The following is a 57671-nucleotide window of genomic DNA, read 5'->3' on the forward strand; positions in this document are numbered from 1 at the left end:
GGATGCTGGGCCGGATGGGGCGCCCCCCGGTGGCGACCAGGATGTGGCGCGCGCTGAAGCGTTGCCCATTCACCTCCACGTGGTGCGCATCCACCAGCCGCCCTCGGCCATGGTGGACGGTGGCGCCGGGCCCCGTGAGCAGGCTCTCGTAGATGCCGTTCAAGCGCGTGATCTCGGCGTCCTTGTTGCGGACCAGCGTGGGCCAGTCGAAGCTGGGCGTGGGCACCGTGAAGCCGAAGCCCGCGGCGTCACGGAAGGCGGCGCCGAACTCGCTCGCATACACGAACAGCTTCTTGGGCACGCAGCCAACGTTCACGCACGTGCCGCCCATGTAGCGCTCTTCGCAGATGCCTACGCGCGCCCCCATCGAAGCGGACATGCGCGCCGCGCGCACACCGCCGGACCCAGCGCCCACCACGTAGAGATCGAAGTCGTACTCGGCCATGGCGTGCGCAGTCGCCTGAGCGACCCCTCCGTTTCACCCGCTCAGAAGGCGCAGTAGTCGATGAGCCACTCTTCCGAGTCGTGGTCGAGCACGTGCTGGTGCAGCAGGCTCAGCGCGCCCGCCGAGGGCACGGCCACGTACACCTCACGTTTTCCATCGGCCACCAGCATCAAGAAGCGACGGTCGAAGCTGGTGCGCGCCAAGAGGCCGTTCAGCGCCCCTACGAGGCCGCGGACGCTGACCGTCTCGACCAGCTCGAAGGAGCGCAGGTCGATGTCGTTCTCGCCGAGCTCTTCGTCGTAGTCGTCGGTGACCGCGCTCAGGTGTTCCCCACAGCGCAGCACCAGGGGCCCGCCCTCGCCGCCGCCGATGCGCTCGAGGTGGATGCCGTCCACCTCGGGCACCAGCCGGTTCAGCTTCTCCACGACGCCGTGTGCATCCACCAGGTCGTCGTTGTCGTGGATCAAGAACCGGTCGGCGAGCACGCGGCGCGCGGATGCTTCGGGCTCGCCAGAGGCGTCGTAGTAGCGCACCAGCAGGTCGATCCGGCTGGCCTCCACGTCGGTGGCGCCCTCGCGGAGCACTTCCGACAGTACCATCATCAGTGGGGCGCTCAGCTCCTCCACCAGACCCGCATGCCGCAGCACCTCGACGTACTCCTCATCGACCCCATCAGGGGCGACCGAGTGCGTCTCCAGGTCGGAATGGGAGGTCTCCGCCGGGGTGGACATGTCCGTTCGTTTTACACCGTGTTACCGCCGGAACACCACAAAAAGCCACTGCGCCCGGAACGGGACGTGCCTCGAAGCGGAATGTGTACGCTGTATGCGGACTGCGGCCAGCTCACCCGTCGCAGAGCGGACGCTGCTGCTGGCTGGTGTCGGGCAGCAGCCGGATAGGCAGCGCCACGTCCACATAGTCGCCTTCGGCGGGGGCCGGGAAGACCAGCCCACGCACCACGCCCAGCACACAGGCGCGCAGGGTCGGGTCGCCGAGTTCGTCTGCCGTGGCGCAAGCCTCGCTGACGCGCCCCTGGGGGCCGATGCGCGCCAGCACCCGCAGGCGCCCGCCGCGCGCAGCGTCGCCGCGGGCGTACTCGAAGCAGCGCATGGCGCCCTCGCCCATCCCCGCGACGCGCGCGCGGATGGCGTCCGGGGCCAAGCTGCCCAGGCGCTGGTCGGCGGCCGGCTCCGGCAGCACGCCGCCCGGACAGAGCCCGTGGACGCTGGGGTCCGGGGCGGGCGCCGCGGGAAGCCGCACGCCCGCGTCCAGCGCGAGGCCCAGAATGGCCGGCGGCGACCCGGCGGGCAGGCTGCCGAGCGCCGCGCGCAGGCTCCCGAGCGGCACGCCGGCCTCGGCCGTGAACACCACGCCAGCCGCGCCTTCGAGCACAACAGGCAGGTGCTCGGCCAAGCGTGTGGTGGGGAACGGGCCGGCGTGGGCGGCCGGGACGGTGCCCTCGGTGCGCCTCAGGTGCACGCCCTCACGCCCCAGGATCACCACGGCGACATGTCCGGGCAGGGGCGGCGGGGTGGCGCTCAGCGCCACCAGCGTGAGGCTGCCGGTCTGGCCGTGCTGCGCCCAGCGGGTCAGGACCACGGCGGTGTCGCGTGGGTCGTCCAGGCGCGCCTCGAGCTCGCGCGGCGCGTCGGGAATGGGGTGCACGGCGCTGGCCAAGTCGGCCTCGAGATGGAAGGGCGCGAGCGACCCACCCCGCAGCAGGCACCCGGCGGCGCTCTCGCTCTGCCCGAGGCCGTCGAGGTTTCGCACAGCGGCCACCAGATCTCCGAAGGTGGCCCCCACGCCGAGCGCGCGCGGGCTCTCCGCAGGCAGCTCGCGGGTCTCCTCGGGCGTGTCCGAGCCGGAGGTGGCGTCGCCCTCGACGCTGGGCGTCTCGCTCTCGGGGTCTCCAGCCTGGCCTCCGCAGGCGGCGACCAGCAGGGCGGTCGACAGGGCGACGAGCAGGACGTGCCACGGCACGCGGGCTCGGTGCGGCCGCGTCATGCGGGCAGCGCCTGGCTGGGCAGCGTGATGGCCGCCTCGCGCAGCAGCGCGTCCCAGAGGCGGTCACGCCCCTCACCGGTCTCGGAGCTGTAGCCGAAGACGCGGGCGGGAGCGGCGCTCTGAGCGGCCTTCAACGCCAGCTTGCGCTGGCTGGCCGGCAGCTTGTCCAGCTTGGTGGCCACCAGCACCGCGCGGACGCCCACGTGGTCCAGGAACTCCAGCAGCTGCACGTCTTCTTCTTCGACCCCGCGCCGCACGTCCACGATGACGACGACCGCACGCAGGCCCGGGCGCTGACTGAGGAAGTCTTCGATCAGCACGCCCCAGCCGCGCTTCTCGCCCTTGCTGCGCTTGGCGAAGCCGTAGCCGGGCAGGTCCACCAGGTCGAACTCCGCGCCGCCTCCGAGGCTGATGCGGAAGATGTTGATGGCGCGCGTGCAGCCTGGGGTGCCGCTGGTGCGCACCAGCTTCTTGCGCTCGACGAGGCTGTTGATCAGGCTCGACTTGCCCACGTTGGAGCGGCCCGCGAAGGCGATCTCCGCAAAGGCGGGGGCGGGGAGCTGCGCGTAGTTCGTAGCCCCTGCGACGAATTGGGCGTCGAGGATCTGCACCCCGACGTTGTAGCGACATCGGGGGGTGGGTGCCATCCGGCGGCCCAACCCTCGCGTCCGTCAGGGGGCAGCCGGCGCCGAGCGCGTCAGGTTCTCGATGCGCGTGGGCGTGGTGATCGTCGCGTCGCCCATCGGCGCGATGATGCCGAAGGGGTTGTCGCCCCAGCAGTACACGTCGCGCTCTGCGCTGAACCCGCAGATGGGCCCCGCCAGCGGGCTGCCTTGCGCCAGCTCTACGATCACGCCGCCGCCCGAGACGGCCTCGAAGCGATCGAGGGTGTTCAGGCCGCTGGGGGTTCCGAGGCGCCGCGCCCCGTTCCTGCCACGGCACAGCACGCCACTCGCGGTGCGGACGCAGAGCAGATCGTTGCCCGCATACAGCTCGAGCGGGTTCGTGACGCCGAGCACACGCACGGCGCTACCGAAGCTGCCGCCCGCTGGGCTCGCGATCTCGGCGAAGGTGTTGCCACCCCAGCAGTATACGGATCCGCCTCCGTTGCTGCGCCGCACGCAGCCGATGGCCCGGCCCATCTCGAGCTCTTGGACGTCGGTCCAGCCGAGCGTCCCGGAGACCGGGGTGGCGAGTGGGTTGTTGATGCCAGGCAGGTTGCCCCAGCACACCACCCCGCTACCCGCGGTGAGCGCGCACGAGGCCGTCGTTCCGCTCGCGATGGCCACCGCCCCGGTCAGGGGCCCCATGGGGGTCACCTCCACGGGCACCGCCAGCGCCGAGCTGGTGCTCACGGCGTCGTTCCCCAGCTGCCCGTTCGCGTCGCTGCCCCAGCAGTACACCTGGGTGTCCTGCCCGAGGGCGCAGCTATGGAACTCGCCGACGCTGATGGCGACCGCTGGCGAGGGAACCGATACGAAGATGGGGCTCGCCGAGTCGCCCGCGACGTTGCCCAGCTGGAACTGATTGTTGCGACCCCAGCAGGTGACCCCGCCCATCGGGTCGATGCCGCAGCCGTGGTTGGGGCCGATGGCCACGTCGATGTAGCCGATGTTCGCGAACGTGCCGGGGGGCGGCCCCGGCGGCGTGACCGGGGGGACGACGCCGTTGTAGCCCAGTCGGAAGTAGTCGTTGTTCCCCCAGCAGACGAGGGCTTGGCTCTCACGGCGCATGCAAGCGAAGTCCGAGCTCACGGCCAGCTGAAGCCCGCGGTCACAGAAGCCGGACGTACAGCTGGCGCCTGCGCCGCACGTGACGCCGCAGCCGCCGCAGTCCGTCAGGCTGCTGCCCGTGACCGTCTCGCAGCCGGGGCCCGGGCCGCAGTCGGCGGTGCCCGGAGTGCAGGCCAGCGCGCAGGTGCCGTCGATGCACACGCCCAAGCCGTTCATCTCGTCACTGCAGAAGTTGTTGCAGCCGCCGCAGTGATTTCGGTTGGTCTTGGTGTCCGTCTCGCACCCGTTCATGGCCGAGCCGTCACAGCTCCCGCGTCCGCTCTGACACTCGAGCGTGCAGCTGCCTTCCACGCAGATGCCCGTCTCGCCGCCGCTGCCTTGCGGGCACACCACGCCGCCCATCCCCGCGCAGCCGCCGCAGTGCCCCGGGCTGGTGTCGGTGTTGGTCTCGCAGCCGTCGGCGTACACGCTGTTGCAGTCGCGGAAGGGGTTCATGCACGCGTCCAGGCACGACGAGCCGCCACAGGAGGGCGCGGTCGCGTTGGCGCGCTGAATGCAACGCACGTTGCAACCGCCACAGTTGTTGACGTCGCCTCCGAAGACCTCGCGCTCGCAGCCATCCGACGGGTTCATGTTGCAGTCGCCCCAGCCGGGGTCGCAGTTGCGGAAGCAGTTGCCCTGCGTGCACGTCGCCGAAAAGACGTGTTGCAAGAAGTTCGGTTCGCAGTTGCGGAAGCACGCGCCGCAGTGTTCGGCGGAGGACTCCGTGTTGGCCTCGCACCCGTCCATCGGCATTCCGTTGCAGTCCTCCTGGTTGGCCGCGCAGAACGTCACCTGGCAAGTGCCGCCGACGCAGCTGCTCGTACCGCCGGCGACCCCACCGCAGGACTGCCCACCCATCCCCGCGCAGCCGCCGCAGTGCTGGTCGGAGCTGCTGATGTCCACCTCACAGCCGTTGCGTGGGTCGCCATCGCAGTTGGCGCGCCCACCGGCGCACTGGAGAATCTGGCACTGCCCGGTGACGCACGCTCCGTTCGCCACGAACGGCGCCGCGCAGTTCTGGTTGCAGCCCCCGCAGTGGGTGGTGCTGTCCGCGATCTCGCAGCCGTCGCTGGCGTTCTGGTTGCAGTCGTACGTGCCTCCCGGGCACTGCGTCACGCGGCACTGTCCCGACTGGCAGATCTGTCCGAGCGCGTTCGTCATCGGGCAGGTGCTCTGCGCGGGCGCCTCGTCCGAAGCCCCGTCGCAGTCGTCGTCGGTGCCGTTGCAACCCTCCACCGCGCCGGGGTTCCGCAGCGGGTTGCTGTCGTTGCAGTCGCCAGCTTGCGAGATGAAGCCGGGCTGCGGCTCGCACGCCAGCAGCGTCCCCGAGACCTGGCTGCCGTAGCCGTCCTCGTCGTTGTCGCGGAACCACTGCCGGGTGTCGGCGTCCTCGTCCACCTGCGCGTCGCAGTCGTTGTCGCGCCCATCGCACGCTTCGGCGGCGCCGCCGCCCGTGGTGGGATCCTGGTCATCGCAGTCTGCGCCGAAGATCGGACAGGTCAGGTCGATGATGCCGTCGTCGTCGTCGTCCTCGAAGTCGTTTACGCCGATCTGGAAGTCCAGCAGCCCGTTGCAGTTGTTGTCCACGCCATCGCACATCTCGGCTGCGGCAGGGTTGATGGCAGCGTTGTCGTCGTTGCAGTCCGTCCCGCGCAGCGAGCGCCCAGCCTGCAGGAAGCACGACGAGATGGGCGGCGTCGTCATGTCGCCGAAGCCGTCCTGGTCGCTGTCCAGGTACCAGTCGGCGCTGTCCATGGTCTCGTCGATGCCGCCGTCGCAGTCGTTGTTCACGCCGTCGCACAGCTCGGGGGCGCCCGGGAAGATCGACGCGTCGCCGTCGTCGCAGTCGCCGCCCTGCGTGGAGAACCCGGCCACGCCGCCGCAGGAGTTCATGGGGATGCTGCCACCGATGCCGTCGAAGTCGGAGTCCACGAAGCCCGTCAGCGCGGCCATCTCGTCCACCTGCGTGTCGCAGTCGTTGTCGAGGCGGTCGCACGCCTCGGTGGAGCCGGGACGAATCTCGGGGCGCACGTCGTTGCAGTCCGTGCCGCAATTCATGCCGCCGGAGCTGGTCTCGTTGCAGCAGCGCGCGTCGGCGAAGGTGTCCGCGTCACGGTCCACGAAACCAAAGGTGCTCTCATTGCAGTCCTCGTCGCGATGGTCCGCGTCGCAGACCTCCACGTTGGACGGGAACCGGTTGATGTCGTCGTCGTCGCAGTCATCGCCCAGCGGGTCACCTTGCAAGTCCAGGCAGGCGACATCGCGATGGCCGTCGCCGTCCACGTCGGGGGCGTCACTGCGGCAGCTCTCGGCGTCTTCCGAGCAGCGGTCGAGCGTGCAGGCGATGCCGTCGTCGCACGTCACGGCAGTTCCGGGCACGCAGACCGATCCCACACACGTCTCGGCACCGTTGCAGAAGAGCCCATCATCGCACTGGGCGTTACCAGAGCACGCCACGGCCTGGTCGGTCACCACGCCCACGTCGTCGCCCAGATCCGGCGTCGGCATCCCGCCGTCGCCACACCCCGCTGCCGCACTCGTACAGACCGCCATGATGGCCCACATCCAGCTCCGAACGTTCACGGGGACTCCTGCTGTACAGCCCCGCGATTCTGCGGGTCCTCGAACAGTCTAGTGGTATAGTTTCATTCCCACCAGATGGCCCTGCAGAATATCGATCCTCCAGACCCGCTCATCGGGACGCTCGTCAGCGGGCGCTACCGCGTCGTCTCGAAGCTGGGCGAGGGCGGCATGGGTCGCGTGTACGAGGCGCAGCACGAACTCATCGGGAAGCGCGTGGCCCTCAAGTGCCTGAACGCCGAGTACGCCACGCACCCGGTGGTGGTGGAGCGCTTCAAGCGCGAGGCGCGGGCGGCGACGGCCGTGGGCAACGAGCACATCGTGGACGTGACCGACCTCGGCGACCTGCCGGACGGCTCCCCGTTCATCGTCATGGAGCACCTGGAAGGGCGTGAGCTGGCCGACCTGATCAATGAGGGGCCCCTGACCTTGGGTCGGGCGGTGCGCATCCTCGACCAGGTGTGTGATGCGCTCCACGCGGCCCACGCGAAGGGCATCGTCCACCGCGACCTGAAGCCCGAGAACATCTTCCTGATTCCGCGGGGCGGCAACGAGGACTTCGTGAAGGTGCTGGACTTCGGCATCTCCAAGATGCGCGAGCCGGAGGAGACCTCGCCCAGCCTCACGCGCACGGGCATGGCGATGGGCACGCCGCAGTACATGTCGCCGGAGCAGGCGCAGGGGAAGATGTCCACGGACCACCGCACCGACGTCTACGCGCTCGGGGTGATCCTCTACCGCATGCTCACGGGGGAGGTGCCCTTCACGGCCGAGTCCTTCCCCATGCTCATCGTGGCCATCGTCACGCAGGACGCGCCCTCGGTGCTGCTGCTGCGACCCGAGCTGCCCGGTGCCATGGACGGGATCGTGCGGCGGGCCCTCGCTCGAGACGTCGACGAGCGCTTCCAGACCGTTCAGGAGCTGGCGCTGGCGCTGGCGCCGTTTCGCCACGTGGAGGAGCCGCCGCGCCGGGGGGTGGTGGTGCCCAAGACGCGCCTCTCGCTGGAGGGAACGGTCCCCGGAAAGCTCGTGCCCAAGCGGCCAGCGGATCCCGAGGGACGGCCCTCCGCTGCGCCGACCGTGGGTGGCATCGCACCTGCCGGGCTGGCTTCTGCGTCAGGACCCAACCCGCGGACGGAGGGCGCGGCACCCGTCGCCACATCGGACAGCTCGCATGCCACCTCACGCGGTGAAGTCACGGGCGTGGAGAACGCGATCACGCGCGGCCCGACCTGGTTGCGGCCGGCGGTGGTGCTCTCGATCGTGCTCGGTGTCGTGGCCCTCTTGTTCTGGCTTCGGCAGCCCGTGGAACCCGTGCCCAACCCGCGCGGGGACAGGACGCCGGACGCCGTGATCGACGCGCCACCCGTGCCGCCCGCGCCCGACGAGGACGCCCCGCCGCCTCTCGCTGCGGCCTCGCCCGAGGTGCGCGTGCGGCTCAGCGTGCTGCCCGCTGGCGCGCGCATCTTCCTCGATGATCGCGAGTTCCCGAACCCGCTCGACAGCCCTCGTCCGCGCTCTCTCGAGCCGGTGCGTGTGCGCATGGAGCTCGAGGGCTACGACACCATCGAGCGCATGATCGTGTTCGACTCGGACGCGCGCCTCGAAATCACGCTGGTGCCCACCGCTGGGCGACCACAAGGCGGGACCACCGGGGCATCGACGACCAGCAGCATGCGCATCGGGGCCGACCCGACACCGCCTCCCTCCGGCACGATGATGGAGGCTTCTTCCACCCCGATGGATGGTTTCCGTGACACCTTCGATTGAGAGCAGGGCGCTGCACGCGCGGCTAGGTTGGATCTCGCTCGCCCTCGTGGGGCTGCTGTCGTCGACGGCCTCGCCCATGGCTCGCGCGCAGGGTGTCCCAGGGGACCCCGCGGCCGATGTGCCACTCCCGGATGACGTCCCGGTCGAAGACCCTCGCCTGGTCGAGGCCCGTGAGCGCTTCACGCAAGGCCTCGAGCTGGCCCGCGCGGAGAACTGCGAGGGCGCCATCACCGAGTTCCAGGCGAGCTACGCGTTGGCGGAGCGCCCGAACACGCTCTACAACATCGCGCGCTGCCAGGAGCAGCTCAACCGCTACGACCTGGCCATTCGCTTCTACGAGCAGTACCTGAGCGTGGCGCCTGCGGACGCCGAGGACCGGCCGACGGTGGACGCCACCCTGCGCTCGCTGCGCAACCTGCTGGGCGTCATCGTGGTGAACAGCAACGTCGCGGCGGAGGTCTGGGTTGGAGGCCGCGTGGTGGGCAGCGCGCCGGGTGAGGTGCCCATCCCGGGCGGGCGCCACCGCGTGGAGGTCCGCGCCGACGGGTACATCCCCGTGGTGCGCGAGGTGGAGGTCGCCGCGCGCCAGCGGGTGGAGGTGAGCGTGACGCTCGAGCAACCCCAGCAGACCACCATCGAGCAGACCACCATCGAGCAGACCGTCATCGAGGACCGCGGCCTCTCACCGGGGCTCTTCTATGGCGGGCTCGGGGTGACCGGGGCGGCGGCCATCGTGGGCGCGGGCTTCGGCATTCGCGCTCTCATCCTGCGCGGCGACCAGCGCGCCGTGAACCCGCTGGCCTTCGACGAGATGGCGCGTATTCGTGACGACGTGAAGCGCAGCGCGCGCATCGCGGACGTCTTCTTCCTGACGGCCGGGGTGTTCGCGGTGGGAACCACGGTGGTGTACTTCCTGACCGACTTCGGCGGCGAGGAGCCGAGCGCGAGCGCGGGCCGACCGCGGCTGCGACCGCTGGTGGGGCTCTCCGGCGGTGGCCTGTCGCTCGAAGGGAGCTTCTGATGGAGCGTCTCGTGCGATCTCTCGCGCGCTTCGGCGTGTTGTTGGCGATGGTGTCGTCGTCGCAGCTCACAGGCTGCTCGTTCGTCGCCGTCGAGGACATCGACCCCGACATGACCACCGACCCGGCGGACTGCACCGCGCTCAACGCCGAGGCGAGCCTGGCGACGGGCGACGCGTGCCTCACCTGGCAGCTGGTCGAGGGGTTCTGCCGCATCGGCACGCGCGACACCGACGGAGACGGCGCGAAGGACCCGGACTGCGCCGCCGCCGACGAGGTGGTGGACTGTGACCCGGAGGACGGCACGCGCGCCCCCAACCTCGCGGAGCTGTGCGACGGCATCGACAACGACTGCGACGAGCGGGTGGACGAGGACGTGCTCAGCCCCACCAGCCCATCGGACACTCAGGTGGCGACGGGCATCGAGAACCTCGCGCTCGCATCACCGTCGCTGAGCGCGCGCGCTGCGGCCCTCTTCACCAGCCCCATGGGCACGCCCCAGAACGTGGTCACCACCGCGCGCTTCGCCACGTCTGGCAGCGGAACCGTCGCGGTGGCTGGCGCGTCCGTGACGGCCCCCGCGCGGGACGGGACCACCCGAGGCACCACGGCGCTCGCGGCCCTCGACAGCCAGTCGTACGTGGCGGCGCTGATCCCCGCTGGGGGGTGCCGCGCGCCCGTGCTGGCCACGCTCGGCAGCGAGAGCGCCGCCACCGACCTGGTGTTCCCCGTGGGGCACCTGGCTGCGGGGCTTCCCAACGCCGCTGCGGAGACGTGCGCTTCGGCGGTGGACCCCGCACTGCTGCGTGCGCGCAGCCCAGCGCTGGGCGCTAGCGCGACCCGTGCGCTCACCGCGTGGGTGGCGGGCGCCTTCATCGACTCGTGCGGTGTCCCCGCGGACGCCGCTCCCGTGTTGGTGAACGGCGCCAGCTTCAACGCGGGCTCGCGGGTGCTCACGCCCAGCGGCAGCGCAGCCGTCACGCTGGGCGACACCGACGACGCCGCCGCGCCAGCGGTGGTGCGGGTCAGCGCCGATCGCTTCGTGGTGGCGCACGCCGACGGTGGCGCGCTGGTGTTGTCGCTGGTGGCCGTTGCGAGCGATGGGAGCGTCACGCTGCTCGACAGCGCCACTCACGACCTGGGCGGCACCTCTGCGGGGGACCTCGCCGTGGCCGTGCTCGACGGAGGCGACGTCGTGGTGGCCTACCGCCTCGGCTGCGGCACCCAAGCGCGTGTGATGGTGGCGCGCACCACACTGGACGTTGTCGCGGGGAGCCTCGCGGACACCCTGAGCACGCCGCAGGCCATCGAGGCCGGCACCAGCGCGCAGCGTCGCCCGCGCATCGCGGTGCGTGAGTTCCCCGTGGGGGCCACGCTGGCTTGGGAGGCGAGCAACAGCATCCGCGTGCGACAGCTCGACGCGGCCGGGCAGCCCTTGGGCGCGGTGCTGTCTGGCTATGCGGCCACGGGCACGCTGGGTGCGGGCCACCACCTCTACCCGCTGCCCGATTCCCCGGCGTTCGGGCTCATCATCAGCGACACGTCCTCGAACGGCACGGGCGCGCTGGCCAGCCTCGAGCTGCGCTGCGCGCTCTGACGCGCGCCTGCCGTCTCGCCCTCGAGCCAGGTATGGTGCGGCCGCATGTCGACCCCACCCCAAGAAGCCAGCCCTGCCGATAGGCGCCGCATCCTCTTCGCGAGCTTGATTGGCACCACCATCGAGTTCTTCGACTTCTACATCTACGCCACGGCCGCGGTGCTGGTCTTCCCGCGCCTGTTCTTCCCCGAGGGTGACCCGGCCACGGCCACGCTCTCGTCGCTCGCCACCTTCGCGCTCGCGTTCTTCGCGCGGCCCGTGGGCTCGGCCGTCTTCGGGCACTACGGCGACCGGGTGGGCCGCAAGGCCACGCTCGTGGCGGCGCTGCTCACCATGGGGCTCTCCACCGTGCTGATCGGCGCGCTGCCCACCTACCACTCCATCGGCATCGCGGCCCCGCTGCTGCTCGCGCTCTGCCGCTTGGGGCAGGGGCTCGGGCTCGGCGGGGAGTGGGGCGGCGCCGTGCTGCTGGCCACCGAGAACGCGCCGCCGGGCAAGCGCGCCTGGTACGGCATGTTTCCGCAGCTGGGGGCGCCCATCGGCTTCCTCTGCTCCACGGGCATCTTCCTGCTCCTGGGCGCGCAACTGAGCGAGGAGCAGTTCTTCGCGTTCGGCTGGCGCATCCCTTTCCTGGCCAGCTCGCTGCTGGTCTTCGTGGGCCTCTGGGTGCGGCTCAACATCAAGGAGACGCCCGCGTTCCAGAAGGCCATCGACAACCACGAGCGTGAGAAGCTGCCCATGGTGGCCGTGCTCACCAAGCACACGCGCGCGCTGGTGGTGGGCACCTTCGGGGCCATGGCCACCTTCGTCCTTTTCTACCTGATGACCGTCTTCACGCTCAGCTGGGGCACCAGCGCGCTCGGGTACACGCGGCAGGACTTCCTCGTCATGCAGATCGTCGGCGTGCTGTTCTTCGCGCTCACCATCCCGATCTCGGCGCTGGTGGCCGACCGTGTCGGAAACCGCCGCACGCTGATCGTCGTCTCGGTCGCCATCATCGCCTTCGGGCTGACCTTCGCTCCCCTCTTCGGGTCGGGCGATCGCTGGTCCGTGCAGGCCTTCCTGTGCCTCGGCCTCGGCCTCATGGGCGTGACCTACGGCCCCATCGGCACCGCGCTGGCGGAGCTCTTCCCCACCGCAGTGCGCTACACGGGCGCCTCGCTCACCTTCAACCTCGCGGGCATCTTCGGCGCCTCGCTCGCGCCGTACATCGCTACCAAGCTGGCTACCGACTACGGGCTGGCCTACGTGGGCTACTACATGTCTGCGGCGGGCGCGGTCACGCTGCTGGCGCTGGTGGTTGGCCCGCGGCGCGGGTAGTCCCGCGTCGACGAGGATGACGTTCACGTTGACCTGAGCGTTGACGGCGACGGCGACGGCGACGGCGACGAACCCTGCCGCGGAGTGTCTCGCCAGCCCGTTGCGCTGCTCGCATGGGAGGTCGCCAACCTGACCAGGTCGCGCGCTTCGAACAGAGGTCTTTCGTGACCGTCGCTGTCGCCGTCGCCGTCGCCGTCAAGAGACAACGACAACGACAACGACAACGACAACGACAACGACAACGTGGAGACGTGTCCGCCGCGGCTCAATTGCAAAACCCCCGGCTGAAGTCGTTCAACCGGGGGTCTGTTCTCACCCTGAAGCGGGCGCTCGCTCAGTGAAGCGTGGCGATCAGCGGCGCGATGAGCAGCGAGACCACGCTCATGACCTTGATCAAGATGGCCACGCCGGGGCCCGAGGTGTCCTTGAAGGGGTCGCCGACCGTGTCGCCGATGACGGCCGCCTTGTGGGCGTCGGAGCGCTTCGGGTGACCGGGGATGCCGCCCTTCTCGATGTACTTCTTGGAGTTGTCCCAGGCGCCGCCCGCGTTCGCCATGAACAGCGAGAGCGACGCGCCCACGGCGAGGGCACCGGCCAAGGCGCCGGCCAGCACCGCGGGCCCGCCGAGCACGCCGATCAGGACGGGCCCCAGCACGGCCACGAGGCCCGGAAGGATCATCTGCGAGAGCGCGGCGTTGGTGGCGATGTCCACGATGGCCTTCGGCTCGGGCTCGGCCGTGCCTTCCCGCAGACCGGGGATGGTGTCGAACTGCCGCTTGATCTCGAGCACGATGGCGCCCGCCGCCTTGCCCACGGCCAGCATGGTGGACGCGCTGACGATGAAAGGCATCACGGCGCCGATCAGGATGCCGATCAGGATGTTCGGCGTGTCGAGGGCGAGGTTCATGGGGCCAAGGCGGTCGGCAGCCGAAGCGGTGAGGTCGAACACCTCGCGCGCGTGGTTGACCTCGAGGCCATACGCCGAAAACAGCGCCATCACCGTGAGGGTCGCCGAGCCGATGGCGAAGCCCTTGCCGATGGCGGCGGTGGTGTTGCCCACGGCGTCCAGCTCGTCGGTGATCTCGCGGACTGCAGGCGGGAGCCCCGCCATCTCGGCGATGCCACCCGCGTTGTCCGAGATGGGACCATAGGCATCCACCGTCATGACGATGGCGGTGCCGCCCAGCATGCCCACCGCGGCGAGCGCGATGCCGTAGAGGCCCAGGTCGCCCATGAACACGTTGGCGACGGCGGCCACGCCAGCCACCAGCAGCAAGCAGGTGGCCACGGACTCCATGCCCACGGCCATGCCGCGGATGACGTTGGTGCCGGCGCCGGTCATGGCGGCCTCGGCGACGCGGCGGACCGGCTTGAAGCTGCCCGTGTAGTACTCCGTGAGGAGCCCGATGATGGCGCCGCCCAGCGCGCCCGCGGCCAGCGCCGCCGTCACGTTCTGGGAGACGCCGAACACGGGCAGCAGGCCGGCGGTGGCGCCCACCAGCACGAGCGGTGGGAGCACCATGGCGGCGCGCAGCACCATGGAAGGCGTGCTGTTGCGCATGGCGCGCGCCACGAAGATGCCGACGATGCTGACCGCGAGGCCGATGCCCGAGAGGATGAGCGGGAGCGCCACGGCGGTGGCCCGGGCGTTGCCGACGCTGCTGTCGACCAGGAGCGTGGCGAGCGCGGCGTCTTCGGCGGTGAGGGCGATGGCCATGGTGGCGACCACGGCGGCCACGAGCGACTCGTAGATGTCGGCGCCCATGCCGGCCACGTCACCCACGTTGTCACCCACGTTGTCCGCGATGACGCCGGGGTTGCGCGGATCGTCTTCCGGGATGTTCTCCACCACCTTGCCGGCGATGTCGGCGCCCACGTCGGCCGCCTTGGTGTAGATGCCACCGCCGATGCGCGCGAAGAGCGCGATGGAGGACGCGCCGGCCGCGAACGCGTGCAGCGCGCTGGCCAGCGCGGCGTTCGCGTGGGCGTCGCCCATGGGGTACACGTAGTACACCGCGAACAGGCCGATGAGCGCGAGGCCGGCCACGCACAGTCCCATGACGGCGCCGCCGTCGAGCGCAGTGAGCAGGGCGTTGGCCTTCGAGCCCGTGGAGGCGGCCTGGGCCGTGCGCACGTTGCCGAAGGTGGCGGCCTTCATGCCGATGAAGCCAGCCAGGAGCGAGAGCGTTGCGCCGAGCACGAACCAAGCGCCCGACTGCCACGAGAACGCCCACGTCAGCAGGCCGAAGACGACCACAGTGTAGACCGCGAGCACCTTGTACTCGGTCATGAGGAAGGCCATGGCGCCGACGCGGATGTAGCCCGCGATGCGCTGCATGGCCTCGTTGCCTTCGGGGAGGCCCTTGACGCGCACGTAGAAGAAAGCCGCGATGACCAGCGCGATGCAGCCGGCCACGAGGGGCGCTAGAGTCCAGAATCCGAGAGCGTCGTCCATTTCACGCCGTTCGATGAGGGGAGTCGAGCCGGGCAGGGGGGCCTCGGCGGCGCAACTTCTCCCACGTTCCCCCCCAGCGCAACCCTCGGGAAAACGGTCGAGATCATGCGAAATCGTGCGCGCTGAGGGCCTCGCTGACGCCCCGGATGCCGCCTCTCTGGGGCCTCGAACGTCGACAACCACCGGAAGCTGCGCTACTCGCCGGTCGTGGATCTTCTACGCGAGTTCTTCTCACGCCTCCGTGATCTCGAGAGCCTCCTCACCTGGGGCGGCTACCCCGTCCTCATGGCGATCATCTTCTCCGAGACGGGGTTGCTGATCGGGTTCTTCCTCCCGGGCGACTCGCTCTTGGTCACTGCGGGGGTGCTGGTCAACGCGAACCAGATCAACCCGCTGGCCCTGCCCACGTTCACCAACCTGCTGCTCATGAACGTGGTGCTCTCGGTCACCGCCATCATCGGAGACGCGGTCGGTTACTCCATGGGCTACAAGGCGGGCCCACGGCTGTTCAATCGCGAGCAGAGCTTCTTCTTCCGGCGCGACTACCTGATCGCCACGCAGAAGTTCTACGAGACGCACGGCGGCAAGACCATCGTGCTGGCGCGCTTCATGCCGTTCGCGCGCACGTTCGCGCCCATCGTCGCGGGCATCGGGCAAATGAGCTACCGACGCTTCCTCATGTTCAACGTGTGCGGAGGCATCGGCTGGGTCTTCTCGATGACGTTCCTGGGGTACTACCTGGGCCAGGTGCTCGGCGCGAAGGACATCGAGAAGGTGGTCTACCTGATCATCGTCGTCTCGGTGCTGCCGCCGGCCATCGCTGCCCTGCGGGCACACCTCAAGGCGCGCAAAGGCGAGGTACCGGCGGACGAGGCAAGCGCGAGCGAGCCAGCGACTGACGAAGCGCTCTAGCCCTCAGCCCCGCTTGCGTCGGACCCGACGCAGGACGCCGCGCGTGAAGGTGGATGCCTCCTCCACGCCCAGCACGTGCGCCACCCCCAGGTAGCTGAGGCCACCCAGCACCAGCGCCATCGTCAGCAGCAGCAGCTGGGTGGGGGCCATGGCATGGGTCAGCCACGGCCGCGAGAACGTGAACGCGAACAGCACTCCGCCCATGACCGCGCTGGCCACACCCATGCGCAGGCTGGCCGCCACGACTCGACCGAGACCCAGCCGCCCCGTGCGGCGCCGCAGCAGTGTGAGGAGCACCCCCAGCTGGGCCACCCCCGCGAGCGACGTGGCCAGCGTGAGGCCGGCGTGGCGCATGCTGCCCATCAAGAGCCAGCTCGCTGAGGCGAAGACGACCAGGTTCATCAGGCTGGCCACCACCTGGGCCTTGGTGTCGTTGTGCGCGTGGAACATGGGCACCACCGTGCGCACGGCGGCGATGGCCCAGATCCCGGCCGCCAGGAACACCAGCGCGTAGGCCGTCTCCTGCACGTCGGTGGACGAGAAGGCCCCGTGGCCGAACAGGACGGCCACGATGGGGAGCGCCAGCACGGCCAGCGCCACGGTGGAGGGGATGGCCACGAACAGCGTCATGCGCAGCGTGGCGCGGAACAGCTCGAGCCCCTGCTCCCGGTCACCGCGCGCCACGATCTCGCTCAGTGACGGGAGCGCAGCCGAGGCGATGGCGAGCGCGAACATGCCCTGCGGGATCTCCACCAGGCGCTGGGCGTACCACAGCCAGCTGACCGGCCCGCGCCCCAGGTGGCTCGCGAACTGGCGCGAAAAGATGAGGTTGAGCTGGTAGACCCCCAGCGACAGCAGCAGGGGCGCCAGCAGCCGCATGGCCTTCCGCACGTAGGGGTCGCGCAGGCTGCCGGGGGCCAGCAGACCGAACCCCAGGCGGCGCAGCGCGGGCCACTGGGCCGCCACCTGCAGCACACCGCCCAGCAGCACGCCGCCGGCGAGTGCGTACCACGCGGGCAACCCCAGCGCGTGGAGCGCCGGCACGGCCAGCAAGCACGCCAGCACCAGCGCCACGTTCAGCAGCGCCGGGGACAGCGCGGGCGCCGTGAACGACTTGCGCGAGTGCAGCGCGGCGGTGACCAACGCCGCCACGCCCATGAGGAAGATGTACGGGAACACCCAGCGCGTCATTTCGACCGTCAGCTCGAAGCGCTCGGCGTCGAAGCCCGACGCGTAGGCCAACACCACCGGGCCCGCGAACACGATGCCCAGCAGGGTGACCAGCACCAGGATGGGCACCATCATCCGCATGAGGCCACCGAAGACCGTGGCCGCGCGCGCGTTGCCTTCTCTCTCGCGCGCCTCCGTGAGCACCGGCACGAACGCGCCCGACGCAGCTCCCTCGCCGAACAGCACGCGCAGCGCGTTGGGGATGGTGAACGCCATGAAGAACGCGTCGGTCAGCCCCACGGCGAACGTGGCCGCGATGACCACATCGCGCAGGGCGCCGAGGAAGCGCGACACCAAGATGCCCACGCCCACGAGCCCCGCCCGCCGAGCGACGGCGCTGGACTCTGGCTCGGGGGCCGGTACGGGGGGCGAGCTCACGCTCGGAGCATCTTGCTTCAAGCGGGGAGTCTGTCCACCAGGGCCTCGACGAAGCCCATGGTGTTCAGCTTGCCGCCCAGGTCGCCGGTCTTCTGGCCATCTGCGAGGGCCTGGTTGTACGCCGTCTTGATGCGCTCCGAGGCCTTGGCACAAGCCGGATCGGCGCGCGACTCGGCCAGGTGGTTGAGCATCATGACGCCGCTCATGATGAACGCCAGCGGGTTGGCGATGCCCTTGCCCGCGATGTCCGGCGCCGAGCCGTGCACCGCCTCGAAGACGGCCCCGTTGGTGCCGAAGTTGGCCCCCGGCACCACACCGAGGCCGCCCACGAGCCCGGCGCACAAGTCGCTGATGACGTCGCCATAGAGGTTCTCGAGCAGCAGCACGTCGAAGCGCGTGGGGTCTTGCACCAGCCGCATGCAGCCGGCGTCGATGATCAGCTCGTCGTACTCGATGTCCGTGTAGCCGCCCTGCTCGCGGGCCTCACGTGCGCAGCGCAGGAAGAGCCCGTCGCTCAGCTTCATGATGTTGGCCTTGTGCATCACGGTGATCTTCTTGCGGCCGCGCTCCCGCGCGAAGGCGAAGCCGTAGTCGGCGATGCGCCGGCAGGCCTTCTCGGTGGCCACCTTCAGCGACGTGACCACGCCCTCGGTCACCACGTTCTCGATGCCGCTGTAGAGGCCCTCGGTGTTCTCGCGCAGCACGATGATGTCCACGCCGCTGAAGCGCGTGGTGACGCCCTCGAGGTTGCGGATGGGCCGCACCGCCGCGTAGAGGTCGAGCTGCTTGCGGAGCTGCACGTTCACCGACGTGAAGCCCTTGCCCACCGGCGTGGTGCACGGGCCCTTGAGCGCCACGCCGTGCTTCAAAATCGCGTCGGTGGTGGTCTTCGGGAGCACCTCGCCGCTGTCGGCCAGGGCGGCGATGCCAGCGTGGTGCTCCTCGAACGCGACGGGGGCGTTCACGGCGGAGAACAGGCGCTTCACGGCATCGGAGACCTCGGGGCCAATGCCGTCTCCGGGGATCAGAACGACGGTGTGCTGGGTCATGGGGTCCTTCGGGGTCTGGGAAGAGGGAGTACCCGGAGGTTACTCCGCCAGCCCGGCCCTGGGAATTGCGACGAAGCGGTCCGACAGCTATCAAGGGTCATGACTTCTGCCGGAAACACCGCCGCCCAAGACCGAGCGCTGCGCGCCATGACCGATGACGGCGCCTTTCGCCTCATCGCGGCGCGCGTGACCGACACGGTGCGCGGCGTGGTCGCGGCCCAGAAGCTCGAGGGCGAGGGCGCCCGCCAGTTGGGCCAGCTGGTGGCGGCGGCGGTGCTGTATCGGGAGACCATGGCGCCCACGTTGCGCGTGCAGCTCGCGCTGCAGGGGGCAGCGGGTAGCGGACACTTGCTGGCCGACTCGAACCCGGAGGGCTGGTCTCGTGGCCTCTCGCACCGCACCACCGGGGAGCGGGTGCAGCTCGAGGGAGGCATGCTCCAGATGATCCGCAGCCTGCCCAACGGGGACCTGCACCGGGGCGTGGTCCAGATGCCCGAGAGCGGAAACATCTCCGAGGGGTTCATGAGCTACATGCAGTCCTCCGAGCAGATCGCCACCATGGTGGCCGTGGACGTGGTGCTCGGCGCACAGGGCGAGGTGGTGGCGGCGGGCGGCTACCTCGTGCAGATCCTGCCGGAGTACAAGGAGCGCGAGGGTGCCCTGGCACTGATGACGTTTCGCCTCGAGGACTTCCAGGACATCTCGGAGCGCCTGCGCCTGCACGACGCGTCACCGGACCACCTCGTGGAGGAGATCTTCTACGGCATGGACTACACGCTCCTGGGAGACTCGCCGCTGCGCTTCGGGTGCAACTGCAGCAAGGAGCGCGTCATGGCCAGCCTGCATACGCTGGGCGCCGACGACCTGCTGAGCCTGATCGAGGCGGGCGACGAGCTCGACATGAGCTGCGACCACTGCGGGACGCCCTACATGGTCAGCATCCCGGAGCTGGAGGCCGTGGCCGCCACGAAGGCGCGCCGCACGCCAGGCGACTTCACCGAGAACTGACGTCCGCTCGAGCCTGATTCAGTCGCCTTCGCGGCTGCGCTTCATGGCGGCGGCGATGCGGGCGTCTTCTTCGCGATGAGCTGCGCGCACGCTGCGGCTGAGACCCGCCACCGACAGCAGCGCCGGCTGGACGATCAGGGTGGCCACGAGGCTGAGCGCGACCGTCACGGCGATGAGCTCGCCGAAGTGCCGCACGGGCACGAACGAGCTCATCAGCAGCACGGAGAAGCCCGCCATCAGCGTCAGGCAGCTGACCACGATGGCGCGACCGGTGCCGCGTGACGCGCGGATGAGCGCCGCGTTGCTGCGCAGGCCGCGCTTGGTCTCTTCGCGGTAGCGCGCCAGCACGTGGATGGTGCCGTCCACCCCGAGGCCCAGGCTGATGCTGAAGATGATGACGGTGGCCGCGTTCAGCGGGATGTCACGCACCACCATGTAGGCCAGCGTGCCCAGCAGGGGGATCAAGTTCGGCGGGATGCTCAGCAGGCCGAGCCGCACGCTGCGGAACAGCAGCGTGAGCAGGATGAAGATGATCACGATGGCCGTGGCGAGGCTGGAACCCAGGTCGCGTACCACCGCGCGCTGGCCGCGGGAGCCATCGTGGGCTTCCCCGGTGAAGCCATAGGTCACCCCGCTGCCTTCCGGGAACACGCGGTCCAGCTCGACCTCGAGAGCGTCGATCAGCGTCATGGTGGCCTGGGCCCCCACGTCACGGACCATGAGCTGGAGGCGCACCATCCGGCCGTCGTTGGCCTCCCAGTTGGTCAGCGGGTTCTTGTCACGCTTCGACAGCGCCATGCGCAGCGCGCGGACGGCTCGCGCATCCGGGAAGGGCTCTTGGCGGATGCGATCGTTGCCCGCCAGCAGCGCCAGCGTGGCGCGCAGCACGTCCGCGTGACCGAGCCCCGTGATGACCTCGGGGTGTGCCACGGCCCAGTCCCGCACCGTGTCGATCTGCGCGATGACGGCTGGGTCGTAGAAGGCCCCCTCGGTGTCGGAGCGCAGCACGATCTCGAGCGGACGAACCCCATCGAGCTTCTCTTCCAGCAGGCGGGTGGTGATGTAGACGTCGTCGTCCGTGTCGAACTGGTCGAGCAGCGCGTGGTCCACCTCGACGCCCAGCGACAAGTACGTGAGGCCTCCGAGCGCCAACACCGTTCCCACCAGAGTCAGGGCAGGGCGCCGCAGGATGCGGGCGGTCATCAGCATGATGCCGCCCTCTAGCCAGCCGCCCCACTCCTTCGAGGCTTGGTTTGGTGCCTTCACCCACGTCATGATGGACGGGACGAAGAACATGGTGACGACGTAGGCCAGCATGACGCCCACGGCGGCGGTGACCCCGAAGTGCCGGAGCATGACGGTGCGAGAGACCACCAGAGAAGCGAGGCCGGCCGCCGTGGTGGCCGAGGTGAGCAAGCAGGCCACTGCGATGGCGTGGACGGTCTTTCGTCCGGCTTCGTCGCGGTCCGGCGTGCGCCCGAGCTCTTCGCGATAGCGACCGATGATGTGGATGGAGTCGCTTATGCCGATGATGATCAACAACACCGGGATGATGTTGTTGATGACGTTCATGGGCTCGTGCACGACCACCATGCCGCCCAGCGTCATCAGCGTGGTGATGATCACCGCGCCGAGCGGCAGCAGCACGCCCGGCAGCCAGCGGAAGCTCAAGTAGAGCAACAGGACGCACACCAGCAGGGTGATGGGGATCAGCGTCAGCTGATCGCTGCGCATCTTCTCCACCATGTTGGCGCGCAGGTAGGGCAGGCCACCGATGTGCACCTGCACGCCGTCGGGTGCGGGGTGGTTGGCCAGATGCGCGCGCATCGATTCGACCGCGCGGTGCATCTCGCGCGGGCTCATGTCTTTCAGCCGCACGGCGACGGCGGCCACGGTGTGGTCCGCGCTGATGAGGCGCCCGATGATGAGCGGCGATTGATCCACCGCGGTGGCGATCTCGCTGGCCTGTGCCGCAGAGACGTCGGTGCCCGTGATGACGGGGTCCACGCGCAGCTCGGTGGCCAGCGCGGGGCCAACGCGCGCCAGCCCGCCTTCAAAGTAGGTGGGATAGCTCTCGATGATGTCGAGCAGGGCGTCGACCATCTCTTGGTCGTAGTCGTCTTGGGACTCGGCCCAGTCGCCCTCTCCCTCGCCTTCCGCTTCCTCGCCTTCGAGGTCGGCGAGGTCGTCCAGGCTCTCGCCCTCGGGCACGGCGTCGTCCCCGAGATCACCGAGGTCTTCGAGCGACTCCCCGCTCGGCTCAGGGCTCTGGTCCCGCACCCGGCGAGGCAAGGGCAGGGTGGTGATGCTGTCGGCGCTCTCCACCCACGGCTGCTCCCGGAACGACAACGTCAGCTCGTGCATGTAGCCGAGCGGCACGGGCGCCAGCACGTCGTCGGTCTGGATGAGGAGCGCGATGACCTTCTCACGCGTCCCGAAGTGGGTGTGGAAGAGGGCGGCAACGTCCTCCCCCTCCCGCTCGAACGACGAGATCAGGTTCTCGGGCGCGGGATCTGCCTGGATGTCCGGGATCTGGATGCCGAGGCCGATGGTGGCGATGGCGGTCACCAGGAGGACCAGGCCTCGCCGGCGGGTGACAACGTAGGAAAGCCAGTTCAGCACGCGCTAGGCCCTTGGAGCACGCCCGGGGGCGCCTCGGTTGATTTCATGGCGCGGCCGGCCGCCTGTTCATCCACACACACGGAGTGCGATATGACGCGGAATCCGGGGGCCTTGCAAGCGCGGAGTCGCAGGGCACGCCGAGGCGGAGGTCGCTTGACTTCGCTCGGCCCGCCGGCTAGACACTGCCCCCTATTAGGAGAGTCCCCGCGTGGCCAATCACGATTCCAGCAAGAAGCGCATCAAGCAGACCATTGTTCGCACCGAGCGCAACAAGCACGTCCGCTCGACCGTCCGTTCGTTCGTCAAGACCGCCCGCCTCGCGATCGAGTCCGGCGACAAGGCCGCCGCGTCCACCGCGCTGGCTGACGCCATCCGTCGCATCGACATGGCGGTCTCGAAGGGCGTCTACCACCGCAAGACTGGCTCGCGTTACATCTCGCGCCTCAGCGCGCAGGTCGCGGGCCTCTGAAGCCGGCTGGCGCTAGCGGCAAACGCAGCGCCCGCCCTCGGTTCTTGGCTCGGTTCCGCCACCCGGCGTTCGCGCTCACGGGGCGCAGAGGCGTAACACCGCCTCTTGCAGCAGCGCGTCGTCGGGTCTCCGGCTCCCCTTGAGGAGCCCGTCCGTCTCGGACACCACGCTGAAGGCGTTGGCCAGGTGCGGCAGCGTGAAGCGCCGCGCCGCGCGCTCGAGCTCGCGGGCCTTGAACGGCGGCGCGCCGGCCTCGCGGGCGGCGTCTTCGGCCGAGAGCCCGCTGCCCAGCGCCTGACGCATCTTGGCGATCATCCTGAGCTGCCTGGACACCATGGCCAGGATCTTCAGCGGCGGCTCGCGGTCGGCCAACAGCGATGACGCGGCGCCCAGCGCGAGGGAGGTGTTCTTCACGCTGATGGCGTCCACCAGGCTCCAGATGGACTCGGTGCGCACGCGGGTCACGCAGGTCTCGACCGACTCGAGGCCGATGCGCTGGCCCGGCCCAACGTACAGGGAGAGGCGCTCGATGGCGTCATCGAGGCCACTGAGATCTTCGCCGATGGCGTCCAGCAGAGCCTGCGCGGCGTCCGGCGCGAGCGTGTGCCCACGCTGCTGGGCCTCGGCCACCGCGAAGTCGCGCAGCTGCGACCCCTTGAGCACCGGGGCGTTGTTCAGACAGCCCGACGACTTTGCCACCTTGGCCAGCTTGCCGCGCCCGTCCAGCTTGGCCGCCACCAGCACCAGGCAGGCGGAGCTGCAGGGCGCGTCCAGGTACGCGGCCAGGCTCTCTTGGTCCTTGGCCGACAGCGCGTCGGCGTTGCGCACCAGCACGAAGCGCGCGTCGCTCATCATGGGCATGGTGCGCGCGGCACCGATGACCGTGCCGGCGTCTAGGCTGCGGCCATCGAAGCTGTCGTCGTTGAAGCCCGGAATGCCGTCCCCCACCACCGCGCGGCGCAGGGCGCCAACGGCGCGCTCGATGAGCAGCGTCTCCTCGCCCACGATGACGTGCACGGGCTGGTAGCGCCCGTCACGCGCCGCGGCGATGACCTGGCTCAGCGTCAGGGGAGTGGTCACGTGCAGGGTCTCAGGGAGCTTCGCCGCCCTGCGTGAAGTCCACCTCGCCCGAGTTCTGGGGCACCTCGCCGCTCAGCTCGGTGCGGGTGCTCGCGACCTCGCGATGGCGCAGGGTGACCACGATCTCGAGCTTCTGGCCGGGCGAGAACTGCGGACGGCGCAAGCGCACCGGGTTCACGAACGCCTGCTGGGTGCGGTCGTTCACGAAGATCTCCTGCGTGGTGATCAGGGTGCGGCGCTGCGTGACGTCGTAGTAGAGCACGTCGTACTGCACGTCCCCGAGCGCCCGGCCGAAGTTGATGATCAGCTTGGCGTTCCACATGCGCTCGTTGAGCGGCACACCCGTGGTCTCGTTGAGGCGCCGAGCCGCGTGGGAGCGACCGAAGTTGACGAGCGCGGACACCTCCATGTTGCGGGGCACCGTGGCCTGAGTGATGTACACCGCCGGCCGGTTGGCGCGTTGAGCGTCCACGGGCTCCGGGCGCAGGGTCCAGATGCCGAGGGAGAGCGCGGTGAGCGCGAGCACGGCGGTCAGGGTGCGTTTCATCACGGTCTTCATCCTCACGGGTCGAAACAGGGAAGAGGGGCGCCGGCAGCCTACCAGAAAAGGCTGGGGTGGGAACGTCCCGTGGCGCGTCCCGCAGGGACGTCCAAGACCGTGACTGATTCACCTGTGCAGTTTTCTTCCGCCGATAATTTGGAGAAGCAGGCCGAGTCGCGATATGCGCCTCTCATCGTGTGTGCCACGGGGCATGCATTTGGAGGTGCCATGTCTGGCGTCGGTGGTGGCGTGAACGGGATAGTCGCGCAGGCGCGACATGAAGCACGTAGGCGCGGCCACTCGGTCTCGACCGCGCACGTGCTCTTGGTGCTGATGCACCGAGAGTCCGACACGGGCCCCCTGCTGGCCTCGTCGGGCTTGAACGAGGCGACGCTGCTCGGCTTGCTGTCGCGGGACCTCGGCGAGTCGGCATCCAGCGTGCAGCGGGCGTTCGAGCGCGCGCACAAGCTCGCGGCCGCGCAGTCGGTCGGGGCCAGCGGGCTGCACCTGCTCGAGGCGATCCTGCGGGACCGTCGCGCCGCTGCCGCTCGCGCCTTGCAGGACGCGGGGGTGGACGTGGAGCGTCTGGCCACGTTGGTCAGCGAAGCCGCCGGGTTGCGACCCCTGGGTGCCCCGCTCCCGCTGCCCGAGCCTCCCGCGCTGCCGAGCGCCGCGCGCACGCCGAGCCGCCTCCCGCCGCCGCGTCGCGATCACCCTCCGGCCAGCGATCCGCGCGGCCGGCAGCCGGTGGCGCAGCGTCAGCCCACCGATCCGCGACCCAAGGCGCGGCGCGGTCGTCCCTCGGAATTCCCGGCCGACCCGGCGACCCGCAACCTCGCCATGGTCCACGCCGTGGACATCGTGGAGGCGGCATCGGGCGTGCACTCGCTCCCCGTCGTGCCATCTCAAGCGTTCGAGCTGGACGAGCAGCTCTGCCCCACACTGGCGCAGCTGGGCCGCAATCTCACCGCGCTCGCGGCCAGCGGCGGCATCGATCCGGTCATCGGGCGTGAGGCCGAGGTGGACCGGCTGTTGGACATCCTGGCGCGCCGGCGGGGCAACAACCCCGTGCTGGTCGGGCCGGCTGGGGTGGGCAAGACGTCGGTGGTGGAGGCCCTGGCGCTGCGCCTGGTGGCGGGAGGCGACGAAGTCCGTGGGCTCGAGGACCGCATGCTGATCGAGCTGAGCGCGGGCGCGCTGGTGTCCGGGACGGGCGTGCGTGGCGCGCTCTCCGAGCGGCTGCGGGTGCTGAAGGAAGAGGTCGCGCGCACCGAGGGGCGGGTGATCCTGTTCATCGACGAGATCCACGCGGTGATCGGTGGCGGCGAGGGCCCCGACGATCTGGCCCACGAGCTGAAGGCTGCGCTCGCGCGTGGCGAGCTGCCCTGCGTGGGCGCCACCACCGAGGCCGAGTACCGCAAGTACTTCGAGCGTGACCCCGCCCTCGCGCGGCGCTTCTCCGCGGTCTACGTGGATGAGCCGTCGCCTGCGCTCACCATCGAGATCCTGAAGGGCATCGCCCCGCGCTACGAGCTGCACCACGCCGTGGCGTACGATCCCGACGCGCTGCGCGCGGCGGTGGAGCTGAGCGTGCGCTACCTGCCCGAGCGACGCCTGCCGGACAAGGCCATCGGCGTGCTGGACCTAGCGGCTGCGCGGGTGCGCCGGCGCGGCGGCTCCGTGGTCGACGACGTGGCCGTGGCCAGCGTCATCGCCGAGGAGGCCCGCGTGCCACTCGAGCGTCTGCTGCTGCGCGACTCGGACAAGCTGCTGGCCCTCGAGCGCCACCTGAGCGAGCGCGTGGTGGGTCACGCTCGGCCGCTCCAGCGCATCTCGGATGCGCTGCGCAAGGGCGCGGCGGGCTTCCTGGGCAAGCGCCCCATGAGCACGTTCCTGTTGCTGGGGTCCACGGGCGTGGGCAAGACCGAGACCGCGAAGGCCATCAGCGAGGTGTTCTTCCCGGGCACCCCCATGACGCGCATCGACATGAGCGAGCTCAGCGAGGCGCACGCGGTGGCCAAGCTGTTGGGCGCGCCTCCGGGCTACCTGGGGCACGAAGAGGGCGGGCAGCTCACGGAGCCCGTGCGACGGCGGCCGTACCAGCTGGTGCTGCTGGACGAGATCGAGAAGGCGCACCCCGAGGTGCTGCTGACCATGCTGCCCATGCTGGACGAAGGGCGCCTCACCGATGCGCGCGGGCGCACCGTGGACTTCACCAACACGATCATCGTGATGACCTCGAACCTGGGTGCCAGCAGCGCGAGCGCGCCGGCCAGCGCGAGCCGCATCGGCTTCGGTGGCGACTCCGGGAGCGCAGAAGTCGACCGCGGCGTCGAGGCGCGCGCCATCGGGGCGGCCCGCGCGGCGCTGCCCCCCGAGCTGTGGAACCGCATCGACGAGCCGCTGTGGTTCGGGTCGCTGACCGAGACGGATGTGCGCGAGATCGCGCGGCGCATGCTCACGGGCCTGGCGTCTCGCATGCTGGCGGAGCGTCACCAGCGGCTGCGCTGGGACGACAGCGCCATCGCGGCGCTCATGCGCGCGGGCGGCTTCGATCCGGCCCTCGGCGCGCGGCCGATGAAGCGCCTGGTGGGCCGGCTCATCGAGAGCCCGCTGGCCGAGATGATGCTGCGCGGAGACTTCCTGGCTGGCGAGACCGTGCGCCTCACGGGCGTGGGAGCCGAGATCCGGCTCGAGCGCGAGGGCAGCGAGTGCGACGCGGCTCAGTGAAGGACTAGCGGACGCGACGCGTGGTAGTAGCGCGGAGCGCCCGCCGCACCTCGGCTGCAGCCTCGGGGCTGAGTCCAGCTTCTACGGCCGTGGCGAGGATGGCCAGCGCGATGGCGTCATAGGTGGCCAGGCCCGTGCCGCCCAGCTCACGCAGGGCCGCGCGATGGGCCAGCACGGTCGCGGCGTCTCCGCGCACGATGGGGCCCGTGAGCGCTTCTGGAACGCCGACGCGTTCGACGTTGGCGGCGACGGTGCGCAGCAGACCGGCCACGCCCTGCTGGGCGCTCGCACGGTCGAGGCCGAGACGCACCAGGATGTCGACGCCACTGGCTGCGAGCGCAGCGCCGCCGTTGGCCACCAACGCCGCCGCCGCGTGGTAGGCGGGGCCTTGCAGCGGGGCACCGCTTCCGTCTGGGAGGACCTTGCCCCCGAGCGCGCGCACCAGGCGCCGCCCCATGCGCAGCGCCCGCGCGGTTCCACCCAGCGCGAAGCGCACTCCCGAGAGCGAGGGGGGCTGCTGGGCCGAGGCGAACGACGCGAGCGGATGCAGGCCACCGTGCTCGGGGCACGCGCTGGCCTCGCTGACGGGGCGGCTCCCCGAGAGGTGCAGCACCGGGAGGCGCGCGGACACGCGCGGGGCAAGCGACTCCGCAGCCGCCCGGATGGCGCCGTCGGGGACCGTCAGCAGCACCAGCTCCGCCCACGCGAGATCCGTGGCGCGTACCTGCGTGAGTGTCCTCAGCCGGCAGACGGCCTGAGTGGGGCGCGAGCGCGCGGCGTGGCGGATGCCGTGGGCCACCTTGCCGCGACCCACCACCAGCACGCGCATGGGCGCGGCGGGGGCGGTCACGCGGTGGCACCTCGAGACGCGCCGTACAGCCCGTGCTCGGCGATGTAGGCACGCACACTCGCAGGGACCCACGCGCCCACGGGCTCACCCGCTGCGAGGGCGGCGCGGATGCGCGTGGAGCTCACCTCCGGCATGACCAGCTGCGTTCCGTCGGGCGGGCTGTAACCGGCGCGGCCCACCACCAGCGGCGGCGCCATGCGCGTGATGTCTTCGTAGCGGAACCAGCGGGGCAGCTCGGCCACGATGTCCGCCCCGATCACCAGCCGAAGTTGCGCGCCTGGGTGCTGCTCGCCCAGCGCCAGAAGCAGCTTGTAGGTGCGTGAGGGCGTGCCGAGGGTCTGCTCGAGCCCGCTCACCTGCACGCCGCGCAGGCAGGCGAAGGCCCGCTCGCACATCGCCAGGCGTTGCTCGAAGCTGGCCCCGGCGGTCTTGCCGAGCGCGTGCTCGAGCGTGGGCAGCACGATGACGGAGTCCACCTCGCCCATGGCCAGCGCCCACGAGGCGACCAGCACGTGCGCGATGTGCGGCGGGTCGAAGCTGCCTCCGTAGACGGCCAGCCGCGCGCTCATGTGGCGACCATGATCTTGGCCGTGCGCCACTGCAGCACCTCGCGCCACAGCGGACGGCCGGAGAGATCGAACGCGGCCGCGGCGAGCCGTCCGTCGCCTTCGCGCTCCAGCAGCCCCACCTGCCCCTGGCTCAGCGGACCCGGCGTGAAGAAGTAGCGCGTGCCGAAGCGCTTGAGCAGCAGCTCCTTCGAGCGGCCGAACACGATCACGCTGGCGTTGACGATGTCGTCCTCGGCCAGGACGGCCTTGTCGTGCACCAGGAGCACGATGCGGTCGTCCAGCATCTCGATGGCCCGCATGGGCGATGGCGGCAGGATGCGCAGCGCCGAGAGCTTCTCGAGCTCCTCCTCGGCCCCCAGCAGCGCGCCGATCTGCTCGGCGCTCCCGCCGATGGCGGCTTCCCGGGCTGCGCCGAAGAAGCTTCCGTCGCTGCCCCCCGAGGCCGCGCGCCGAGTCTCTTCGGCAAGCTGGTCGGCTGTGTCGTCCTCGCCCATGTAGATGACGGTGTCGGCGCCCGCGTCGCCCAGGAGGAAGTCGAGCGCTTCGCGCAGCGCCTCGACGTCTCCCTCGGCGGGCCCGATGAACCCGAGTCGCATCAGAGTGAGTCCGCGCCTGCGCGATGACGGGCGTCCAAGTACTCCTCCGAGACCGCGAAGCGCAGCAGCGAGGCTGTCTCGGGCACCGATCGAAGGATCTCGGCGCGCCGCCGCGTGTCGCCCTCGAGGGCGCGCGAGTTGAGCTTCAGCAGCGCCGACAGCGCCGCGAGTAGGTCGCCCGTGGCCAGCAGCGCCACGCGGTTGCCCAGGTCGCCGGCCGCGAGACCGATGGAGCGTGGGTCGAAGCCCGGACGCCCGGCCATCTCCACCGCCACCGGGCCCAGCTCCTCGCGGGCACGCCGTGGGAGCGCCTTCAGCACACGCTGGCCGACGTCCGCCAGCTGGGAGGCGTCGATGCCCTCGGGGGCGTAGTTGGGGTCGAAGGCGTTCACCAGCCCCGACAGGACCAGGGCCAGCTGCGCGGGCGGAGTACGCAGCGCGACGGAGAGCCCGGCCTTCGCGATCTCACAGGCGCGCGCGAAGAGGAACGTGCGCTCGCGCGTGTTGGTGGTCTCGAGCAGCTCGGCGCCCACCACGAGGGTGAGCGGGTTGAGCGAGATGGGCACGCACACCCGCGGCAGCGCGTGGGTGACGCGCGGGTGCACGTCCGAGAAGCCGAACCAGCGGCCGGCCTCGCTGGCCTCCACGCGCACGGGGTGCTCCTTGGGCAGCACCTTGTCGAGCCGCAGCGCCTTGGTGTCGAGCGGCAAGAGCTTCTCGAAGGCTTCCTCGGATTTCTCGAACACCACCAGGGCCGCGTGGCTCAGGTCGTCCTTGGCCAGGAAATCCTTCATGGCCGGGTCGGCCGCCGCGTGCCCTGCGCCAGGGACGCCTCCGCGCGTGTCCACGGCCTGCCCGGCCTGCGGCTCGGTGATGCCGAGGGCGAGCGCCGCACTGGCTGCGCAGCGTGCTCCGTCGCGGCGCCCCCGCATGACCATGACGTCCACCAGGGCCACCCAGTTGGTCGTGTCGGACGGGTCGATCTCGATGGCGCGGCGGTAGTCGCCCACCGCGCGGTTGAGGTGCATCGCCAGCGCGGGCCGGGCGTCCTGGCGCTCGAAGAACGACGCCAGCGCGCGCACCACCACGATGTCCGTGGGTGCGCTGCGCCGCACCTGCTCGAAGGCCTGCTCGGCCTCGCGGGACTGACCCATGGCTTCGAGCGTGCTGCCGATGCGAAGGCGCAGGTCGCGCTTCACCGTGATGCTGGACTCCACGTCCACCATGCGCTGCAGCGCCGCCACCGCCTCGGGCACCTTGCCGATGCGCTGGTAGAGCGACGCGATGCGGTCGAGCGTGACGAGGTCGGCCGGTGCCAGCTTGAGCACGCGCTGGAACGCGGCCTCTGCGCGCGCGTCCTGGCGGATGTGACGGTCGTAGATGTCGCCCAGCGAGAAGAAGATGAAGCGCAGGTTGGCGTCGTTGCGCTCGAGCCGCGCCCAGCGGATGAGCGTGCCTTCTGCCTCGGCCCAGATCTCGTCGCGCAGGCACAGGCGGGCCAGCCGCTCGAGCGACTCGCGGCTGTCGGGGTGGAGCGCGAGCGCCGCGCGCAGGGCTTCGCGGGCACCCACGTGGTCGCCCATGCTCTCGGCCAGCGTGGCCTGCGCCACGTGCAGGTTGGCGATGGTCTCGGTGTCGCCGCCGCGCCCAAGCCGCTGCGTGATGAGGCTGGCGAGGCGCTGGTTGGCGCCGCGGGCCTCGAGCAGCTCACGCATGCGCGCGAACACCGAGCGGTGCGTGATGTCCACGGCCACCACGTGCTCGAACGCCGCGAGGGCGCGCTCGTCCTCGTGCTTGTCCTGGAGCAGGCAGCCCGCCTCGTACCAGAACGCGGCCGCGTAGGTCTCGTCGGGTGAGAGCTTGGCCGCCTCGGAGAACGCCTCGGCCGCCGCGAGGGCATAACCGGCGGTCGCGCGGTAGTGGCCCAGGAGCGCCGCGGCGACCGGGTGCGCCAGCACGCCCTCCTCGCGACCGAGCTCGGCCGCTGCTGCCTGCGCGCCGCCTTCGGCGCTGCGGTGACCTGCTGCGCGGAGGCAGTAGGTGGCCTTCTCCATGGGTGCGCTCGTCAGCTCGGCCAGCGCGCGCAGCGCCTCGGTGGCCTGCTCGCGCTCTTGGCGCGCCTCGGCGGCACCCAGCCAGCGCCGCGTGACCCGGGAGGTCTTGGCGCTGCGGGCGGCGTGCTGCAGGTAGAGCGCGTCGCCGGCGGCGCCGTCATCCGCCTCGACGATGTGCAGACGGCTGGTGAACGGCAGGTAGGTGGAGATGTCGCCTGGGGACGTCAGCGCCTCGAGCAGACGGGTGGCCGTGGCCGCTACGTCCGTGTGACGGCCCTGGTCCATGTAGATGCGCTCCAGCGCGCGCAGGGTGGGGACGTGCCCTGGAGAGACCTCGAGCAGCGTGCGCAACGTGAGCGTCGCCGCGGATGCGTCGTTGCGATCATAGAGGTCGAGCTCCGCGAGGGCCGCGAGCGCGCGTGTCTTTGCGGCGTTGTCACCGGCCTCCTCGGCCGCACGCAGCGCCGTGAAGCGGCGCTCGGCCACCCGGGCGTGCTCCCCCGCGCGGAGCTCCACGCGATCGATGGAAGGCCGCGCGAGTGGGTCGCCCGGGTTGGCATCGAGCACGGCGCGGAAGGCGTGCGGCGGCGAGCGCGTGCTCACCGTTGTTGCTGTGCAGCGAGGCAGCGCGCAGGAGCTGCAGGCGCGCGACGGACGGTGCGCTCTCGGCGGCGAGCTGAGCCAGGCCCTCGAGCCGCTCGGCGGCCACGTTCGGGGCAGCTGCCGCGACCAGGTCCACCAGTGTCGGATCCGTGGGGCACTCCTCGAGCGCGCGGCACAGCGACTCCACGGCGGCTGCGTCCGAGGCCCCATCGGCCTCCGCGTCGGCACGGGAGGAGCGCGAGATGGACAGGCGCAACGCTGCTTCGGCGCGGAGCAGTGGGTCTGCGGCCAGCTCGAGGATGGCCTCGTCGGCGCGCTGCCGCCACGCTGCGGCGGGCCACGCAGGCTCGCCACCGTGACGACGGGCCAGCGCGTCGAGCGCCCATGCCGAGGGCGCGGACTGGGGGTCGGCCTCGAGCGCACGAAAGAGCGCACTCGCGGCAGCGGCGGGGTCGGCGTAGAGCCAGTCGGCGGCGGCTCGCGCGGCGGGAGCGGCGGCGGCACCACGCGCGGCGGTCGCCTCTTCCAGCAGCAGGGCGCCGGCCTCGGCCGGGCTCTCCGTCGCCACCATGCGCGACAGCGGGCGGGTCACCAGCGGGTTGCCGGGCGACAGCTCGTTGGCTTGGCGCAGCGCGGCGACGGCGGACTGAGGGTCGCCGCGGCCCACGTGCACGCTGGCGAGGGCCAGGAGCGGCGAGAGCTGCCGCGCGCCCAGCGTGCGGTCCGCCTGTCGCTGGAGCGCCTCGGACATGCCCTCGTAGTCGCCGCGCTCGGCCGCCACGTCGAAGCCGATGACGTCGCTGCTCAGCGGCGCCTCGGCGCTCTCGCGCGCGTTGCGCAGCAGCATGGCTTCGTCGTCGATGGCGTCCACGTTCGCGAGCCGGGCGGCGGCCACGATGGCGCTGCTCTCTGCCTCGGCGGCCGCGACGCGCGTCATGGCCTCGGCCCCGCCGCTGCGGCGGGCCAGCGACTCACGCAGGATGCGCGTGGCCACGAATTCGGGGTCGGCCACGGCCGCGCTGGCGATGGCCGCGGTCGCCTCGGCGTCGTCGCCCAAGTCCGTGGCGGCCTCCGCCAACGTCAGGTAAGCCTCGGCGCGGTCGGTGCCCGAGGTGCTCTCGGCCCATGCCCGTGCGGCTTGCGCGGTGCGTGCGGTGTCCCCAGCCGCCACCGCCAGGTGGGTGGCCAGCTCACGCCCGGCGCGGAACGGCGCATCGCCCAGCATGGTGAGCGCGGCGCCCGGGTCGCGCTTCGAGACGAGCAGCGCGCGAAAGCGACGCAGCGCCGCCGAGGCCACCGGGTCGCGCTCGAAGCGGGCCTCCATGGCCTGAATGTGCTGGAGCGCATCGGGCGCGCCCAGGGCCAGCGCGGTGCGTGCCGCCCCGAGGCGAGCGCTCAGGTTCTCTTCGTACGCGTCGAGCGCCCGCCGGAACAGGTTGGACGCGATCGGCGTGGCGCCGCTCTGCTCGTGCAGCGTGGCGGCCTCCACGTAGAGCGCGGACTTGATCGCGGCGTCCTGCGACGCCTCGGCCGCCTTCGAGAGCGCGTCGCGCTCGCGGCCCACGTCTCCACGCGCCGCACACGCTTCGGCGACCAGCAGCGCCAGGCTCAGCGAGCGTGGTGCGAGCGCGAGCCCTGCCCGCGCGCTCTTCTCGGCGGCCTCGGGGTTGTGGCCGTCGCTCAGCTGGAGCTCGGCCAGCAGCGACAGCGTCAGCGCCTTGTCCTCCGACGACAGCGGCAAACGCGTCTCGGCCTCGAGGCGCTCGATGGCCAGGTCGAGGTCGCCGCGGTGGACGGAGTCCTGGCGCAACGCGCGCAGCGCCACCGCGTCGTGGGGGTCCGCCTCGTGCGCGCGGGCGAGGAGCTGCAGCGCCTCCTCGGGCTCGCCCACCTGCTGCGCGAGCTCGGCCGCGCTGGTGAGCAGCTGTGCCTTCTGGGCGCCGATGGCCGAGTGCGCGAGCGCCTCCAGCAGCCCCCGACGTGCGGTCAGCGCTTCACGCGTCACACCCACGAGCGGGAACGTCTCGGGGCGCTTCTTGCGGCCGCGCACGCTGCGTCGCGCGGCCTCGGCGCCGGCGTCGGGCCGCGCAACGGTGGCTGCCGCGGCGGGTGACGGCGCGTCGAACTCCAGCTCGGGCTCGTCGTCGTCTGCTGGCGCGGGCGGCTCCGTGCTCTGGCCGAACGCGAGCTCGGGCTCGCCGGTTCCGAACTCGAGCTCGGGCTCGCCGGTTCCGAACTCGAGCTCGGGCTCGTCGTTGGCGCTGGGGAGCGTCGAGATGGCCCCTGCCACCAACACGGGCGCCACGCTCGGCCGGGTCTCGGCTGCGGCGGGCGGTGGCTCGCTGGCGCCGCCCTTCACCGCCGCCATGATCTCCATCAGCGGAGCGGGCTCCGTGGGCGGCGACGCCGCGCGCACCTCCCCCGCGCTGGTGGGCCATGCCTCGAAGCCGTCGCTCGGTGTGGCGGCATCCGTGCTGTCGTACGCAGGGGGCGACTCCCACAAGGGGTCCTCTTCGAAGCTCGCCGCAGGCGGCACGCGTCGCGGCTCCCCGAGGTTGGGCGGCATGAGGGTGGCGCTGGCTTTGGGCTCGTCGGTCGTGGCCGCGTCCTGCGTGCTCACGCTCGGCGCCGCCACAGGGGCCGCCAACAGGTCTCCCAAGAGGTCACTCAGCGCGTCGGGCGCGTCGTCTGCAGGCAGCTCGAACGTGCCGAACTCCAGCTCCGGCTCGTCATCATCGCCGCCCGCTTCCTGCTCACCATCGGGCTCGTCCCCATCGATGGCGAGCTCGGGCTCGTCCGGCTCGGCCAGGTCGGGCGCGCTCTTCGTCTCGAACGCTGGCGGCGGCGCGGTGGGCCGCTCGCTCGGCGGGCGGCGTCCCAGGGCGGCCAGCATCTCGGCGGGCAGCGCCACCACGCGCGTCGCGTCGTTCGGTTCGTCGTCGTCCCACGAGCTCATCGGGTCGAAGGCGGCGGGGAGCTTTGGCGCAGGCGGGGGCGGTGCCTCGAAGGTCACTCGGTCGAACGCCACGGGGACGGGCGTCTTTGGTACCGCCGTCACGCGCTCGCCGATGGGTGGCGGCTCGCTCGGCCGATAGAGGCCCCGCGACGCAGGCGCCGGGGTCGGGCCTGCCGGGGGCGGCACGGTGGCCTTGCTGGAGACCTCGTCCTTGCCGGGCTCGGCGTCCAGATCACTGAAGATCGAGTCGAACTCGGAATCCAAATCGTTGTCGTCTTGATCGCTCATGGCCGTGTCACGTCGCCAATCCCAGCTCGCGCCGCAGCGTGAGTGCGTCTCTGGACGTCCAGAAGAGGACCAAGTCCTCGAGGTAGGGGCTGCTCTGGATCTCGGCGACGCGAGGCTCGCGGCCGTGCAAGTGGGACAGCGTTCCGTGGAGGTCGCCGGACACCGTGAGCCCGGCGCGCGCGGCGGACTGCTTGGCCGCCCGGCAGTACGCCACCAGCTGGGCGCCACCTGCGGGCAGCTGCACCGCCAGGTCCGCCACGGGCTTGCGCAGCTTGCGCGGCAGGGCCTTGCCGATGGCGCGTGCCCACTCGGTCAGGCCGGGCGCAGCGCTCGCTGCGGGGAGCACCACCTCCGCCGCCGCCGCCGCCGCCAGGAGCAGCAGCGCGCCCTCTTCGGCTGGCCGGTCGAGCCAAGCGATGGAGCCCGCGTAGGTGGCAAACGCTGCCCGACCCGCGTGGTAGCGCCGCGCCGTATCGAGCGGCGCGATGACGCCCGCGCCGATGACCCACGTCGCCCGCTCCTTCTTGCCGTGGAAGCACGTCACCCGCGCGGCGTCCGAGCCACCCACGTAGATGTCGCCGAGCGGTGCCGCGAGGGCCTCGCTGATGGCGGTGAGCTCCTCGCGCAGCGCGCTCGGCTTGGTGGAGGACAGCTCGCCGCGACCCACGTTGAAGAAGCTCGGCTCCACGCCGCTGGCCAGGGTGAGCGTCTCGCCCACCAGCTGGGCGAAGGCCGCGGTCACGCCACCGTCGCCCGGGGCTCGGAAGAGGTCGAGGCTGCTCGGCGACAGCGGCGCCGCGGCGCGCACGCGGCGGACCATGGCGGTGTGTTCGTCTGCGGCCTGGCGCTCCTCGGGCGTAGCCACGCCGAGCGCCAACAGCGTCTGGGTGGCGCAGAACTCGAGATCCTTCTCGTGACGGAGCCGGGCGGCAGCGCCGAGCTGCCGCGGCAGGGCGGCGCTGAAGCGTTCGCGGTGCTCCGCGCGGGCCGCGGCCTCGAAGGACTCCGAGAGCACACGACGCTGGGTCGCGTCCTGCACCAAGCCGGAGAGAGCCTCGAGCGCGGGGATGTCGGTAGGCGTCGTCCGCAGGGCGGTGCGAAAGCACTCGATCGCGGTCGAACGGTCGCGCAGGTGGTCGCGGGCGACCTCGCCAGCGCGTCGCATGGCGGCCGTGGCGGCGTCTCTCGGTGACGAGTCGTGCACCTGCTGGAGTGCGCGGATGGCCTCGGCGTGCTCGCCGCCGCGCATGGCGGTGTCGGCGATGCGCTCATACAGCTCGGCGTTCCCGAAGCCCAGGGGCTCGAGCGCGCGCAGCTCCGCGATGGCCTCGCGCGGCCGGCCCAGCTTCTTCTCTAGGAAGTCGGCCGCGCCGAGGCGCGCGATGCGCCGCTGAGCGGGCGGCACGTCGGCCTCGGCCAGCTGGCGCAGCGCGTTCACCGCAGCGGCCCAGTTCTCGAGCGTGACGTGCACCTCCACGGCGAGCGCCAGGCCGCCCGGGTGATCGTCCTCCAGCATCAAGAGGTTCTCGAGGGACTCGAGCACGTCCTCGCGGCCACCACGCCCGCGTCGGAGTCGGGCCTGTTCGTAGTAGAGCTTGGGCAGCTCGTCGGGGTCGTCGTTGGCGCCCAGGCGGGCGTCCACCAGGGCGAGCAGCGCCTCGTCGGCCTTCCGCTCGGCCAGCAGGTCGTGCAGGCGCCAGAACGGGATGGTGCGCGTGGGGTCCAGGTCCAGTGCCTGGCGCAGGCGCTCTTCGGCGCCCGCGTCGTCGCCCACATGGTCCATCAGGCACACGGCCGCCTCTTCCAGGAGCTGAGCTCGGAGCGCACCGTCCACGCGACGCGCGAGCTTGTCGCAGGCCTCGGCGACCGCGTCGAAGTCTCCGACCTCGCGGGCGGCAACGCGCAGCGACTCCCACGCCGTCAGGTCCTCGGGGTCCTCCTCCAAGACGGCGCGCAGCTCGCGCGCAGCTACTTCGTAGTTGCCGGCGGCGAGCTCGGCCCGAGCGCGTGCGGTCACCACGGTGTGGCGCACGCGGCGGCTCGAGATGGCGGCCCGCCCGGCGAGGGCCAGCGCGCGCCCCGCCGGGTCGTCGCCCGCGTCGCTGGTCTCGTCGATGGCCACGGCCGCTTCTTGCGAGGAGCGGAACGCACCGATCAGGTCTTGCGCCCAGACGAACGCGTCGGTGGCGGCGTCTTCGTCGCCAGCGAGCGAGCGCGCGCGCACGGCGTGCAGCAGCAGCTCGCGGCGCGCGCCTTCGTCGCGGGCCACGCTCGCGAGGTCGCGGTAGGCGCGGGCCCGGACCACGTCGGCCTGGCCACCGCCGCTCAGGCCGTCGCTGCGGAACGAAGCGATCACTCCGTGCACCGCCGACGTGGTGGTGGTGGCGCTGGTGCCACCGCGGTTGGTGGCAGCCACGGTGGCGACCTCGGCGTCGGCGAGCTCGTCTCCGTCCCCCATGAGGCTCGAGCCTGCTCCGGCGCCTTCTTCGGGCGCACCCTTCCCGGAGCTCCCAGGCTCACGCTTTGGCGCAAAGGCCGCCTCCAGCTCGCGCCGGGCCGGGTCTTCGCTGGGCAAGCGCTCGACCCAGGCCGCCACGCTCGCGCTCAACAGCTCCGCGTTGGCGAGCGCGTCGTCTCCGAGTGCTCGCAGTGGCAGGTGGAGCAGGGCCGTCGCGGCGGCGGCTCGCGTCGAGGCGTCGTCGGCCCCCAGCGCAGACTGCAGGTGCCCCACCGCGTCGGCGGGGCGGTCGGTCAGGTGGCCGGCGTGCTCGCCCAGCAGCAACGCCCCGCGCATCGACGCGCTGCCGCTGGGCGCCGCGCGTTCGCGGTCGGCCCGCGCTGTCAGGGCTTCGCTCAACAGGGCCGCGTTCTTCGTGCGCCGAGCCAGGCGCTCGAGGGCCCAGATCGACGCGATGGCGTCCGGGTTCTGGGCCAGCGCTTCGCGGTAGGTGTCGGCGGCCAGGGGAAAGTCCTGCCCGGCTTCGGCGGCGGCGCCGGCCAGCAGCAGGTTGACCTCCGCCTCGGCCCCGCGCTGGGCGTCTGCGGCATTGCGCAGCAGCTGGACCACCTCGTCGGCGTCTCCGCGTGCCCGCAGGATCTCTTCCAGCAACGTGACCGCGTAGCGGCTGCCGGGCGACTCGGCCAGGGCAGCGCGCAGGGAGCGCTCCGCGCCGTCTACGTCCTTCGCGCGCAAGCGAGCCCGCGCGGCGGCGACGTGGTGCGCTGCGGCCACCTCGGCGCTCGCCCCGGTGGCCAGCGCGTCGTGCGCCAGGGCCAGCAGCGGGTAGTTGCGGGCCAGCGCACCCTCCATGCGAGCTGCGTCGCGCACCCACCCCTCGGAGTCCGGGTCTTCGAGCGCCGTGATCAACAGCGCATGCGCGCCGGCCTCGTCGTCCAAGGGCCCCAGCAGCAGCTCGAAGCGCTCGCGCATCAGGCGAGCACGCTCTCGCGGCGAGATGTCGCGGTCCACCAAGGCGGCGCCCACGTTGCTGGCGGCCGCGGGGTTGCCGGCGCGAATGGCGGCCTCGTAGGCCTCGCGCAGCGTGTCCGTCGGATCCGTGGCCGACATGATGGCGTCGCGGAAGAGCTTCTCCCCGCGCGCATGGTCGTCCAGCTCCGAGACCGCGAGCTGCGCCGCCCACGACAGCCACTGGCTGCGGGCATCGCCGGTCACGGCAGAAGCGCGCGCCTCCATCAGGGCGATGTGTGCGCTGGTGTCCATGGTGCGCGCCAACAGGTCACGGAGCGCGAGGCGTGCCACCACCGCGGACGGGTCCGCCGCGAGCGCCTGCTCGAGAGCGCTGCGCTGTCCTTCGTCGTCGTTTCGGCTGCGCGCCGCCTCGGCGACGCGAAACCACAGCGACCCCGCGAGCGGGCCGGTGACGCCTCGCGAGAGCAGCTGCCGCGCGTCCTCTGCGGCGCCCTCGAGGTCCCCTGTGCGCTCGCTTCCGAGCAGGTGCTCGTAACGCAGGAGCATGTCGTCGGGCGCGAGGCGCATGGCGTGCCCGATGCTGGCGAGCGCGCCCGCGCTGTCGTCCAGCTGCGTGGTGCGCACGCGGGCTGCCTCGAGCGCTAGGGCAGCAGCCTCTTCGTTGGCGCGCACTTGGTCTTCGAAGCGCGCCACCGACTGCACGGCGGTGTCGCCCGCCTCGTCTCCGTCTGCGCCAGCTCCTGCCGCAGCCGCGAGCTGAGCCTGTCCCTCGAGCGCCCGCACCACCCACGCCGGCCGGTCGTGACGGCTCGCGATGCGCTCCATCATCTGCAGCAGCCGAAAGCGGGCGGTACCCGCCTGCTCGGCGCCGGAGAGCGCCTCGAGCGCTGCGTCGATCTGCCCGTCCGCCTCCAGCATGACCGCGAGGTCCAGGCTCAGGGCGGCCTGCAGCGCGGGGTCTTCGGTGGTGGCCACGCGCGCTCGCAGCGCCCGCAGGGTGTCGTCCGTGGCTCGATTTGCCCGCGCCACGCGCTCGAGCGTCAGCGCGATCAGCGCGTTGTCCGGGTTCTGGGCCAGCGCGTCCGCCAGCATGGCCTGCACCTCGTCGGGTGGCTGCCCTTGGTCCTCGGCCAGGTTGGCGAGGTCCAGCAGCGAGCCCGCCGCTGCGCCCTTGTCGAGCTTGCGCTCCGCTTCGTACAGGCGGCTCAGGTGCTTGAGGTTGCGGCGCCGCTCGAACGCGTTGACCAGCTCGAGCAGCGCGGGCCCGAAGGACGGAAGCTCGGAGTACGCGCGCAGGTGTGCCTTGAGCGCGTCGGTGTCGCGTCCGCCCACGTTGGCCAGCGCGAGACCCAGTTCGTGCAGCAGCGCGGCCGTCTTCGCGGGAGGGGTGGAGTCGTTGACGCCCTCGAGCTCGGTCTCGAGCCACTCCACGCGCCACGGGGGGCTGAACACGTCGGCGTCAGCCAGGTTGGGGATGCGTGACGTGGGCGGCGGCGCCGGCACCTTGGCGGGAGGCAGACCGGTGCGACGCGCGCCCTCGGGCGCGGGGGCACCAGCGGATGCTGCGGGGCCAGCGCCCGCTGGGAAGGGGCGAGGAGGCGGCGCGGGGCGAGGCGCACCCGGCGGACCCGGAGGCGCCGGCGGACGCGGCACCGCGCCGGCACCCTCCGGGCGCGGCCGGGGCGGCGGCGGCGGCGGCGGCGGCACCCGCGGGACGGCGCCAGGCGCGCGCGGCACGGGCGGGCTCGGCGGAGCAGGAGGAGGTTTGGGCGACGGCGGTGGCGGTGGAGCGTCAGTCATCGATAGAAAGGCAGTGGCCACGGAGGCCCCCCGCCGTATGTGCGAGTGCACGCCGGTCCTGTGCCGACCGTTGCGGGGGGAACTGTACCACTTCAGCAAATGGGGGTGGCCGATTCTTGGGCCTCCGCGTCGAGCGCGGCGGTCACGGCGTGGGCGCGGATTCGGGCTGCTGCTCGGGGTGCGGCTCGGGCTGAGTCGGAGGCTGCGCGGCAGGCCTCCCCTCCGAGCCCAGACGCCCCCCCTCGGGCTCGCCGCGGCAGCCAATCTGGCCCGCCGTGTTCACCCAGCACGTGTGCCGGTAACCCACCGCGACGCGTGCGCTGCCCTCGCCCTCGCGCACGCGGCGCGGCACCCCCACGAGTGGACCGCCGGGGCCGATTTGCTGGCGGCGATTCACCCCCACGCACATCAGCCGCGCGTCGGGCACCAGCGCACACGAGTGGCCCTCGCCCAGCACCAGCGACGTGTTCGCGGGCAGCCCACGCAGCCGATCGAGGCGCAGCTGGGAGTGTTCGTTCCGGCCCCAGCACATCACGCGCCCCGAACGACGCAGCGCGCAGGTGTGGTCCATCCCGGCCCCGAGCCCGATGGCGTCGTCGAGCCGAGCGATGGCCTCGGGCGTGGCGCGGTGGCCGCCGGTCACCCGCACGCGCGCCCCCAGCTGCCCGAAGAGGTGCATGCCCCAGCAGCTCACCCAGCCGCTCTCGCCGCGCGCGCAGGTGTGCATCCGGCCCGCGGCCACCTCCACGGCGTCCTCGGGCAAGGGCACGCGCACAGGTGTGGGGCGCGGCGTGAAGCTCCCGTCGCCCAGCTGCCCGTGGTCGTTGCGGCCCCAGCAGTACACCGCGCCGCCGGCCACCGCCGCGCAGGTGTGGCCGTCTCCGCCCGAGATGGAGCGAACGGTTCCTTCCAGCGGGACCCGCTCGGGTGCGGGGCGATCGTCGCGGCCGCCGTCGCCCAGCTGGCCATAGCCGCCATGGCCCCAGCAGAGCGCTTCACCGGAGTCGCGGATGGCGCAGGTGTGGTGCGTGCCCGCGCCCAGCGCCACCACGCGGGTCAGCCCCGGCACCTCTCGGCGCGTCTCGCGGAACACCCCGCGCCCATGCGTGAGGCTCGGGTCACCCAACTGGTGAAACGCGTTGCTGCCCCAGCAGCGGACGCGCCCGGCGTGCGCAGCGCACGTGTGCTCGGCACCTGCGGCGATGTCCACGGGCCCCACGAAGGGCGGCTCTGGCGGAGGGGCCACCACCAGCGTTGCTTCCGGAGCTCCCGCGTCGCGTGGCGCTTCCGGTTCGGCGGGGCTCGTAGCCGCTCGCTCATGGCCCGCCGCGCGCTCCGTCGCGAGTGGCATGTCACCGCTGCCCGCCCCGCTGGCGTCGGCGCAGCCCAGCGCGAAGAGAGCCAGCGCTCCCACACCGAACACGCCCATCAGCCCGAATTTCCGGTCGCCCATCGTCATCGCTCGGTACCTTGTCGCCACCATGAACCATCCTGACGCACGACGCTCCGCGCCTGCGACCGAGCGCAACCGTGAGCCCATCTTTGCCGCGTTGTCGAGCCGGCTGCCCGTCAGTGGCGGCCTGCTGCTCGAGGTGGCTAGCGGAACCGGCGAACATGCCTGTCACCTGGCCCCTCGCCTTCCGGGTTGGACCTGGCAGCCCACCGACGTGGACGACCATGCCCTCACCAGCATCGCGGCGTGGCGCGCCCACCTGGGCGTCGAGGCATGTGTCCTGCCGCCGCTGCGTCTCGACACGTGCGAGTTTCCCTGGCCGGTCGAGCGCGCGGACGCGGTGCTCTGCACCAACATGATCCACATCAGCCCGTTCGCGGCGACGGAGGGCTTGATGCGCGGCGCGAAGGCCCTGCTCCCGGTGGGTGGGCGCCTCTTCACCTACGGCCCCTACAAGCTGGACGGTCAGCACACCGCCCCCAGCAACGAGGCCTTCGATCAGAGCCTGCGCGACCGAGATCCCTCGTGGGGCGTGCGCGACGTGGCCGAGGTCACCACCGCCGCGCTGCGCGAGGGCCTGCGCTTCGTGGAGCGCATCACCATGCCTGCCAACAATCTGGTCCTGGTCTTCGCTCGGGAGGCATAGCGCGAGCCCAGCACCTTGGTCGTTGCGTGACCTTCGAGCGGCTGGCATCGTCGCGCCCTCATGGCCCGCGTGCTCTTGGTGGTCCCCTGCTTCAATGAAGCCACGCGGTTGCGCGGGGACGACTTCCTGCGGGCGTCGCTGCCCGGACACCAGCTGGCCTTTCACTTCGTGGACGACGGCAGCACCGACGGCACGTCGGAGCTCTTGGCATCTCTGGCCGTGCGCGAACCCGGGCGCGTCACCCACAGCCGCCTGCCGCAAAACCTCGGCAAGGGCGAGGCAGTCCGCGCCGGCATGCTCACGGGCGTCGGCGGGGGCCACGAGCCCAACGACTACGTGGGCTTCTGGGACGCCGACTTGGCGACTCCGCTCGACGAGCTGCTCACGTTCGTGGACACCCTCGAGGCGCGGCGCGACATCGACATCGTGATCGGCGCGCGCGTGGCGCTGCTGGGCCGTCGCATCGACCGCAAGCTCTACCGCCACGCCTATGGGCGCGTGTTCGCCACCGCCGTCTCCCGCCTGCTCAGCCTCGAGGTCTACGACACGCAGTGCGGCGCCAAGCTCTTCCGCGTGAACGACGACCTCGCCAGCGTCCTCGAGGGGCCCTTCCTCTCGCGCTGGATCTTCGACGTGGAGATCCTGGCTCGTTACGTGGCCCGCTACGAAGCCCGCGGCGTGGAGATCGGGGAGCGCGTGGTGGAGCTCCCGCTGCGCGTCTGGACGGATGTAGCCGGCAGCAAAGTGGGCGTGCGCGACGCCGCGCGCGCCTTCGTGGAGCTGGGCCTCATCGGGCGCCGCTACCACCAAGCGCTGGGCACACGCCGCGCGCGGTGACGGGCGCCCCGAGGCTCAGGGCTTGATGGCGGGCATGCCGCCGGTGTTGCGCGTGATCTCCGCCCACGTGGGTGTCAGCGCCTGCGGCGTGACGGTGATCATGTGCAAGCGCAGCACCACGCGCGTGACCGTGCTGGTCTGCGCGAACCCACCGTGCTTGTGGCGCGGGTCCTCGAAGACGGCTTCGGTGCCCGGCCGCGGGTAGGGGTAGCTCAGCTGGATGGTCTCGCCCTGCCGGGTCTGGCCGCCCACCAAGCGCCTCCCCACGAACTTGTGGTTGGCGATGGGCGTGTGGGTGGCGCGCTCGCGCACGTCTACGCACTGCATGGTCGGGTCCATCACGTAGATGGTGTTCTGCGTCCAGACCTCCAGCGTCTGGAACGGCCGGTCCGTGTTGGGCGCCGGGCCGTGCTGGTGGATGACCTCGATCTCCACCACGGGCGTGTTGGCGTGCATGTCCGCCATGCTGGGGCCCACGATGGCGGCCTTGCGCGCTGGCTCGGCGGCGGCAGGAGCAACGCCCGCAGGTGCAGCAGCAGGTGTCGGAGCCGTCGCAGCGGGCGGCGCGAGCTCTCCCGTCACCGCGTTGGTGTCGATCTCCGGGGTCGCGAAGCCGCGGCGAGTGGCGTTCCTGTGTTTGGTCTCGGTCATGGAGTCGGCCTCAGGATAGCGTCATTCCGCCGTCGATCACCATCACGTGCCCCGTCATGTAGCTGGACTCGTCGGAAGCCAGGTAGACCGCCGCGCTGGCGATCTCGTCCGGCTGGCCCACGCGCCCCACGGCGGTGCGCGTCAGGATCTGGTTCAAGATGTGGGCGTTGTTGGTGAGCGTGGAGGCGAAGCGCGTCTCGATGAGCCCGGGAGCGATGGCGTTCACGCGCACGCCCGCGCCACCCAGCTCGATGGCCAGCGTCTGCGTCATGGAGATGACCGCGGCCTTGGTCATGCCGTACACGCCCTGGAGCGGCGCCGCCCGCAGGCCGGCCACGCTGGTGACGTTGATGATGGAGCCCGGAGCCTTGCGCGCTGCAAGGTGGTTCACGACCTCGCGCGTCATGCCGAAGTAGCCCTCGAGGTTCACCTCGAACGTCTTGCGGAACGCGCCCCAGTCGCAGCTCATCATGGGCCCGAAGTGCGGGTTGGTGGCCGCGTTGTTCACCAGCACGTCCACCTTGCCGAAGTGCGCCACCGTCCGGGCCACGAGCTCGGCGCGGCCCTCGTCCTGGCCCATGTGTGCCGCGACCACGAGCGCGTCGCCGCCCGCCGCGCGGATCTGCGCGGCCACCTCGTCGAGGCCCTCTTGCTTGCGGGCGGCCAAGACTACCTTCGCGCCCGCTGCCGACAGCTGCGAGGCGATGGCCGCGCCGATGCCGCGACTGGCTCCCGTGATGATGGCCACCTTCCCAGCCAGCCGCTGGGGCCCTGCTTCCGTGCTCATGCCGCGTTGATACCACCGCTCGGGGCGGCGGCGTGCGAACTATTCGCCGCGGCCCCGCAGCCGCGCCACGTGCTCGCGCAGCGCCTGGGCGGTCGCCTCGGGCAGCGCGCGCAGGGGCCCCGCGGCGTGGTAGTCGGCATACGCCTGGAGCGCCTCGTCCTTCATCCCCCCGTCTTCGAGCTCGGGGTGATGCGACCAGCGGTACCAACGCAGCCCCCCATCCGTGGACTCCACGGCTTCGTAGCGGCTGTGGTCTTCGCCGTCGTTCCAGCGAAAGGTGCGGTGTTCGAAGCGCATGAAGCGGGCGAGGGCGTCGCGGTCCATCGCGCCACCGTAGCAGTACCTGCCCGCGGGCCAAATCCGCAGCTCGCGGACCGCGCGCGACTTCTGGTATCGTGAGGGTCATGCCCAACTCGAAGCGTCGTTCCAGCAGCACCACGCAGCGTGGCTTCGGCGACACGGACATAGAGCCCCGCACCACCATCCCCATGCTGGGCAGCCCCTCCATCGGCCGCGGTGAGGGCGTGAGCATGGACGAGCACGGTGTGGAGCTCGAGCTGGTCCGCGAGAGCGGCGCGCCGCAGCTCCTGCAGGGGCACTGGCGCGCGGTCGAGGTGTGGACCGCGAACACGATCTACGCGCTGGACGCAGGCTTGGTGTGCGTGTCGGTGCTGGACCGCGCCAGCTACCGCTCGAAGGACGACCACGAGATGCTGGGCGCCACCATGCTGGGCGGTCAGGAGCGCGGCCCGGGCGGCAAGGTCACCACCGTCTCGCACCCGCTGCCGCGCGTGGGAGCCTCCGCGGTGTTCTCGAAGAAGGTGGGCAACCGCACCAGCATCTCCGAGACATCCCCCGTGCTTCGCGTCATCTACCGCATGCGCATCGTGGAGGTCTCGCGGCCTGGCAGCGAGCTCGATTGGTCCGACGTCAGCGGGCGCTGGCCGCAGCGGTGATGATGACGAGCGTGAGCGTTGACGCACCCAGGCGTGTCGCGCATGACGCGGGCATGCCAGCTCCGCTCGACGCCTCCTCCATGCAAGCCGCTCGTCTCCGTCAGGCTTCGCTCACGAAGCCGGCGCTCGCGCTCGGGCGCCTCGAGCAGCTGGCCATCCAGCTGGCGGGCATCCAGCGCACCGCCATCCCGCAGGCCCGCCCTGCCGCCTGCTTGCTCTTCGCGGCCGAGCACCCGGTCACGCGTCACGGTGTCAGCGCCTATCCCAGCGAGGTGACCGCCGCCATGGTGGCCAACTTCGTGGGGGGCGGCGCGGCTGCCAGCGTGCTCTCGCGTCGCCAGGGCATCCCGCTGCAGGTGGTCAACGTGGGGGTGGCCATGCCTGCGCTCCCGGGCGTGGTGCGCGGCGCCTCGGCCGACATGCCCGCAGGCGACCTCCGCACCGAGGACGCCATGCCGCCCGCCACGTTCGACGCTGCGTTTGCGGCAGGCCGGGCCGCCGTGGCGAACCTGGCGGAAGCGCCTCGCGTGCTGCTCCTCGGCGAGATGGGCATCGGCAACACCACGGCCGCGAGCGCGGTGGTCGCCGCGCTGCTCGGCATGAACCCTGAAGACGCCGTGGGCGCTGGCACGGGCGTGGACGCGGCGGGCCGTGCTCGCAAGGTGGCCGTGGTGCACGATGCCCTCGCGCGCCTACCGGCGGGGCTCGCTCCGCTCGAGGTGCTGCGGTGCGTGGGTGGCCGTGAGCTCGCCGCCATCGCGGGCGCCAGCCTCGAAGCCGCCGAGCGCGGCATCGCCATCTTGGTCGATGGCTTCATCGTGAGCGCGGGCGTGCTGGCTGCGGCGCGTCACGAGCCGGGCATCACGCCCTATCTCATCCCTGCGCACCGCTCGCGCGAGGTCGGTCACCGGCGTGTGCTCGAGGCGCTGGTGGGCGACGCGTCGCTCGCGCTCCTGGACCTGGACCTTGCCCTCGGTGAGGCCAGCGGTGCGCTGCTCGCGTTCCCTCTGCTGGAGCTGGCGCTCGCCACCCACGCCGAGATGGCCACGTTCGACTCGGCCGGTGTGCCCGACCGGGAAGAAGGGGAAAGCACGCTGCCGTGACCGACACGCCCGAGCCACGCGCCTCGTCCTGGTTCCCCCGCGACATGCGCGCCGCGTTCGTGTTCCTCACGCGGGTCCCCGTGGGTGGCGGGCCCTACACCGACGAAGAGTGGCAGTCGTCCACCGGGCACTTCCCGCTGGTGGGCGCCGTGCTCGGCGTGGTCCTGGCTACGCTCGCCGCGGCGCTGCTGCCGCACTTCGGCGCTTGGCCCACGGCCCTGCTGGTGCTGGCCGCCTCCATGCTGCTCACGGGCGCGTTCCACGAAGACGGCCTCGCCGACACGGCGGACGCCCTGGGCGGCGCCTTCGATCGCGAGAAGCTGTTCGCCATCCTCAAGGACTCGCGTGTCGGGACCTACGGCGCCGCGGCGCTGGTGGTGTCGCTCGGCCTGCGCGCGGCGCTCTTGGTGGAGCTGGGCAGCGCCATGCCGCTGGCCATCCTGCTCTCGCAGTGCGTGGCGCGCCTGCCGCCCATCGCGCTGATGCAGCAGCTCCCTTATGTGACCAGCGCCAACCCCGAAGAGGGGGCCGAGGCGAAGTCCCGCTTGGTGGCCCGCGCCACCCGCCGCGAGCTGAGCGTGGCCGGCGCTTGGGTGGCGTTGCTGGTGGCCTCGGTGTGGTTCGCGGGCGGCATCTCGCTCGGCCGCGTGCTCGTCATGGGGCTGGCGCTCGCGGGCAGCGCCACGTTGATGGGCATGCGCTTCCATCGGCGCGCGGGCGGCATCACCGGCGACTTCCTCGGCGCCACCGAGCAGGTCAGCGAGTGCATCGTGCTGCTGGTGCTGGTGTGGCACTGACGCTCACCGCTGCGCGCCACGCCGCCACCGACGCCGAGGGCCTGTGTGTGGGCCAGCACGACGTGCCCACGTTCATCACGCCCGAGCAGGCGGCCGCCGCCATTCGTGAGCAGGTCGCGCGTGTGCCGGACGTGGTCCACAGCTCGCCGCTGTCCCGCTGTGCACAGCCGGCCGCGCTGCTGGCCGCCGCGTGGGGCTGCCCGCACCGCGTGGACGCGCGCCTGCTGGAGATCCACTACGGCGTCTGGCAGGGCCGCGCATGGACGGCGATCGAGCTGGAGGACGGTGAGCGCTTCGCGGAGTTCATGCAGCACTGGCAGCACGCCGCGCCGCCCGGCGGAGAGGGGCTTCGTGACCTCGAGCGGCGTGTGGCCAGCTGGTACGCGGAGCTGGGCGCGGGGGACCACTTGCTGGTGGCCCACGCGGGAGTGGTGCGCGCGTTGCGCGTGCTGACCGGGGGAGGCGACTGGGCCAGCGCGATGCAGCGGGGCGTTCCGCATTTGCTGGTGGAGACGCTCGTTTCCCGGTCGTGATCCGTCATCGTGGACGTTGTCCTGGGCGTTGTCGGCGACGGCGACGGCGACGATCTCCCACTACGCCATCCACACGGCGAATGCCCCACACACCACGGTCGACCGACGGGACTTTCGTCGCCGTCGCCGTCGCCGTCAAAGACCACGCTCACGACAACGCAGAGCAAAGGCCCTCGCAGGCTTTGGGGCGCCCAGTTGCCCACCAGTCAGGACACGCTAGGTCTCATGTATGTTGAAGCATACATCCGCCGACATGCTCCTCGCTTGTGTGGTCTTGTCGGTCGTCGGCATGATGATCCTGCCCCTGCCGACCATGCTGCTCGACGTCTTGGTGGCGGCCAACATCGCCGTCGCCGTGCTGCTCCTGTTGGTAGCCATGTACGTGCGCTCGGGGCTCGAGCTGAGCGCGTTTCCCACCATCCTCTTGGTCACCACGCTCTACCGTCTGGCGCTCAACGTGGCGTCCACCCGCCTGATCCTGCTGCAGGCCGACGCGGGGGAGGTCATCGCGGCGTTCGGTGACTTCGTGGTGCAGGGCAACTACGTGGTGGGCGCCGTCGTCTTCCTGATCCTCACGCTCATCCAGTTCCTGGTCATCGCGAAGGGCAGCGAGCGTGTGGCCGAGGTGGGCGCGCGCTTCGCCCTCGACGCCATGCCCGGCAAGCAGATGAGCATCGACGCGGAGCTGCGCAGCGGCGCCCTCAGCCAGGAGGAGGCGCGCAGCAAGCGCCACCAAATCCAGCGCGAGAGCCAGTTCTACGGCGCCATGGACGGCGCCATGAAGTTCGTGAAGGGCGACGCCATCGCGGGCATCGTCATCACCGTCGTCAACGTCCTCGGCGGCCTCGTCATCGGCGTGATGCAGCGCGACCTCAGCGCGGGGGACTCGCTGCGCATCTACGGGCTGCTCACCATTGGTGACGGGCTGGTCTCGCAGATCCCCGCGCTGCTCATCTCCACCGCGGCGGGCCTGGTCGTCACGCGCGTCGCCAGCGAAGACGCCGACGCGTCGCTCGGCCGCGACGTGGCCAGCCAGGTCTTCGGTCACCCGCGCCCGCTGCTCATCGGCGCGGGCTTCCTGGCGCTCTTGGGCGTGGTCCCCGGGCTGCCCACCATCCCGTTCTTCGTGCTGGCCGGGACCTTCGCCGCGGCGGGTCACGCGCTCACCCGACAGCAGCGCGTGCCGGTCTCCGTGGAGGCCATCCACATCGAGCGCGAGAGCGCGCGCGAGACGCGGGCCCGAGCGGCCATGGTGCCCATCGTGGTGCCCATCGCCATCGAGCTGGGGAGCGAGCTGGCCCGCCAGATCACGGACGGCCGGGGCGGCGGCGAGCTGCTCGAGGAGCACGTGCCCGCGGTGCGCGATGCGCTCTTCCTGGACCTGGGGCTGGCGGTTCCGGGCGTGCGCGTGCGCGAGTCGTCCGGCCTCGAGGCCCACGGCTTCGTGGTCTCGGTGCAAGAGGTGCCCGTGGCCCGCGGCGAGATCCCGAGCGGTCACGTGCTGGCGCTCGACACCCCAGCCTCGCTGGAGAGCCTGGGGCTGCTCAGCCTCCCTGCGGCGGACCCCATGGGGGCGCCTGCCTGCTGGATCGACGGCTCGCAGGCCCAGCTGGCCCTGGACGCCGGCATCACCGTGCTGACCCCCGCCGCCTTCGTGGCGCGCGCGCTGCACATCAGCATCTCGCGTCGGGCCACCGAGCTGCTGGGCCTGCAGGAGGTGCAGTCCATGTTGGAGCAGCTGGAGCGGGCGTACCCGGCCGTGGTGCGCAACGTGACCCCCAAGCCCGTGCCGCTGCCCCTGCTCACCGAGGTGCTGCGCCGGCTGGTGGAAGAGCGCGTGTCCATCCGGCCGCTGCGCGAGATCTTGGAGGCGCTGTCGGTGCACGCCCCGACCGAGCGTGACCCGGTGCAGCTCACCGAGCTGGTGAGGGCGTCGCTGCGTCGGCAGCTCACTCACCGGCACGCTCCTGCGGGCACCTTGGCGGTGTTCACGGTGGACGGCCTGATCGAGGACTCCGTGCGCGACGCCATCCAGCGCACGGCAGGCGGCACCTATCTGGCCCTGCCGCCCGACCAGGCGCGGGACATCATCGAGGCGGCCCGCCGGACGCTCTCGCCGCTCTCGCCCACGCGTCAGGTGGTGCTCACGCAGCGCGATGTGCGCCGCTTCCTGCGGCGGCTGCTGGAGGTGGAGCTGCCCGACGTGACCGTGCTCTCGTACCAGGAGCTGGCCCCAGAGGTGAACGTCCAGCCGCTGGGTCAACTGGGCCTGGCCGGGCTCCACCGTTGACGGCCTGCCCCCCACCCGTCGTGAATGCGTCGCAGAGCGTGTGAACCAACCTTCACGATCCAATCGCGGCGATCTCCGCACAAGCGGAGCCCACCCTGGCGATCCCACGGGCAAAGTGCGAAAACCAAGGAACTCGCAGCCCGGGTGAATGGCTGGCACTCTCCTTGCGTACAATCTCTGCGACGCGCACTCGCGCCCCCCGCAACTGATTGCTCCGGCACACCACCAAGGGTTCTTCCGAAATGACTCGGATCTCTAAGTTCACGCTCCTCCTCACCACCGTCCTGGCTCTTGGCGGCGTGCCCGAGCAGGCCTCCGCCCAGTGCGACCCCAACGCGGCATTCTGTGCCGACGCCCAGGGTCCGCGTGGCCGTCGCGCCACCGTCCAGGTCGTACGGCGCCCGCGCACCGTCGTGGTGCAGCCCGCGCCGCCCCCGCCGGTGTACGTGGTCCAGCCCCAGCCGGTGGCCCCGCCTCCGCAGCCGGTCTACGTGGTGCAGCCGCCTCCCCCGCAGCGCGTGGTGGTCATCCAGCCGGCGCCGCCGCCCCCGCAGCGGGTCGTCGTCATCCAGCAGGCCCCCCCGCCTCCGCAGCAGCAGGTGGTGGTCATGCAGCCGCAACAGCAGGTGGTCGTGGCCCAGCCGCGCGCCCGCTGGACCATGGATGACGCCAACCGTCGCCGCGTTGGTCTGCACGCCGAGATTGGTGGCGTCGTCGGGCGCCAGGTGCAGATGGGAGGCTTCGCCGCTGGTCTGCGCCTCCGCCCGGTCCCGTTCCTGGGTATCGACGTCACGGCGGGTGTCTACTTGGGACAGGACTACGTGGGCAACGACCGCCTCGAGGTGCCCTTCCGCGTGGACGTGCGCTTCTTCGTGAACCCACAGAGCCGCGTCCAGTTCTACGCCCTCGTCGGGGCAGGCGTGTCCGTGGCCCGGGCAGAGAACTACGACGTGTTCACCGGCGTGCTCCTGCAGCGTGACTTCACCCACGTGGGTGGCGAAGTCGGCGCCGGCGTCGAGTTCCGCCTCAACCGGGCCCTGGCGTTGAACCTGGACGTGCGTGGCTTCCTCCGCCAGCGCGTGGACTCCGACCCCCGCCCCGAGTACGTGGAAGAGGATCTCTACGGCAACATCCTTCGCACCACCGACACGAGCGCTGGCGTGACCCTCAACCTGGGCGGCACCATCTACTTCGGTCGCTAGTCAGCCCCTGAGACACCTGCAGAGCCTCCTGGTCCACCCGACCAGGGGGCTCTCGCGCTTCCGTCGGCCGAGGGGCAGCGCTTCGTTTCCGAAGGCGCGCGCGAGTGTGTCATCCTGCGGGCATGTCCCGGGATCGGTCCGCCGACATCCACATGAAAGACGGAATCTTGCGGCGCGGTCGCAAGGTGGGTCACGCGGACGCCAAGGGGCGCATCCGCGAGCGGGACAGTCGCTTCAAGAAGGGGCGCGAGCTCGGCTACGTGGACGACAAGCAGCGCGTCCGTCGCCGGCGCGGGCGCCTCGGGCAGCGCGGGGAGATCGTGGCCGTCATCCGGGGCAACGCCGTCTACGGGCGCGACACCGTGCTCGCGGCCGGTCCCAAGCTCGGCTACATCGACGAGCGTGGCAACGTCTGCCAGGTGGACTGCCTGGCGTTCAAGGGTCGCGTCGTCGGACGTGCGCGCGGCGCGGATCCAGAGTCGGCGCTCGGCTACTTCGTGCTCAAGTTCGAGGACGTGGCCACCCACGTGCTGGTCTTGGAAGAGAAGATCCGCGCCTCCGAGGACCAGTTCGCGTTCTTGCCGCGCGTGCGCGCCACGCGTCAGTTGCTGCCCGAGGTGGACGCCCTGGGCGACTTCGACGCCCTGTTCGAGAAGCTGGACGACCTCGAAGAGCTCTGCGTGGTGGGTCTGGGCGACCACTTCACCGCAGAGGGCGGCCTCGGCCGCTTGCTCACCGAAGGCGTGACCATCGATGGCCTGCGCGGCGAGTTGGTGTCGCTGCTCGGGGGCGAGCGCCGCACGCAGGTGGACGCGCTGCTCTACCGCGCGCGCGGCGCGGTGGACGCCATCAGCGAGGGGCGCATCCCCACGCTCGCGGATCTCGAGGGGCCACCCGAGCCGGAACCCGAGCCCGAGCCCGAGCCGGAGCCCGAGCACGAGGCTGGCCGCCTGACGCGCTCGCTGGTGTCGCTAGACCGCCTGCGCACGGAGCTGGCGCGCATCGCGCAGGACCCCACGGCCCCGGCCGAGGAGCTCATCGACCGGGCGCGGCGCACCATCGGCAGCTACCTCGAGACGGGCGAAGAGACACGGCGATCTCCCAGCACCATGCCGCCGCCTCCGCCAGGCGAGCGGGGAGAGCGCGGGGAACGGGGCAGCGTGCGGCCGGCCGCGCTCATCGCCGGGGCCCACCAGGTCCGTGGCGTGGTGGAGCAGCGCCTCGACGAGGTGCGCGACTGGCAGCGCAGCCAGGGCGACAAAGTGCTGGTGTGGAAAGACGGCATCAAGCGCATCGCCCTCGGCGATGACGACGACGACGACGCAGACGGCTACGAGCGGGAGTAGCCCGACGAACCGTCAACCCTTGGGGCTGCTGCGCAGCAGGTCGGTGAGCAGCGCCGCGCAGGTGCGCTCGCACATGTCGAACACCAGCTCGAAGCCCTCGGGGCCGCCGTAGTACGGGTCGGGCACCTCGTCGTCGCCCGGCGCGGCCAGCGGGTCGAAGGCGCGGAAGAGCGCGATTTTGGCGCGGTCCTCGTCGTCCCGCGCCAGTCGCTGCAGGCTCTCGAGGTTGCTGCGGTCCATGGCCAGCACGCGGTCGAAGCGGTCGAAGTCGGCCGCGGTGAAGTGCTCGGCCACCCCCGGGAGTGAGAACCCGCGACGGCGGGCGGTCTCCTCGGCGCGGCGGTCCGGGCGCGCGCCCACGTGCCAGGCGCCGGTGCCAGCACCAGCCACCGAGATCACGTCTTCGAGGCGACGCTCGCGCACCAGGTTCTCCATGACGCCGTGGGCCGTGGGGGAGCGGCAGATGTTGCCGAGGCAGACGAAGCAGACGCGGATCATCGCGCCGCATCCTACCCCAACGCGCGCCTCAGTCGGTGACCCAGACTCGGCTGCTGCGGAAGGCCGTCTGGTGCGTGACCACGCCGTGCCAGCCCGCGGGGATCTCGGGCCACGTGAACTCGAACACGCGCTGCGCGTCCACCGGCGACAGGTTCACGCAGCCGTGGCTCACCAGCTGCCCGAAGCGCTCGTGCCAGAACGCGGCGTGCAGCGCGATGCCCTGCTCGAAGTACTGCGTGTAGGGCACGTCCTCGATGCGGTAGCGGTCGCTGTCCACGTCTCCGCCCAGGTTGCTCATGGTGCTGGTGATCATCTTGCGCTGGATCCGGAAGATGCCGCGCGGCGTGGGGTGCGCGGGGTCACCGCTCGACACCAGCGTGCTGTAGACGGGATCGCTGCCGCGGTAGAGCGTGAGCGTCTGCTCGCCGAGATCCACGTGCACCCAGGGCTCGTCGGCAGCGACTTCGAACGGCGGCTCGGCCAGCTCGGCCACGCCGATGTACCAGGCGCGCGCGAAGCGGTCGCCGTCCAGCACGTGCATCACGTTGCCGTCGAACCACTCGCGCCGCTGCCACGAGCCCACGATGGTCCCGGCTGGGATGATCTCGGCCTCGGCGTCACGGAAGAAGCGCCAGTCTCCGCTGCGGCGGTCCTCGTCCCGCAGGTCAGGCAGGCGCTCGCGCGGGCGGATGTCTTGCCGTGCCCACGGGATGGGCAGCGGGCGCTCGGCGTTCACCTCGACACCATGGAAAGTGCTGCCGTCTTTCCGGTGCAGCTGCACGCGCAGGATGTAGCGACCGGTCACAGTGCGCGCGTAGCGGCGCTCTTCGCGGCGCACGATGCCTGCCATGGCCACGATCACGCCGCGGTCGAGGAAGCGCGCCACGCGGGCAGGAGGGGCGTCGGTACCGCGCGTGGCGCTGCGCATGCGCTCTGCTTGCTCGGGGCTACGCGCCCGCAGGGCCAGGTAGCGCGCGGCCCAGGCCATGACCTCCGTGTGCTCGTCGCGCGTGGGCGGGTTGTGGTACTCGGGCACCAGGTCCTCTTTGACCTTCAGGTACTCGTACGGCAGCGGCGCTTCGCGGTCCGCCGCCACCGCCGAGGCGTCCGCTTCGGGAGGCTCGCTGCCGATCTCGAGGCCCTGGCCAGCGCACGCGTAGCCCGTGGGGTTCACCGCGTGCCAGCCCGTGGCGCAGCGCGGCGAGGGCGTGCCCTCGGTCTTCACGCGCACACGCGCGCCCAGGCGCAGCCAGCCAATCACGGTGGCGTTGGGCTCTGGTGCAGCGCGCACGGGCAGCTGCACGCCGGTCACCAGCGCGTGGCTGGGGTACTCGGCGTCGATGCGGGCCTGCTCCTCGGCGGCGCGCCCGGCGGCCTCCTGCTCGGCAGCTGACAGCGAGGCGGCGCTCTCGTCAGAGGACGAGGCTGCCTGCCCCTCGCGCGGGCCGCGCTCGCAGGCCAGCGCCCCGAGGAGGCCAGTCAGGATCAGGGCTCGCCAGGTCAACACGTCATCAATCAGCGGTAGTCTCGAGGTCCACGTCGAACTGCAACAGCATACCCAGGGCAGGGCACTCTATGCCGATCTGCGTGCACAGGGCTGGGTAGAGGTCGTCGGCATCCACCAGGGCCAGCTCGCTGCGGGTCATGCTGCAGGACACCTGGTCTTCGAGGCGCCGCACGTTGGCGCGCAGCTCGTTCATGCAGGTCTCCAGCTCGCCCACGGTCGTGTCACATGCGTCGAACGCGTTCGCGTTGATGTTGTCGCAGCTGGTCACCTCGGGGGGAGGTGCCTCGTTGACGCATTCGCTGCGCACCTCGCCACACGAGATCGCCGCGGAATCCACCAGCACGCCGGCCGCGGTGCAGATGGTCCGCGTCACGGGGCCGGTGGCCAGGGCAAGCAGCTCGTTGCTGATCGCCACGCAGAGGTCACTCAGGTCCTCGGGGGTGGCGTCGTCGAAGACGGTCTCGGGTGGGACGTCCGTGCCGAACGAGCCGGTGCCGCACGCCGCGAGCAGAGAGGAGAGGACTACGAGGAGGGTAATGTGGGTTTGTGTGCGCATCGGCAGAGCCTAGATCGCTTCGGAAGACGCGTCGAGGCTGGTGGTGCTGGCTCAGCCGCCGCTCCCAGGAGGCTGCGCCTCGCGGGCCCGCTCCAGCACCAGCTGGGCCAGCAGATCGTGCACGCCGAGGGGGGCCGTGACGCGCCACGTGACCCCTGCGTGCTGGCTCGCGGCCTCGGCCACCAGGCGCGGGATGTCCTCGGTGGCGTGGCGCCCGGGCGCGAGCATGAAGGGCACCACCGTGACGTCGGCGGCGCCCTGGCGTACGGCGTCGCCCAGCGCCGTGGCGATGTCGGGCGCGGCCAGCTCCATGTGCGCCCCGAGCACGATGTCGTACTCGCCCTTGGTGCGCAGCAGCGTGGCCACGGCGCCGACGCTCTCGTTGGCCACCGCCACGCGGCTGCCGTGGTCCACGATCAAGAGCGCGCGTACCATGCTCAGTGGAACTCCCGCAGGTGCGTGATGTACCAGGCGTCGTCCCAGGTGATGAGCGTGCGCACCTCGATGGCTCGCTCCACGCGCGCGCCGTTCACCTCGGTGCTGTAGATCAGCTGGTTGCGGCGCGCCGACCAGTAGGGCAGGCGGTTGGCTTCTTCGCGCACCGCCACCCAGCTGCGCCGCCGCGAGAACTCGAGCCGCTCGAAGCGCGCGTCCGCCGGGACGTCCGCGTGCAGCGCGTGAACGTCGGCGTGGAACTCACGCATCAAGCGGTCGTAGATGGTGTCCGGGTTGGCCACGCCCTTGATCAGCGCGAACGCGGGTCGCGGCAGGTAGGCCGCCGAGGCCAGCTCCGGGTCGTCTGCCACGATGCCGCGCAGCAGCGTCCGCGCGCGCTCGAGGTCGGCCTCCGCGAACGGCGGCATGGGCGGCGCGGTGCGAAGGCTGGGGCTGTTGTGTGCGGGGACGGCCAGCGGCTCGGCGGCCGGCTGCGCGTGACTGCCGAGGTGCGCGCTGGTGGCGAGCAGTGCGGTGAACACAGCGGCGGTGAGGAGCGAGCGAGAGCAGGTAGGGACGTGGGTGGTCACACGAGAGGGTTCGCAGGTTCGTCGCCGCTGCGCAAACCCCGAGCCTGCATGGTAGCGTGCCGAGATGGGCCAGGCGCCGTCCATCCTCGCCATCGACTCGAACATCTCGCACGACGCGTCCGTGACGGTGGTGCGGGACGGCGAGCTCTTCGCGGTGGAGTGCGAGCGGCTCGATCGTGTGAAGAAGTCGGGCGGGTACCGGGTGTCCATCGAGCGGAGCCGCGACGGGCTCACCTACCACCTCTCGAATCACGGCGATATCACGGACGCCATCCGCTACTGCATGGACTTGGCGGGGCTGACCCAGGTGGATCACGTGATTCACACCGGACAGCCGAAGTACGTCCGGTTCCTCGAGCTAGCGCGCTACATGGCGCCCGGGGCGCAGATTCAGTCCTTCCCGTCCCATCACCTGGCTCACGCCTGCAGCGCTTTCTACTACGCCGACTTCCCGCGCGCCGCCGTGCTCGTGGTCGACGGGTCCGGACCCGAGCGTGATTCCGCCGCGTCGCTGCTCCAGTCCTCGTACTTCTTCGACGGAACCAATGTGCGAGGTGTGCGCCGCACCGGGACCACCGCCTATCACCAGCAGGGAATAGGCCTCAACTACATGATGCACACCTTCCTCCTCGGGCACGAGGAAGGGTCCATCATGGGGCTCTCGTCCTATGGGGACGCCGCCCGCTATCCTCAGTCCATGCTGTACGAGTCGGAGGGACACATCTACGTGGACCCTAGCCGGTTGCCTCACCGTGTCAGCACCCACTGCCGCGAGGCCACCGAGTGCACGCTGCTGGGCCACTACGGTCTCAGCCTGGAAGAAGTCCACGAAGCGCGTGGTCACATCGAGAGCAGCGTGCTGGCCGACGTGGCGGCCCGGGTCCAGCAGGAGACCGAGCAACGGATGGTCCAACTGGCCAACGAGCTGTACGAGGCCACGGGCTGTGAAGCGCTCTGCATGGCCGGCGGGGTGACTCTCAACAGCGTGGCCAACCACAAGATCCTCGAGCAGACGCCGTTTCGCGAGGTCTTCATCCAGCCTGCGGCCCATGACGCTGGAATCAGCTTGGGGCTGGCGCTCTTCGCGCACCATCACCTGCACGGAGCTCCGCGGCGTCGGCGGCGCAACGTGTATTTGGGCAAAGCGTACACGGACGCCGAGATCGAGACTGCCCTGGCTCTCTACGCAGACCGCGTCACGTGGGAGCGGGTGCCCGCGGCCGCCCCTGCTGCGGCCGACCTCTTGGCGTCGGGCGAAGTCATCGGGTGGTTTCAGGGGCGCATGGAGTTCGGGCCGCGCGCGCTCGGGCACCGCTCCATCCTCGCGCACCCGGGGTCTCTGGCCATCCGTGAC

Annotated in this window: 43 protein-coding genes (1 of these 43 running past the window's edge); 18 read left to right on the plus strand and 25 right to left on the minus strand. The window is 71.2% G+C overall.

The genetic code is table 11. From position 1 onward, the window contains the following. The 5 genes from IPI43_16325 to IPI43_16345 form a co-directional block, all read right to left on the minus strand. A partial coding sequence (locus IPI43_16325) for an FAD-dependent oxidoreductase (GenBank protein MBK7775672.1) occupies positions 1-445 on the minus strand: 445 nt, incomplete at its 3' end. 41 nt (positions 446-486) lie between these two features. Continuing rightward, positions 487-1176, minus strand: a complete 690-nt coding sequence (locus tag IPI43_16330) for a hypothetical protein (GenBank protein MBK7775673.1) — start codon at positions 1174-1176, stop codon at positions 487-489. A gap of 112 nt (positions 1177-1288) precedes the next feature. Beyond that, complete coding sequence (locus IPI43_16335) at positions 1289-2449, minus strand: hypothetical protein (protein ID MBK7775674.1); 1161 nt, start codon at positions 2447-2449, stop codon at positions 1289-1291. Then, complete coding sequence (locus IPI43_16340) at positions 2446-3096, minus strand: YihA family ribosome biogenesis GTP-binding protein (protein ID MBK7775675.1); 651 nt, start codon at positions 3094-3096, stop codon at positions 2446-2448. The genes IPI43_16335 and IPI43_16340 overlap by 4 nt, the downstream gene beginning before the upstream one ends. A gap of 24 nt (positions 3097-3120) precedes the next feature. Next, positions 3121-6807: a hypothetical protein gene (locus tag IPI43_16345; protein MBK7775676.1), complete on the minus strand. Its 3687-nt coding sequence runs from the start codon at positions 6805-6807 to the stop codon at positions 3121-3123. Between the two features lie 75 nt (positions 6808-6882). Between IPI43_16345 and IPI43_16350 the strand changes: the two genes are divergently transcribed. From IPI43_16350 to IPI43_16365, 4 genes are read left to right on the plus strand one after another with little or no spacing between them, the layout of a single operon-like run. Continuing rightward, positions 6883-8574, plus strand: coding sequence for a protein kinase (locus IPI43_16350; protein MBK7775677.1), 1692 nt, complete (start codon positions 6883-6885; stop codon positions 8572-8574). Next, positions 8558-9595 (plus strand): PEGA domain-containing protein, encoded by a 1038-nt coding sequence (locus IPI43_16355; protein MBK7775678.1) that lies wholly within the window; start codon positions 8558-8560, stop codon positions 9593-9595. The genes IPI43_16350 and IPI43_16355 overlap by 17 nt, the downstream gene beginning before the upstream one ends. After that, positions 9595-11190 carry a hypothetical protein gene (locus tag IPI43_16360; protein MBK7775679.1) on the plus strand — a complete coding sequence of 532 codons (1596 nt, stop codon included), beginning with the start codon at positions 9595-9597 and terminating at the stop codon, positions 11188-11190. The genes IPI43_16355 and IPI43_16360 overlap by 1 nt, the downstream gene beginning before the upstream one ends. A gap of 45 nt (positions 11191-11235) precedes the next feature. Beyond that, on the plus strand, positions 11236-12510 hold the full coding sequence (locus IPI43_16365; protein ID MBK7775680.1) for an MHS family MFS transporter: 1275 nt from the start codon (positions 11236-11238) through the stop codon (positions 12508-12510). Positions 12511-12844: 334 nt separating this feature from the next. Here IPI43_16365 and IPI43_16370 read toward each other — a convergent pair whose 3' ends face one another. Beyond that, complete coding sequence (locus IPI43_16370) at positions 12845-14965, minus strand: sodium-translocating pyrophosphatase (GenBank protein ID MBK7775681.1); 2121 nt, start codon at positions 14963-14965, stop codon at positions 12845-12847. Positions 14966-15250: 285 nt separating this feature from the next. Here IPI43_16370 and IPI43_16375 point away from each other — a divergent pair, with 285 nt between their 5' ends. After that, positions 15251-15877 carry a VTT domain-containing protein gene (locus tag IPI43_16375; GenBank protein MBK7775682.1) on the plus strand — a complete coding sequence of 209 codons (627 nt, stop codon included), beginning with the start codon at positions 15251-15253 and terminating at the stop codon, positions 15875-15877. A gap of 3 nt (positions 15878-15880) precedes the next feature. On the opposite strand, the gene murJ is transcribed toward IPI43_16375, so the two are convergent. Both murJ and IPI43_16385 read right to left on the minus strand, forming a co-directional pair. Further along, on the minus strand, positions 15881-17485 hold the full coding sequence (gene murJ, locus IPI43_16380) for a murein biosynthesis integral membrane protein MurJ (protein MBK7775683.1): 1605 nt from the start codon (positions 17483-17485) through the stop codon (positions 15881-15883). Between the two features lie 17 nt (positions 17486-17502). Then, positions 17503-18534 carry an isocitrate/isopropylmalate dehydrogenase family protein gene (locus tag IPI43_16385; GenBank protein MBK7775684.1) on the minus strand — a complete coding sequence of 344 codons (1032 nt, stop codon included), beginning with the start codon at positions 18532-18534 and terminating at the stop codon, positions 17503-17505. A 99-nt stretch (positions 18535-18633) separates the two neighbouring features. On the opposite strand from IPI43_16385, the gene IPI43_16390 reads away from it, so the two are divergent. After that, entirely contained in the window at positions 18634-19542 is a 909-nt protein-coding gene (locus tag IPI43_16390) for an Hsp33 family molecular chaperone HslO (protein ID MBK7775685.1), read from the plus strand. Positions 19543-19560: 18 nt separating this feature from the next. Here the strand turns inward: IPI43_16390 and IPI43_16395 are convergent, their stop codons facing one another. Next, positions 19561-22164, minus strand: a complete 2604-nt coding sequence (locus IPI43_16395) for an MMPL family transporter (GenBank protein MBK7775686.1) — start codon at positions 22162-22164, stop codon at positions 19561-19563. 208 nt (positions 22165-22372) lie between these two features. Between IPI43_16395 and rpsT the strand changes: the two genes are divergently transcribed. Continuing rightward, the gene (gene rpsT, locus IPI43_16400) at positions 22373-22633 is read left to right on the plus strand and encodes a 30S ribosomal protein S20 (GenBank protein ID MBK7775687.1); all 261 of its coding nucleotides are present in this window, start codon (positions 22373-22375) and stop codon (positions 22631-22633) included. A 75-nt stretch (positions 22634-22708) separates the two neighbouring features. Here the strand turns inward: rpsT and holA are convergent, their stop codons facing one another. Next, positions 22709-23713, minus strand: a complete 1005-nt coding sequence (gene holA, locus IPI43_16405; protein ID MBK7775688.1) for a DNA polymerase III subunit delta — start codon at positions 23711-23713, stop codon at positions 22709-22711. 10 nt (positions 23714-23723) lie between these two features. After that, the gene (locus tag IPI43_16410; protein MBK7775689.1) at positions 23724-24260 is read right to left on the minus strand and encodes a hypothetical protein; all 537 of its coding nucleotides are present in this window, start codon (positions 24258-24260) and stop codon (positions 23724-23726) included. A gap of 222 nt (positions 24261-24482) precedes the next feature. Between IPI43_16410 and IPI43_16415 the strand changes: the two genes are divergently transcribed. Further along, positions 24483-26984, plus strand: coding sequence for an ATP-dependent Clp protease ATP-binding subunit (locus IPI43_16415; protein ID MBK7775690.1), 2502 nt, complete (start codon positions 24483-24485; stop codon positions 26982-26984). 4 nt (positions 26985-26988) lie between these two features. On the opposite strand, the gene IPI43_16420 is transcribed toward IPI43_16415, so the two are convergent. The 6 genes from IPI43_16420 to IPI43_16445 form a co-directional block, all read right to left on the minus strand. After that, positions 26989-27834 (minus strand): DUF2520 domain-containing protein, encoded by an 846-nt coding sequence (locus tag IPI43_16420; protein MBK7775691.1) that lies wholly within the window; start codon positions 27832-27834, stop codon positions 26989-26991. Beyond that, positions 27831-28403 carry a nicotinate (nicotinamide) nucleotide adenylyltransferase gene (gene nadD / locus IPI43_16425; GenBank protein MBK7775692.1) on the minus strand — a complete coding sequence of 191 codons (573 nt, stop codon included), beginning with the start codon at positions 28401-28403 and terminating at the stop codon, positions 27831-27833. Before nadD ends, IPI43_16420 begins: the two co-directional genes overlap by 4 nt. After that, a complete protein-coding gene (locus IPI43_16430; GenBank protein MBK7775693.1) occupies positions 28400-28999 on the minus strand; it encodes a hypothetical protein in 600 nt (199 codons plus the stop codon). Before IPI43_16430 ends, nadD begins: the two co-directional genes overlap by 4 nt. Before the next feature lie 2490 nt (positions 29000-31489). Beyond that, entirely contained in the window at positions 31490-34900 is a 3411-nt protein-coding gene (locus IPI43_16435) for a hypothetical protein (protein MBK7775694.1), read from the minus strand. 7 nt (positions 34901-34907) lie between these two features. Next, entirely contained in the window at positions 34908-40067 is a 5160-nt protein-coding gene (locus IPI43_16440) for a hypothetical protein (protein ID MBK7775695.1), read from the minus strand. 205 nt (positions 40068-40272) lie between these two features. Continuing rightward, the gene (locus tag IPI43_16445; GenBank protein ID MBK7775696.1) at positions 40273-41583 is read right to left on the minus strand and encodes a hypothetical protein; all 1311 of its coding nucleotides are present in this window, start codon (positions 41581-41583) and stop codon (positions 40273-40275) included. Positions 41584-41611: 28 nt separating this feature from the next. On the opposite strand from IPI43_16445, the gene IPI43_16450 reads away from it, so the two are divergent. After that, complete coding sequence (locus IPI43_16450) at positions 41612-42229, plus strand: DUF938 domain-containing protein (protein MBK7775697.1); 618 nt, start codon at positions 41612-41614, stop codon at positions 42227-42229. A 60-nt stretch (positions 42230-42289) separates the two neighbouring features. Next, positions 42290-43066 carry a glycosyltransferase gene (locus IPI43_16455; GenBank protein ID MBK7775698.1) on the plus strand — a complete coding sequence of 259 codons (777 nt, stop codon included), beginning with the start codon at positions 42290-42292 and terminating at the stop codon, positions 43064-43066. A gap of 15 nt (positions 43067-43081) precedes the next feature. Here IPI43_16455 and IPI43_16460 read toward each other — a convergent pair whose 3' ends face one another. From IPI43_16460 to IPI43_16470, 3 genes are read right to left on the minus strand one after another with little or no spacing between them, the layout of a single operon-like run. After that, positions 43082-43717 carry a hypothetical protein gene (locus tag IPI43_16460; protein ID MBK7775699.1) on the minus strand — a complete coding sequence of 212 codons (636 nt, stop codon included), beginning with the start codon at positions 43715-43717 and terminating at the stop codon, positions 43082-43084. 10 nt (positions 43718-43727) lie between these two features. Then, positions 43728-44504 (minus strand): glucose 1-dehydrogenase, encoded by a 777-nt coding sequence (locus IPI43_16465; protein MBK7775700.1) that lies wholly within the window; start codon positions 44502-44504, stop codon positions 43728-43730. A 39-nt stretch (positions 44505-44543) separates the two neighbouring features. Beyond that, complete coding sequence (locus IPI43_16470) at positions 44544-44828, minus strand: hypothetical protein (GenBank protein ID MBK7775701.1); 285 nt, start codon at positions 44826-44828, stop codon at positions 44544-44546. 80 nt (positions 44829-44908) lie between these two features. Between IPI43_16470 and IPI43_16475 the strand changes: the two genes are divergently transcribed. The 7 genes from IPI43_16475 (at position 44909) to IPI43_16505 (ending at position 52731) form a co-directional block, all read left to right on the plus strand. After that, complete coding sequence (locus tag IPI43_16475; protein ID MBK7775702.1) at positions 44909-45460, plus strand: hypothetical protein; 552 nt, start codon at positions 44909-44911, stop codon at positions 45458-45460. A 53-nt stretch (positions 45461-45513) separates the two neighbouring features. Then, positions 45514-46563 (plus strand): nicotinate-nucleotide--dimethylbenzimidazole phosphoribosyltransferase, encoded by a 1050-nt coding sequence (gene cobT / locus IPI43_16480; protein MBK7775703.1) that lies wholly within the window; start codon positions 45514-45516, stop codon positions 46561-46563. Positions 46564-46607: 44 nt separating this feature from the next. Beyond that, positions 46608-47360: an adenosylcobinamide-GDP ribazoletransferase gene (locus tag IPI43_16485; protein MBK7775704.1), complete on the plus strand. Its 753-nt coding sequence runs from the start codon at positions 46608-46610 to the stop codon at positions 47358-47360. After that, a complete protein-coding gene (locus IPI43_16490) occupies positions 47351-47893 on the plus strand; it encodes a histidine phosphatase family protein (protein ID MBK7775705.1) in 543 nt (180 codons plus the stop codon). The genes IPI43_16485 and IPI43_16490 overlap by 10 nt, the downstream gene beginning before the upstream one ends. Before the next feature lie 253 nt (positions 47894-48146). Continuing rightward, positions 48147-50183 carry a type III secretion system export apparatus subunit SctV gene (gene sctV, locus IPI43_16495; protein MBK7775706.1) on the plus strand — a complete coding sequence of 679 codons (2037 nt, stop codon included), beginning with the start codon at positions 48147-48149 and terminating at the stop codon, positions 50181-50183. A gap of 242 nt (positions 50184-50425) precedes the next feature. Further along, positions 50426-51385 carry an outer membrane beta-barrel protein gene (locus tag IPI43_16500; GenBank protein MBK7775707.1) on the plus strand — a complete coding sequence of 320 codons (960 nt, stop codon included), beginning with the start codon at positions 50426-50428 and terminating at the stop codon, positions 51383-51385. A gap of 122 nt (positions 51386-51507) precedes the next feature. Then, on the plus strand, positions 51508-52731 hold the full coding sequence (locus IPI43_16505) for a hypothetical protein (protein ID MBK7775708.1): 1224 nt from the start codon (positions 51508-51510) through the stop codon (positions 52729-52731). Between the two features lie 12 nt (positions 52732-52743). On the opposite strand, the gene IPI43_16510 is transcribed toward IPI43_16505, so the two are convergent. The 5 genes from IPI43_16510 to IPI43_16530 are packed head-to-tail and all read right to left on the minus strand — an operon-like array spanning position 52744 to position 56317. Next, positions 52744-53229, minus strand: coding sequence for a low molecular weight phosphotyrosine protein phosphatase (locus IPI43_16510; protein MBK7775709.1), 486 nt, complete (start codon positions 53227-53229; stop codon positions 52744-52746). Between the two features lie 28 nt (positions 53230-53257). Further along, positions 53258-54736: a L,D-transpeptidase gene (locus tag IPI43_16515; GenBank protein MBK7775710.1), complete on the minus strand. Its 1479-nt coding sequence runs from the start codon at positions 54734-54736 to the stop codon at positions 53258-53260. 4 nt (positions 54737-54740) lie between these two features. Continuing rightward, entirely contained in the window at positions 54741-55292 is a 552-nt protein-coding gene (locus IPI43_16520) for a hypothetical protein (protein MBK7775711.1), read from the minus strand. Between the two features lie 51 nt (positions 55293-55343). After that, positions 55344-55727, minus strand: coding sequence for a cobalamin biosynthesis protein CbiX (locus tag IPI43_16525; protein MBK7775712.1), 384 nt, complete (start codon positions 55725-55727; stop codon positions 55344-55346). A gap of 2 nt (positions 55728-55729) precedes the next feature. After that, positions 55730-56317, minus strand: a complete 588-nt coding sequence (locus IPI43_16530) for a hypothetical protein (GenBank protein MBK7775713.1) — start codon at positions 56315-56317, stop codon at positions 55730-55732. Positions 56318-56381: 64 nt separating this feature from the next. On the opposite strand from IPI43_16530, the gene IPI43_16535 reads away from it, so the two are divergent. After that, positions 56382-57671, plus strand: the 5' portion of a protein-coding gene (locus IPI43_16535; GenBank protein MBK7775714.1) for a hypothetical protein. The gene runs 732 nt beyond the window's last position; only the first 1290 of its 2022 coding nucleotides appear in the window; it begins with the start codon at positions 56382-56384; the stop codon falls past the right edge of the window.

This window comes from Sandaracinaceae bacterium (assembly GCA_016706685.1).
Taxonomy (GTDB): Bacteria; Myxococcota_A; Polyangia; order Polyangiales; family Houyiibacteriaceae; genus JADJJE01.

Coding starts and splice junctions, on each gene's coding strand:
- IPI43_16465 (MBK7775700.1), bottom strand. CDS start 44,504: ATGAGCACGGAAGCAGGGCCCCAGCGGCTGGCTGGGAAGGTGGCCATC.
- IPI43_16460 (MBK7775699.1), bottom strand. CDS start 43,717: ATGACCGAGACCAAACACAGGAACGCCACTCGCCGCGGCTTCGCGACC.
- IPI43_16435 (MBK7775694.1), bottom strand. CDS start 34,900: ATGAGCGATCAAGACGACAACGATTTGGATTCCGAGTTCGACTCGATC.
- IPI43_16450 (MBK7775697.1), top strand. CDS start 41,612: ATGAACCATCCTGACGCACGACGCTCCGCGCCTGCGACCGAGCGCAAC.
- IPI43_16505 (MBK7775708.1), top strand. CDS start 51,508: ATGTCCCGGGATCGGTCCGCCGACATCCACATGAAAGACGGAATCTTG.
- IPI43_16500 (MBK7775707.1), top strand. CDS start 50,426: ATGACTCGGATCTCTAAGTTCACGCTCCTCCTCACCACCGTCCTGGCT.
- IPI43_16520 (MBK7775711.1), bottom strand. CDS start 55,292: ATGCGCACACAAACCCACATTACCCTCCTCGTAGTCCTCTCCTCTCTG.
- IPI43_16360 (MBK7775679.1), top strand. CDS start 9,595: ATGGAGCGTCTCGTGCGATCTCTCGCGCGCTTCGGCGTGTTGTTGGCG.
- IPI43_16455 (MBK7775698.1), top strand. CDS start 42,290: ATGGCCCGCGTGCTCTTGGTGGTCCCCTGCTTCAATGAAGCCACGCGG.
- IPI43_16525 (MBK7775712.1), bottom strand. CDS start 55,727: ATGGTACGCGCGCTCTTGATCGTGGACCACGGCAGCCGCGTGGCGGTG.
- IPI43_16485 (MBK7775704.1), top strand. CDS start 46,608: ATGCGCGCCGCGTTCGTGTTCCTCACGCGGGTCCCCGTGGGTGGCGGG.
- IPI43_16390 (MBK7775685.1), top strand. CDS start 18,634: ATGACTTCTGCCGGAAACACCGCCGCCCAAGACCGAGCGCTGCGCGCC.
- IPI43_16375 (MBK7775682.1), top strand. CDS start 15,251: ATGGCGATCATCTTCTCCGAGACGGGGTTGCTGATCGGGTTCTTCCTC.
- IPI43_16385 (MBK7775684.1), bottom strand. CDS start 18,534: ATGACCCAGCACACCGTCGTTCTGATCCCCGGAGACGGCATTGGCCCC.
- IPI43_16510 (MBK7775709.1), bottom strand. CDS start 53,229: ATGATCCGCGTCTGCTTCGTCTGCCTCGGCAACATCTGCCGCTCCCCC.
- IPI43_16365 (MBK7775680.1), top strand. CDS start 11,236: ATGTCGACCCCACCCCAAGAAGCCAGCCCTGCCGATAGGCGCCGCATC.
- IPI43_16410 (MBK7775689.1), bottom strand. CDS start 24,260: ATGAAACGCACCCTGACCGCCGTGCTCGCGCTCACCGCGCTCTCCCTC.
- cobT (MBK7775703.1), top strand. CDS start 45,514: ATGCCAGCTCCGCTCGACGCCTCCTCCATGCAAGCCGCTCGTCTCCGT.
- IPI43_16470 (MBK7775701.1), bottom strand. CDS start 44,828: ATGGACCGCGACGCCCTCGCCCGCTTCATGCGCTTCGAACACCGCACC.
- IPI43_16340 (MBK7775675.1), bottom strand. CDS start 3,096: ATGGCACCCACCCCCCGATGTCGCTACAACGTCGGGGTGCAGATCCTC.
- IPI43_16445 (MBK7775696.1), bottom strand. CDS start 41,583: ATGGGCGACCGGAAATTCGGGCTGATGGGCGTGTTCGGTGTGGGAGCG.
- IPI43_16430 (MBK7775693.1), bottom strand. CDS start 28,999: ATGCGACTCGGGTTCATCGGGCCCGCCGAGGGAGACGTCGAGGCGCTG.
- IPI43_16475 (MBK7775702.1), top strand. CDS start 44,909: ATGCCCAACTCGAAGCGTCGTTCCAGCAGCACCACGCAGCGTGGCTTC.
- IPI43_16370 (MBK7775681.1), bottom strand. CDS start 14,965: ATGGACGACGCTCTCGGATTCTGGACTCTAGCGCCCCTCGTGGCCGGC.
- IPI43_16415 (MBK7775690.1), top strand. CDS start 24,483: ATGTCTGGCGTCGGTGGTGGCGTGAACGGGATAGTCGCGCAGGCGCGA.
- IPI43_16350 (MBK7775677.1), top strand. CDS start 6,883: ATGGCCCTGCAGAATATCGATCCTCCAGACCCGCTCATCGGGACGCTC.
- nadD (MBK7775692.1), bottom strand. CDS start 28,403: ATGAGCGCGCGGCTGGCCGTCTACGGAGGCAGCTTCGACCCGCCGCAC.
- sctV (MBK7775706.1), top strand. CDS start 48,147: ATGCTCCTCGCTTGTGTGGTCTTGTCGGTCGTCGGCATGATGATCCTG.
- IPI43_16330 (MBK7775673.1), bottom strand. CDS start 1,176: ATGTCCACCCCGGCGGAGACCTCCCATTCCGACCTGGAGACGCACTCG.
- IPI43_16335 (MBK7775674.1), bottom strand. CDS start 2,449: ATGACGCGGCCGCACCGAGCCCGCGTGCCGTGGCACGTCCTGCTCGTC.